Source organism: Mycolicibacterium novocastrense, assembly GCF_001570485.1.
Taxonomy (GTDB): domain Bacteria; phylum Actinomycetota; class Actinomycetes; order Mycobacteriales; family Mycobacteriaceae; genus Mycobacterium; species Mycobacterium novocastrense.
In genome coordinates this window covers 1-43,546 of record NZ_BCTA01000029.1, presented here as the reverse complement: position 1 = coordinate 43,546, position 43,546 = coordinate 1, and the positions used below count along the sequence as shown (strand labels likewise).

The window sequence follows — 43,546 nt, the reverse complement described above, 5'->3', positions numbered from 1 at the left end:
TACCCCCGAAAGGGCCTTTCCGTTCGACTTGCATGTGTTAAGCACGCCGCCAGCGTTCGTCCTGAGCCAGAATCAAACTCTCCAAACAAAAACGTTCAGAACAATCTGACCAAACAGACACCAAAAACTGGCATCAAAAAACACCACACCCACAAACGGGAAAACAGGGCATGGCAAAAAACAACAACAAACAAAAACCACCAAACACACTATTGAGTTCTCAAACAACACACCCGCTTTTGGGGCAACCCTGCCAGTCTATACCGATCTGGACAGAGACGTCAAACCCCGTCCTCCAGTCCGATTGGCCTGGGGCCGTGGGCTTCTCACAAGAGGATACGCCAGTCGGAGACAAACCCCAAAACAGGCTCCCGAGACGGGATTGACGCGCGCGGCACCCGTGTGCGGATCAGCTGACGCGCTCGATTTCAGCGCCCAGGCTCTTGAGATTCTCGACGAACAGCGGATAGCCGCGGTCGATATGGAAGACGTCGTGGACCTCGGTGTCGCCGTCGGCGACCAGCCCCGCCAGCACGAGCCCGGCGCCGGCCCGGATATCCGACGACCAGACTGGCGCACTGGAGAGCTGCGAGATGCCCCGGACCACCGCGTGATGGCCGTCGGTCCTGGCATCGGCGCCCAGCCGCACCATCTCCTCGACGAATCGGAACCGCGCCTCGAACACGTTCTCCGTGATCATCGACGTGCCGTCGGCAATCGACGCCAAGGCGATCGCCATCGGCTGCAGGTCCGTCGGAAAGCCGGGAAAGGGCAGCGTTGCGACGTTCACCGCCTTGGGACGCTCGTACTGGACCACCCGGAACCCGTCGTCGGATTGCGTCACGGTCGCCCCGGCGTCGTGCAGCTTGTGCAGTACCAGCTGCAGATGCTGCGGGTCGACGCCGGTCACCGAGATGTCGCCATGCGTCATTGCGGCGGCGATCCCCCACGTCGCGGCCACGATTCGGTCGCCGATCACCCGATGCTCGGTGGGATAGAGCCGGTCCACGCCGGTGATCGTCATGGTCGGCGTGCCCGCGCCGGAGATCTGGGCGCCCATCTGGTTGAGCATCGCGCAGAGATCGACGACGTCGGGTTCACGCGCGGCGTTGTGGATGGTCGTGACACCCTCGGCGACGACGGCGGCCATCAGGATGTTCTCCGTCGCTCCGACCGACGGAAATTCCAGCTGGATCTCGGCGCCGCGGAGGTGGTCGGCCTCGGCCACGACGCAGCCGTGCTCGATGTTGCACCGCGCCCCCAATTGACGAAGGCCGGCTTGGTGCATGTCCAACGGCCGGGAGCCGATCGCGTCCCCTCCAGGCAGCGCGACCTTGGCCCGTTTACAGCGGCCGACGAGCGGGCCCAAGACGCAGACCGAGGCACGGAACTGCCGCACGGCGGCAAAGTCGGCGTCGTACTTGGGTTCGTCGGGCGAGGTGATCCGAACGACGTCACCATTCAGTTCGACAGTCGCCCCGAGACCTCGGAGTACCTCCGCCATCAGCGGTACATCGAGGATGTCCGGACAATTCGTGATCGTGCTGGTGCCTTCGGCCAACAAGGTCGCGGCCATCAGCTTCAACACGCTGTTCTTTGCTCCCCCGACGGCAACTTCGCCAGATAACCGGTTTCCGCCGGTCACCACGAATCGCTCGCTCACGCGGGTTAGTCTAAACAGCGCCGCGGGCCATGTCAGTTTCCTCGGCTACGGGTCCGGTACGGTTTGACCATGGCGGTTCATCTCACCCGGATATACACGCGTACGGGCGATGACGGCACCACGGGCTTGAGCGATTTCAGTAGGGTGTCAAAGAATGACGCCCGCCTCGTGGCGTATGCCGATTGCGACGAAGTCAACGCCGCCATCGGCGTTGCCATCGCCTTGGGAAACCCCGACGAGCAAATGTCGAAGGTACTCAAGCAGATTCAGAACGACCTCTTCGACGCGGGCGCTGATCTTTCGACTCCGGTGGTCGAGAAGCCCGAACACCCACCGCTGCGGATCACCCAAAGCTATATCGACCGGCTGGAAGCCTGGTGCGACGAGTTCAACGAACCGCTGCCCGCGCTGAATTCGTTTGTGCTGCCCGGCGGTACTCCCCTGTCCGCGCTACTGCATGTGGCTCGTACGGTTGCCCGGCGCGCCGAACGATCCGCCTGGGCAGCGGTCGAGTCTCACGGCGATTCAATCACCGTATTACCTGCGAAATACCTGAACAGGCTGTCGGATCTGCTCTTCATCCTGTCCCGGGTCGCCAATCCGCACGGCGACGTGCTCTGGCAACCGGGCGGATGAGCGCCCGCGGCAAGACCGAACAGCGGACTCCGAAAACGGATTAGAAGCTTCGGCGTCGCGCGCGAGGCGACGGCCGGGACTCCAACCAGGACAGAAACGCCGTCAGCGCACCACGATCCAGCGCGATCTCGTAGCCACGACGACGTTCGGGGCTGGTGTCACGCAACTCGAGCACCACGATCTCATCTGTCATGATGTCGAACTCGTCGCCGCGCGGACCCCGTCGCGACACGATCTCCAGCCCGCGGCGGCTCAACCGGCGATCCGGCCACCAGCGCAGGCTCGACAACCGGTAGAACCCGGCTTCGCCTCCGCGATAACGCATTACACCGTGACGCCAACCTTGACCGCCGACGGCGGGTACGTCCCGCAGGATCGCGGCTGTACCGCCCACCTGCCGTAGCTTCCACAGCCGGTAGCACAGCACGATGACCACGAAAAGCAGCACGCAGATGAGCGCGACCATGATGAACATGAGCGCGCTCATCGGTTGCCGCTAGTCGAGTTGACCCAGGGCGCGAAGCCTGGCTCGACCCTTTGCCGCAACTGCGGGATCGTCGGATTCGGAGTCCTGCCGCGCACGGTCGCCATCGATCTCGGACTCGAGCTCGGCGGACTCCGCAAGGATGATCACGCCTTCACCGGTGACCGACATGAATCCGCCGTCGACGGCGATACGCAGATCCTCTTCGCCCTCTCGCTCGACGCGCACCATGGCGTCGTCGACGAGCTGAGCAACCAACGGGATATGGCGGGGCAGGATGCCGATCTCACCCGCAGTGGTGCGGGTAAACAGGAACGTCGCCTTACCCGACCAGATTTCCCGCTCGACGGCGACAATGTCGACGTCCAAATCCGCCATCGCTATTCGTCCTTGTCGGAATCGTCGCCCTTGCCCGCGTCACCGTTCGAGTCGGTCTGAGCCGGGGCGCCGTCACCGCCGCCGGCATCCATCTTGGCGCCGAGGCTTTCCGCCTTCTTCTCCAGATCCTCGAGACCACCGATGAGGAAGAACGCCTGCTCCGGCAGATGGTCGAAGTCGCCCTTGGTCAGCTTGTCGAACGCCTCGATGGTCTCCTTCAGGGGAACCGTCGAGCCCGGCTGACCGGTGAACTGCTCGGCCGCCATCATGTTCTGCGACAAGAAGCGCTCGATCCGGCGGGCCCGCTGCACCAGCTGCTTGTCCTCTTCGGCCAACTCGTCGATACCGAGGATCGCGATGATGTCCTGAAGGTCCTTGTAACGCTGCAGGATTCGGATGACCTCTTGCGCGACGCGGTAGTGCTCGTCGCCGACGACGCTCGGGTCGAGGATCGTCGAGCTGGAGGCCAGCGGGTCCACCGCCGGGAAGATTCCCTTGGAGAACACCGACCGGCTCAGCTCCGTCGTGGCGTCGAGGTGCGCGAACGTCGTCGCGGGCGCCGGGTCGGTGTAGTCGTCGGCCGGAACGTACACGGCCTGCATCGAGGTGATCGAGTGACCACGGGTCGAGGTGATCCGCTCCTGCAGCTCACCCATCTCGTCGGCCAGCGTCGGCTGGTAACCCACCGCGGAAGGCATGCGGCCCAGCAGCGTCGAGACCTCCGAACCCGCCTGGGTGAACCGGAAGATGTTGTCGATGAACAACAGCACGTCCTGGCCCTGCTCATCACGGAAGAACTCGGCCATCGTCAACGCGGACAACGCCACTCGCATACGCGTGCCGGGCGGCTCGTCCATCTGACCGAACACCAGCGCCGTGTCCTTGAGCACGTCGGCGTCGGCGAGCTCGACCCACAGGTCGTTGCCCTCACGGGTGCGCTCCCCCACGCCGGCGAACACCGAGGTGCCGCCGAAGTTGCGGGCGATGCGGTTGATCATCTCCTGGATCAACACGGTCTTGCCGACGCCGGCGCCGCCGAACAGTGCGATCTTGCCGCCGCGGACGTACGGGGTCAGCAGGTCGACGACCTTCAGGCCCGTCTCCAGCATCTCGGTCTTGGGCTCGAGCTGGTCGAACGCCGGCGGCTTGCGGTGAATCGACCAGCGGTCGAAATCCTTGCCGTAGCCGGGCTCGTCGAGGCAGTCACCCAGCGCGTTGAACACGTGGCCCTTGACGCCGTCGCCGACGGGCACCGAGATCGAGCTGCCGGTGTCGGTCACCTCGACACCACGCACCAGGCCGTCGGTGGGCTGCATCGAGATGCAGCGCACGAGGTTGTCGCCGAGGTGTTGGGCGACCTCGAGGGTCAGCGTCTTCGCCAGGTCCTTGTATCCGATTTCGGCGTGCAGCGCGTTGAACAGTTCCGGCACGGAATCGCGCGGGAACTCAACGTCGACGACGGGGCCGGTGACACGTACGACGCGGCCCGCGGTGTCGGTGCTGGTCGCTTTTTCAGCAGTGGCAGTCATTGTCTTCTTCGCTTTCTGGGGCTACTTCTTGGCGGCGTCCGCAAGCGCGTTCGCGCCACCGACGATTTCGCTGATTTCCTGGGTGATCTGAGATTGCCGCTCGCGGTTGGCCATCAGGGTCAGATCCTTGATGAGATCGTCGGCGTTGTCGGTTGCCGACTTCATGGCGCGTCGGCGAGAAGCCGACTCCGACGCCGCCGCCTCGAGCAGCGCGGCGAAGATGCGGGTGGAGATGTAGCGCGGCAACAGGGCGCCGAAGAGCGTCTCGGCGTCCGGCTCGAAAGAGAACAACGTGTGCAGACCGGTGTCCTCTTCGCTGTACTCCACCTCCATCGGTGCGATCCGGCGTGCGATCGCCGACTGCGACAACATCGACTTGAACTCGGTGAAGACGATGTGCAGTTCGTCGACGCCGAGAACATTGTCCGCTCCGGGATCGTCGCCTTCGTCGTCCATCCCGGCTGTGAACGCGTCGACCAGCGTGCTCGCGATCTCCTGCGCGTTCTCGTAGTCGGGGCGCTCGGAAAAGCCCGTCCACGACTGTTGGATGTCCCAGTTACGGAAGCTGTAGTAGCCGAGAGCTTTTCGGCCCACCACGTACAGGACCGGTTCCTTGCCCTCCGAACGAAGAAGCGAAAACAGCTCCTCGGACCGCCGGAAGATGTTCGCGTTGTACGCGCCGGCCAGACCTCGGTCCGAGGACACCACCAACACGGCAGCCCGCCGAGGATTCTCACGCGGGACGAGCAGCGGGTGATCCAGTGCGCTCGCACTCGCGAGTTCGGTGAGCATGTTCGTGATCTCGCGGTCGTAGGGCCGAGCCGCCTCGACTCGGGCCTGCGCCTTGGCGATGCGCGACGTCGCGATCAGCTCCTGGGCTTTGGTGATCTTCTTGATCGAGCCCGCGGAGCGGATGCGGCCGCGCAATTCGCGCAGTGTGGCAGCCATCTGTGTTCAGGCCTTACTTCTTCTTCGGTGCGGGCTTGCGAACCTTCACCGATTCCTTTTCGACGTCTTCTTCGTCCATCGCCTCGACATGCTCGTCGGGCACGACCGAGCTGCCGTCGGTGGTAGCGAAGCCCTTCTTGAAGTCGTTGACGACCTTCTCGAGCTTCTCCTCCAGCTCCTCCGAAAGCTTCTTGCTCTCCCGGATCTCCTTGAGGATGCCCTCCTGCGACCCCTTCACGTGGTCGAGGAATTCCCGCTCGAACTTCTGAACGTCTTCGACGGGAACGGAATCCAGGTGGCCCCTGGTGCCGAGGAAGATCGCGACCACCTGTTCCTCGACCGGCATCGGGCTGCTCTGCGGTTGCTTGAGCAACTCGACGAGCCGGGCGCCGCGGTCCAGCTGCGCCTTCGACGTCTCGTCCAGATCGGAGGCGAACGCGGCGAACGACTCGAGTTCGCGGTACTGCGACAGGTCCAGACGCAGCGAGCCGGCCACCTCTTTCATTGCCTTGATCTGCGCGGCACCACCGACGCGCGACACCGACACACCGACGTTGATCGCCGGGCGCACACCCTGGTTGAACAGGTCGGTCTCCAGGAAGCACTGACCGTCGGTGATCGAGATGACGTTGGTCGGGATGTACGCCGAGATGTCGTTGGCCTTGGTCTCGATGATCGGCAGACCGGTCAGCGAGCCACCGCCGAGCTCGTCGGAGAGCTTCGCGCAGCGCTCCAGCAGGCGCGAGTGCAGGTAGAACACGTCGCCCGGATATGCCTCACGGCCCGGCGGGCGGCGCAGCAGCAGCGAGATCGCACGGTACGCCTCGGCCTGCTTGGTCAGGTCGTCGAACACGATCAGCACGTGCTTGCCGTCGTACATCCAGTGCTGAGCGATGGACGAACCCGTGTACGGCGCAAGCCATTTGAAGCCGGCCGAGTCCGATGCCGGCGCGGCGACGATGGTCGTGTACTCCATCGCGCCGCCCTCTTCGAGCGTCTGCCGCACGCTGGCGATCGTGGTGCCCTTCTGGCCGATCGCCACGTACACGCAGCGGACCTGCTGATCGGGATCGCCGGTCTCCCAGTTCTGCCGCTGGTTGAGGATGGTGTCCACGCACACCGCGGTCTTCCCGGTTTTGCGGTCGCCGATGATCAGCTGGCGCTGTCCACGACCGATCGGGGTCTGCGAGTCGATGGCCTTGATACCCGTCTGCAGCGGCTCGCTCACGCCCTGGCGCTGCACCACCGACGGCGCCTGGAGCTCGAGGGCGCGACGTTCGGTCGTCTCGATCTCGCCGCGGCCGTCGATCGGCTGGCCCAGCGGATTGACCACGCGACCGAGGAAGCCGTCACCCACCGGCACCGAGAGCACCTCGCCGGTGCGCTTCACCTGCTGGCCTTCTTCGATCTTCTCGAAGTCACCGAGGATGACGGCGCCGATGCTGTGCTCGTCGAGGTTCAGCGCCACGCCCAGTACGCCACCGGGGAACTCCAGCAGCTCCTGGGTCATCACCGACGGGAGACCCTCGACGTGAGCGATGCCGTCGCCTGCGTCGATGACGGTGCCGATCTCTTCGCGCTCGGTGTCCGCCTCAAAGCCGGAGACATACTCCTCGATCGCGCCCTGGATCTCATCCGCCGAGATCGTCAACTCTGCCATGTTGTTCTGTCTTCCTACTTCGTGTGGGTCTCGTGTAGTGGGGGTCAGTCGGGTAAGCGGGTCTCGGCCGCCGCCAGCTTCGACGCCAGCGAACCGTCGATCACCTCGTCGCCGACGGCGATCGTCAAGCCGCCGAGCAGTTCGGGGTTCACGTCGAGCTGGATCGACACCGGACGACCGTAGATACGGGCGAGCAGTTCGGTGAGCCGCCGGCTTTGGGCGTCGCTGAGCTCGGCGGCCGCGCGAACCTGCGCGACGACTTCACCGCGTCGCGAGACGGCAAGATTCGCGAGTTCGCGAACGGCCTCGTCGGCGCGCTCCCCGTGCAGTAGATCGAGCGTCTGACGCAGCAGGTCGGCGGTGTTCTTGCTGGCCCGGCGCCCAAGCACGTTGTTCAGCAATCCAATTCGGCCCTCGAGTGGGGCGGTGTACTCGCCCAGCAGCGAGATCAGGCGGGGCTCGGAATCGAGGATGCGGCTGAACCGGAACAGCTGGTCTTCGACGTCCTCGATCTGTCCCTCCCCCTCGGCCCGCACCAGAAGGGCCAGCCGGGCGAGGTGCTGGATGCTGTGAATCAGATCGGACGTGGCCGACCAGCGCTGCGACACAGCGGTTTTGATGAGGTCGAGCGCGGGGTCTGAGACCTTCCCCGAGAGCAGCCGCTCGACGAGCTGAACCTTGGGCTCATCAGCGCTCGAGGGATCGGCCAGGTGCCGGGAGAGCACGGGCTCGCGGCGCAACAGTTTCGACGTCGACGCCAGATCGTCGGCCACCCGCGTCAGTGCGTCCGCATCCAGACCGTTGGCCGCTCCGTCGAACCGCTCGACCAGCTGACCAAGAGAGTCGCGGCTGGCGGCCCGAAGCTTCGCCGTGACGACGTCGGTGAACGTCGTCGTCGACGGGGCCATCTCGTCGAGCTCGGCCAGGAAGCGGTCGACCGTCGCGGACTGTTCGGCACCATCGGACACGAAGTCGCGCACGATATCGCCGGCCCGCTGTACCGATTCGGCGCCCAGGCTTTGCCGCAGCTCGCGGACGAGCTGTTGACGCAGGAGCTGGACTTGTTGGGCCCCTAGCGTTTTGATGCGTTCCAGCTCGACGTCGGCCTGTGCGCGCAGCTGCTCGGCGATGATTCCGGCATCCTTGCGGGCCTCTTCGATCACCTCCGCAGCCTCGGCCTTGGCCTGTTCCAGGGCCTTTGCGTGCTCGGTATCGGCGTCGGCCACCTTCTTCTCGGCCTCGGCGTGCTCGGCCAGTTGGTTACGGACCGTCTCCTGCTGCGTCCTCATCATGTTGCGCACCGGCGGCACAACGTATCTGACGACCACGAACACAATGATGGCGAAGCCGATGAACTGGCCGATGAAGGTCGACATTCGTCAGCGCTCCCGTCCTGTCGCGACCGGCACCGTGCGCGTCGCCACGTCGACGCCGAGCACCCGACTCGCGAGGTTGGCAGCCAACGTCTCCACCGACGACTGAAGATCGGCCGTCAGAGCCCGCGACTGCTGTGTGAGCTGCTCGTTCGCCTGTTGCAGAAGTGTCGACACCTCAGCGTTGGCGCGAGCCCGCGCGTCGTCGACGATCTTGCGACCCTCAGCACGGGCTTCCTCACGGACCGTCGTCGCCTCGCGGCGGGCATCCGCCATCACGTTGCGATAGTCGGCGTCCGCGGCAGCCCGCAACTGGGCTGCCCGTTTGTTGTCCTCGGCCGTCTTGTACACCATCGCTTCGCGCTCGTGCAGGACCCGGGAAATCGGGGGCACGACCCACTTGGCGATCACTCCGAGCACGATCAAAAAGATCAGCAGCACGAAGATGAAGGTGCCGTTGGGGATGAGGAAGTTGCTTTGACCGCCTCCCTCAGCCGCCAACAGAACGACGTTCGAGTCAACCATGACCGGCTTTAACCCCCGACCGGCGTGGCGAACACGAACAGCGCCATGAACGCCAGGTTGATGAAGTACATGGCCTCCACCAGACCCACCGTGATGAAGAACGGGACGAACAGTCGACCCTGAGCTTCCGGCTGGCGGGCTACGCCGTTGACCAGAGCGCTACCGACGACACCGTCGCCGATCGCGGCACCGATGGCGCCGCCGCCCAGAAGAAGTCCACCGCCGATGAGCGCTCCGGCAGCGATAGTGGGATCCATTCCTTATCCTCCTTGATATCTGGTAGCAGTCCTACCAGGTGGTTTTGTCGAGCATTTCCGCGTGGTCAGTGATGTTCGTCCTCGAGTTCCATCGACTGGCCGAAGTACAAGATCGTCAGCAGCGCGAAGATGAACGCCTGGATGGCGCCGATGAACAATTCGAACATTTTCCACAGGGCGTTCGGCGCCCACAGGATGTAGGCCGGGAACAACGCGATGATCGTGACCATGATGCCGCCGGCGAAGACGTTGCCGAAAAGTCGGAGGGACAACGAGACTGGCTTGGCGAGCTCCTCGACAAGGTTGATCGGGGCGAGGAACGCCACGTGTCCCTTGAGCAGTCGCACCGGGTGGCCGATCGGACCCCGGCGCCAGAACCCGGCGGCGTGGTAGCAGAAGAACACGAACAGGCCGAGCGCCACAACGAAGTTGATGTCGGAGGCGGCGGGTTTGAGCAGTTCGTGGATACCGGTCTCATCGCTGTACTGCCACGGGAAGACCGACAGCCAGTTCGCGATCAGGATGTAGACGAACAGCGTCACAGCCAGAGGCAGCACGAACGGCGCGATCCTCATACCGATCGCGGACTCGACCTGGTTACGCACCTGCACGGTGATGGCTTCCCAGAAGAGCTGCACTCCGCTGGGCACACCCGTCGACGTCACCTTCGCGCGCAGGTAGAACGCCAGCGCCAGCACGATCACAGCGGCGATCGACGCGGAGAGCAACGTATCGGTGTTGACAGTCAGCCCAAACCAATTGGCCTCGGTATGCGTGCCGACGTGAATTCCGGAGTCGGCGGCGAGGATGGTTTCGGTCATTACTGGGCGGCCTCCCCTTGGGGTCCAACGGTGTCAGTCGGGCTGCCTGCGCGCAGCTTCCGCGCGACGGGCACTGCGGTCGAGAACACGAGCAGCATCTGGAACAACGCCATTCCGAAGACCACGCCCAGTCCCTCGGGACGGAACACGAATGCGATCACCAGTCCGATCACCGTCAGGACCATCAAGCGGATCGCGGAATTCACGGCCATCTTGCTCTTCAGTGGATGAGCGTGGGCGGTGATCCGCAGGGCGGATCGTCGTACCAGGATTGCGTTGAACAAGCCGAGACCCAAGCCGATGCCGAAGAAGATTCCGACCATCGGGTGGCCCAGCAGGGCGGTCGCCACCGTGGCGAGGACGGTCAGCGCGAGGCAGATCACCGAGAGCCGCAACGGGCGGAACGCAACGGATGGCAACACCAATGGCGCATCTTGCGCTGGCGTCGTCACAACTTCACCTCAATCCGCGGTTCACGCTGGCTGCCCCGATGATTTGCGTGCGTGGCGCCCTGAGCGTATCGGAGGGCGTTTGGCTCGCTGGAATCACCCACGGGGCAGCTCCCTTTGTCGGTCGTGGTTCCGGTCCGATCGGTGGTGTACCGATGGTCCGGGGGCCGGCAACCCGCGAGGTTTTTTCGGGTTCTGAATGCACCCTAACACATGGTGGGAGGCATAAAAGGAGGTCTACTACTTTTCGTCGTACATCGGCTGGAATTGGCCGTTTCGCCGACGGAGAAGAGGGATCAAAGTGACGACGACGGCGACCAGAATCGCGGCCAGCATGACGGCTCCGCTGTAACGCGGATCGAAGAAGATGGTGCTGGCCGCGCCGAAGCAGACGATGCTCACCCACAGATAGATCACCAGGACCACGCGCCGATGCGAATGGCCGATCTGGAGCAACCGGTGATGCAGGTGCATCTTGTCCGGTGTCGTGAAGTGCACGCCGGCGCGGGTACGTCGGATGATCGCCAGCAGGGTGTCGAGGGCGGGCACGAACATGACCGCGACCACGAGCAGGAACGGCGACAGCAGCGCGAAGACGTCACGCACCCCGTAGGCGGTCTGCGAGATGGGACCGGCGGCCGTGGTCGCCGCCGCCGCGAGCATCAGGCCGATCAGCATCGACCCGGAGTCACCCATGAAGATCTTCGCGGGGTGGAAGTTGTGCGGCAGGAATCCGAGGCACACTCCGGCCAGCACCACGGAGATCACCGCGGGCGGATAGAACAGGACGTCGCCGCCGTGGTCGCGCAGCAGCCCCACCGAGAAGATGCAGATCGCGGATGCGGTGATCAGCCCGAGGCCGGCCGCGAGCCCGTCGAGACCGTCGATGAAGTTCATCGCATTGACGATCGAGACCGTCAGCGCCAGCGTCAGGAGAATCGACGACACCTGATCCAGGACGATGGTGCCGACGCCGCCGATCGGGATGTAGAGCACGCTCCACGCCACCCCCATCGTGACGAGCACACTGGCCGCGGTGATCTGGCCGGCGAACTTGGTCAGCGAGTCCAAGCCCCAGCGGTCGTCGATCAGGCCGACGACCATGATCAGGCCACCGGCGACGACGACGGCGGGCATGCCCGTCGAGTAGACGAACCCCCGCGTCAGGGCCGGGAGCTGGGAGGCCAGCAGGACCGCGAACGCGACGCCGATGTACATCGCAAGCCCACCCATTCGCGGGATCGGTTGCGCGTGCACATCTCGGTCGCGCGGGATCGCGACGGCCCCGAAGCGACGCGCCAGGACCCGGACCCATCCGGTCGCGAAGTAGGTGATGATTGCCGCCGTCAGTCCGACCAGCGCGAGCTCCCGGATCGGTACGCCCGCACCGCGATCGTTGAGTGCCAGCAGCGTGTCGGTGGCATAGACCACCGATGAACCGTACTGCACGAAAGTCAATCTCAGTCCGTCAAAGTCGTCGGCTCGACATCCAGCACCGTCGCGATCGCCTCGACATCGACCGGGCCTTCGCGTAACACGCGCGGATGCGCGCCGGTGAGGTCGACGATCGTCGACGCCGCCTGCCGCTCGGATGGCCCGGCTTCCAGATACACCTCGACCTGCTCGCCCAGTTGTTCGCGCGCCGCTTCCGCGGTGACGGCCGGGGGGCGTCCGGAGACGTTGGCACTCGAGACCGCCATCGGTCCGACCGCGCGTAGCAGTTCGATGGCCACCGGATGCAACGGCATACGCAGCATCACGGTTCCCTGTGCGTCGCCGAGGTCCCAATGCAGCGACGGCGCCTGGCGCACCACCAAGCTCAGTGCGCCCGGCCAGAAGGCGCGGATGAGCTCGCGTGCGCTGGCGGGCACGTTGTAGACCAGGCCTTCGATCGTGTGCCACGAGCCGACGAGGACGGGCACCGGCATGTCGCGGCCGCGCCCTTTGGCGGCGAGCAGGGCGGCGACGGCTTCTCCGTCGAATGCGTCGGCGCCGACGCCGTACACGGTGTCCGTCGGCAACACGACCAGGCGGCCGCCCTTGAGCGCGCTGATCGCCGACGCGATACCGGTGTCACGCTGGTCGGCGTCGGAGCAGTCGAACAACTGACTCATGCCGCGGATCCTCCTTCGGAAGTCCTTCGTGCGGTCACGAACCGCGGCCGCCCGGCGAGATCGCGCCGCGCGGTGATGTCATCGAAACGCGTTGATCGACGGAAACATCCGACGGTGCGTTCCGAGGTCGTGTCGTCGTGTTCGACGGCCACGAGCCCGCCGGCGCGCAGCCACCGACCCGCGAGACCCGAGATCGCCTCGATCACCCGCATCCCGTCGGGTCCCCCGAACAATGCGTGGGCCGGATCGTGTTCGGCCACTTCGGGTTCGAGCTGCGCACCGTCGGGAATGTAGGGCGGGTTCGCGATGACGAGGTCGACCGCACGGTCGAGTTCGGGCAGCAGTGCGGGTTCGGTCACGTCGGCGCAGACGATCTCGACGGCCGTGCCGGCCAAATTGCGTCGCGCGTATTCGAGCGCCGCGTCGGAATCCTCGACGGCGATGATGCGCGCGTCGGGCCGGCCCTTCCACAACGCGAGTGCCAGCGCACCGCTGCCCGTGCACAGGTCGACGATCACCGGGGCGTCGGGCAACCGTTGTGCCAGAGCCCATTCCAGCAGGACTTCGGTCTCGGGACGCGGGATGAACACGCCGGGGCCGACGTGCACGTCGACCGGTCCGAACGCGGCGGTGCCGACCAGGTGCTGCAGCGGGATGCGTTGGGCGCGTCGCGCGATGAGACTGTCGTATCGTTCGGCGAACTCCGGGCCGGCCTCGGTGAACCGCAGACGGCCCCGGTCCACCCCCAACACGTGCGCGGCCAGCAGTTCGGCGTCGACGCGCGGTGCCGCGACACCCGCTTCGGCCAGCGCCGTCGCAGCGGCGTCGATGGTCTGGCTCAGCGTGGTGGGTGCCGGCGCCGGGCTGGGCCGGATCATGTGGCCTGCAGTCTCGCTTGCTTGTCGGCGGCGGCCAGCGCGTCGAACAGGTCGTCAAGCTCGCCGTCGAGCACCTGGTCGAGGTTGTGCGCCTTGAAGTTGATTCGGTGGTCGGCGATCCGGTTCTCCGGGAAGTTGTAGGTGCGGATGCGTTCGCTGCGGTCGACGGTACGAATCTGGCTGGCGCGGTCGGCCGACGCGTCTGCCTGCGCCTGCTCCTCGGCCACCGCCTGCAAGCGCGCCGCGAGCACCTGCATCGCACGGGCCTTGTTCTGCAGCTGCGACCGCTCGTTCTGACAGGTGACGACGATGCCCGTGGGCAGGTGGGTGATGCGCACGGCGGAGTCAGTGGTGTTGACGCCCTGGCCTCCCTTGCCCGACGACCGGTAGACGTCGACGCGCAGATCCGATTCGTCGATCTGCACCTCTTCGACCTCTTCGGGCTCGGGATACACGAGCACGCCGGCCGCGGAGGTGTGCACGCGGCCCTGGGACTCGGTGACGGGGACCCGCTGCACGCGATGCACGCCGCCTTCGAATTTCAGCCGCGACCACACGCCGTCGGCGGAGTCGCCCTTGCTGCGGATGGACAGTGTGGCGTCCTTGTAGCCGCCGAGATCGGAGAAGGTCTCGTCGAGCACGGTGACGGTCCAACCGTGGCGCTCGGCGTAACGGATGTACATGCGGGCGAGGTCGGCGGCGAACAGCGCGGATTCCTCGCCACCCTCGCCCGACTTGACCTCCAGGACGATGTCGTCGGCGTCGTGCGGGTCGCGGGGCGCCAGCAGGTCGGTCAGCTGGGTGTCGAGTTGCTCGACGGTGGCCACCAGCTCGTCGACCTCGGCCGCGAACGACGGGTCGTCGGCCGCCAGCTCCCGTGCGGCCTCCAGGTCGCCGCGGGCGGCCTCGAGCTTGCGGTACGTCGCGACGATGGGCGACACCTGCGCGAACCGCCTGCCCACCTTGCGGGCGCGAGCGGCGTCGGCATGCAGGCCCGGATCGCTGAGCTGGCGTTCGAGGTCGGCATGCTCGGCCAGCAGCGTGTCGATCGCGCCTCCGGGCTGAGCCGGGGTTTCAGCGCGAGCCATGTCGACCTCCTCTCCGTAGCCACTCGCGAACGCAAACCGGCGCCCGGCCTGGCCGCTGATGCGGCAGAACGGGCGCCGGAACGGAAGCTACTTGTCGGCAGCCTTGTCCTTGCGCTTGCCGTAGCGCTTCTCGAAGCGCGCCACCCGGCCGCCGCTGTCGAGGATCTTCTGCTTGCCGGTGTAGAAGGGGTGGCATTGCGAGCAGACCTCGACGTGGATCTGTCCGCTCTGCTTGGTGCTCCGGGTGGTGAACGTGTTGCCACAACCGCAGTGCACGGTGGTCTCTACGTAATCGGGGTGAATACCCGTTTTCATGGTTTCCTCTTCGATCGTGCCCCGGGTCGCCCCTCCATACTGGAGGTGACGGGCGTGAACCGGAACTTCAGGGTCGGCGGTCCATTATGCCAGCTAGGGCCGCCAAGTGCCTAAACGCGTGCGCACCGGGCGGTATTCCGCTGCCGCCTCGACCGTCGCGCTATTCCACCTCTGGGCCGAACGTGGGTTACCCGCACGCGGCGCGGCGGTTTGGCGTGACATAACCCCACACTCGCGGCTAGACGGCTAGACAGGCAGGAACCTGCTGCCGTCACGCCGCCACAGCGTCCTGCCGTCGGGTGTAACGCCTCGCGCGACCAGCTCACGCTTGAGAATCTTGTTGGTCGCGGTGCTCGGCAGCTCGTCGGCGACCCACACGTAGCGCGGCCAGGCCTTCGGCGAGAGGTCTCGCTGAGCCGCCAGGAACTGCTCGAACGTCTGCGGATCGAGTTCGGCGTCGTCCTGCAGCACCAGGGCGGCCATCACCTGGTCGCCGACGAGCTCGTCGGGCACCGGATAGACCGCGACGCGGTTGACGGCCGGCAGCCGCAGCAGGATCCGCTCGATGGGCGCGGTCGCGAGGTTCTCGCCGTCGACCCGCATCCAGTCGGCGGTTCGTCCGGCCAGGTAGATGTAGCCGTCGGCGTCGCGGTACGCCAGATCTCCCGACCAGTACATGCCGTGGCGCATCCGCTCGTCGGTGGCGTCCGGGTCGTTGTAGTAGCCGCGGAACAGGCCACTGCCGTCGGTGTTGACGAGTTCGCCGATCGCCACGTCGGCGTTGGTCAACGCGCCGTTCTCGTCGAACTCCGCGACCGGGCACTCGGTGACCGTGTCGCTGTTGTAGATCGCCACGCCTGGAAAGCCTTGTCCGATGGAGCCTTTCGGCGTGTCGGGGGTGCGGGTGATGATCACGGCGTTCTCGGTCGAACCGAAGCCGTCGTCGACGGTGACGTCGAAGCGCCGGCTGAACTGCTCGATGTCGCGGTCGGTGGCCTCGTTGCCGAATGCGACGCGCAGCGGATTGTCGCGATCGTCGGGCTGCTCGGGAGTGGCCAGAACGTAGGCCAGCGGTTTGCCCACATAGTTCATGTAGGTCACGCCGTGGCGTCGGATGTCGGCCAGGAACCTGGACGCCGAGAACTTGGCGGGCACCATCGCGGCCCCGGCGACGAGCGCGGGCGCCCATCCGCCCACCACAGCGTTCGAATGGAACATCGGCATCGAGAGATAGCAGACGTCGTTTTCGGTGAGTTCGAACTTCTCGGCCAGGGCGTTGCCGGCGAACAGCACCATGAGGTTGGCAACCTGGACGGCTTTGGGGTCACCGCTGGTGCCCGAGGTGAAGATCATCATGAACGTGTCGTCGACGGCGGCTTCGCGGTGCGGAGTGAACGTCGTCGCGGTGGCCAGGAAGTCCGTCCAGGCGGTGCTCGACGTGTCCAGCACCGTGACGCCCGGCAGGTCCAGGCCGTCGAGCAGCGGACGGTGTTCGGCGTCGGTGATCAGGAACTGGCAGTGCACCTTGGTGACGTCTCGCGTCAGGGCCTCACCGCGGCGCGTGGTGTTGATACCGCACACCACATAGCCCCCGAGGCCGGCCGCCGCGAGCGCGATCAGCATGTCGGGGGTGTTGCCGAGCAGGACCCCGACGTGCAGGGGACGGTCCGGGTCGGCGGCGCCGATGAGGGCGGCGGCCTGCGTCCTGGCCTCGGCGACGTATTGGCGGTAGGTCCAGGTGCGGTCCTCGTGCCGGATGGCGACGGTGTCGCGGTCGGCGCGCTCGTTGAGCAGCTGCTGGAGCGTGTCCGCCATGGCTCACCTTCCGACAGTGAACAGATTCGCGATTCTGTCTACCATGACACAATGCTCCGATCGCCCCGCTCGAGGGCGAGGTTAACGGAGGAGCCCACCTGGTGACGAGCGGCGCCGCCACCAAGAGCGTTCGCGATCGACTGATCGACGCGGCCGAGGTCTGCCTGCGCGCCAAGGGAATCCGCTCGACCACGGTGTCGGAGGTGGCCGAGGTGGCGGGCGTCTCCCGCGGCTGGCTGTACCGTCACTTCCCCGACAAGGTCTCGCTGCTGGGTGCGGCGATCGTGCGGCTCAACGAGGCCTACTGGTCCGAGGCGCACGAGATGCTCGAGCGCGTCGAGGGCCTCGACCGGCAACTCGCCGCCGGGGTCCTACACGGACGAACGGCCTATGACGACCCCGGCACGTTGCTGATGAAACTGCGCATCGACGAGCCCGAGGAGTTCGCCGCCTGCGCGGGCGCCGGTGTGCAGGGGCTGGTGCCCGACCTGGCCGACTTCTGGTCGCGCTACCTGATCGCCGCGCGGGAGTCGGACGAGATCCACCCCGACACGGATATCGCTGAGGCATCGGAATGGCTTGCCCGCGTGCTGATTTCGTTTGCCACCGTTCCCGGCAAGACGCTCGACCCCAGCGACGGAGACGCGGTGCTGCGGCACCTGCGCCGCTATGTCATGCCGGGCCTGCGAGCCGGTCCCGCCGCCTGATTCGTCTACGCGACGTCGATGGTGATCACGGGCCGGCCGACGAGCGTCATGAGGATGTCACGGATCGGCGCCTGGACTCGTCGGCCCTCGCCGGCCTGGAATTCGGCGTCCGTCGCGGCGAGTTGCACGCCACGAAAGCGTTGCTGCGCCTTGAACGGAAAGCCCATCGTCCACACCCGTTCGGCCGCCGCGACCGCCGCGTCGACGGGCATGGGACGGTCGATCCCGAGTGGCACGGCGATGTCCTGGGTGTGCACCAGTACATCCATCAACGGGTCCAGTTCGGAGGTTCCCGGTGGACGCTTACGTGATCCCCGCATGGCGCGCAGCGCCGCTGTCAGCTCGGCAGGAGTTCGCTTGTCCTGCACCGCTACTCGATAGATCATCGCGTTGAACCGGAAGCCGGATCGCAGCAGTTCGAACAGCAACCTCGGCTTGCCGGATGCGGAGTGCGTGATGTGCGCGGCCACGTGGCGAACGGTCCACCCCTCGCACAGGGTCGGTGTCGACCACTGTGCGGGCTCGAGACCATCGAGCATGTCGGCAAGGCTCGCACGCTGCTCATCGATATGCCGCCAAACGGTGTCGCAATCCACGGCCACCCCTCCAGTTAGTCAGGTGTCCTGACGAATATAGTCAGGTATCCGTACTAAGGTCAATGGGGTGAGTGACTGGGTGAGCACGGCGACGTTGATGTTCATCGGCCATCGCGCCGCCGAGGCGCGCGTCATGGAGGCATTGGCCGCTGCCGGTGCCGACGACATCACCCTTGCGCAGTCGAGGCTCATGCAGCGCCTCGATCTGCGGCAGGTGAATTCGAACGGGATGCGGCTCACCGATCTGGCCGAGCAAGCACGCGTCACCAAGCAGACCGCCGGCGCACTGATCGACCAACTGGAACGGTCCGGCTATGTCGTGCGCACGGCGGACCCCACGGATGCGCGCGCCCGGCTGGTCACATTGAGCGACAAGGGCATGGCGGTGTGCCGGACCGCGGGCGCCGAGATAGCCAAGCTCGAAGACGAGTGGCGACGTTTCCTCGGCGACCGCCGGTTTCAACAGCTTCGCGACGCGCTGACGGCGCTGCGCGAGATCACCGACCCCTATCGATGAGTGGTTCCGGCTAGTCGGCGTCCATCGAGCCCGGAGCGGTCTTGGAGACCTGCACCAGGAACTCGTAGTTGTTCTTGGTCTTGCGTAGCTGGCTCATCAACAGGTCGATGGCCTGGTGCGGATCCAACCCGGACAACACCCGACGCAGCTTGTGCACGATCGCGAACTCGTCGGGCGACAGCAGCAGCTCATCCTTGCGGGTGCCGGACGGGTTGACGTCGACGGCCGGGAAGACGCGCCGCTCGGCGATCTTGCGATCGAGCTTGAGCTCGGCGTTACCGGTGCCCTTGAACTCCTCGAAGATCACCGTGTCACCGGTCGACCCGGTCTCCACCATCGCGGTGGCGACGATGGTCAGCGAGCCGCCCTCTTCGATGTTTCGGGCCGCGCCGAGGAACCGCTTCGGCGGATACAGCGCGGTCGAGTCGACACCACCGGACAGGATGCGCCCCGAGGCCGGCGACGCGTTGTTGTACGCGCGGCCGAGGCGGGTGATCGAGTCCAGCAGTACGACGACGTCCTTGCCCTGCTCGACGAGCCGCTTGGCCCGCTCGATCGCCAGCTCAGCGGCCTGGGTGTGATCGGACGGCGGCCGGTCGAACGTCGAGGCGATGACCTCGCCCTTGACCGAGCGCTGCATGTCGGTCACCTCTTCCGGACGCTCGTCGACGAGCACCACCATCAGGTGGCATTCCGGATTGTTGGTGGTGATCGCGTTGGCGATGTCCTGGAGGATCGTGGTCTTACCGGCCTTCGGCGGCGACACGATCAGCGCGCGCTGACCCTTGCCGATCGGCATGATCAGGTCGATGACGCGGGTGGTCAGCTTCTCGGTGTTGGTCTCCAGGCGCAGCCGCTCATTCGGGTAGAGCGGCGTGAGCTTGTTGAACTCCGGCCGCTTCTTGGCCTCCTCCACCGGCTTGCCGTTGACGGTGTCCAGGCGCACCAGCGGATTGAACTTCTGCCGCGGGTTCTTGTCGCCGCCTTCTCCGTCTCGGGGCACCCGCACGGCACCGGTCACGGCGTCACCGCGGCGCAAGCCGTTCTTGCGCACCATGTTCATCGAGACGTACACGTCGTTCGGGCCGGCCAGATAACCGGAGGTGCGGACAAACGCGTAGTTGTCGAGAACGTCGAGGATGCCGGCGACGGGCTGAACGACGTCGTCCTCACGCAGTTCGGTATCGCGGTCACCGCCGCCGCCGTCACCGCCGCCGCGCTCACGGCGCCTGCGGTCCCGGAACCGGCGACCGCGACGACCGCCACGGCCCTCGCCGTCGTCGTCGTTGTTGCCGCCGCCGCGGTTCTGGCCACCCTGCTGGTCGCCGCCCTGCTGCTGATCACCGTCGGACTTGGTATCCGACTTGTTGGACTGCTCGCCCTTGTTGGACTGGTCGCTCTGGCGATCGCCGGTCTTGGCGTCGGAAGCGGCGTTGTCCGGCTGGTCGCCCGAAGCGTCGGGTGCGCCGGTTCCGCGCGACGCGCCACGACGCTCGCGGCGACGGGGCTGTTGCTCGGCGTCGGTGTTGGAACCGTCGCCACTCTGGGCGCCCGACTCGGCGTTCGGAGCATCTTTGGCGGGTTCGGCGGTCTTGGCCTCGCTGGTCGGAGCCTCACCACCGGCGGATGTCTTTCCGCGGCCGTTCGAGTCGCCGCGCCGCTCACGGATGGCGGCGACCAGTTCGCCCTTGCGCATACCGGATGCGCCCTCGACGCCGATTTCCTTGGCCAAGGCACGCAGTTCGGGCAGCACCATGGTCGACAGCGAGCCGCCGCGGTTGCCGGAAGCGACCTCGGCGGTCGGTGCTGTTTCCGCGGTCGGCGTCGCGTTCGGCGCCTCGGCCGCCGCAGAAGTTGAGGTGTCTGAACTCACGGCGTTTGGCAGCTCACTGGTTTCGCTGCTGCCCCCAGCCGTGATCAGGTCCGTTTCAGTCACGGATTTCCTTTCTTTCCCTCGCAGATCGAGTCGTGCGGGGGTTCGGTGCGATCAGTCAATCCACTGAACGCATGGGCTCCACCATTGCCCCTGCAACGGTGATGGGCGGGCCTCGCCGGTATTCGACGAACCGTCAATCCGCGCGCAAATCACGGGGAAAATGGGTGGTGTCCTAGTGTCGGCGCAGGTAGAGACGCTGCGATTGCCTGACGACAGCGAGAATATCCCGCATCGGGACGGGAAGCAAGAAAGACATGGGTGTCGTGTTGCTCCTGTGATTCCTGTTTTGGCCGCGGTCAGCGTCGTACTGGCGCGCCCGACGTCCACTTGGCGCCGTCACCGATGGTCATGGCTTTGACGGTGAACCCGTTCGCGGTGCCGTACTCCACAGCTTGTGTGGGCAACTCCGCTGACGTGCACAGTGCAAGCACCGAAGGACCCGCTCCCGAGAGCACCGCTGCTATTCCGCAACGCCGCAGGACCTTCAGGTATTCCGCGGAAGCAGGCATCGCCGAGGCCCGTTGCGGCTGATGCAGGACATCCTCGGTGGCCGGCACCAACAGGTCGGGCCGTTCTGTCAATGCGACCACCATCAGCGCGGCCCTGCTCACGTTGAAACGCGCGTCGGCGTGGCTGACCTTCTCCGGCAGGAGCACGCGCGTCTCGGCGGTCGACGATCGCTCGTCCGGTATCGCGACAAACAGGCGGATGTCGGGGTGCACCCGGATCGGCGCCGCCTCGAATCGGGTCCCCGACTGCTGTTCTTCGGTCCAGGACACCACGCCGCCACCCAGCACGGCCGCCGAGGCGTTATCGGGGTGCCCTTCGAACTCCGAGGACAACTGGATGAGGTCGTGTCCAGAGAGGATCTCCGAAGAAGTCTGCGCCGCAAGGCCGTTGACCACCGAGAGTCCGCTGACCACCGCTGCTGCCGACGACCCTAGGCCGCGCGAGTGCGGAATGCCGTTGCGGCAGCGCACCGTCATCCCGGGAACGCTGATGTTCAGCGCCTGCAGCCCTCGCCGGATGGCCTGCACCACGAGATGGGTGTCATCCAGCGGCACCTGACCCGCGCCCTCACCTTCGACCTCGACGGTCAGGCCGGAATCCGTTGTCTCGACGACGATCTCGTCGTAGAGGCTCAGCGCGATGCCCAGACTGTCGAAACCCGGGCCGAGGTTCGCGCTGGACGCAGCCACCACGGAGGTGGCCCTCAGTCCCGGCGGCAGTACGTGAGTCACCGGCTATCCCAGCCCCAGCTGCTCGACAACGGCCACCGGATCGACGGGTACCGCGATGACCGACGGCATGCCCTTCAACGCGGTGTCCGGGTCCTTGAGTCCATTGCCCGTCACCGTGCACACGACCGTCGAACCCTTGGCCACCCAACCGTCTTCGACCGATTTGAGCAGACCGGCGATGCTGGCCGCCGATGCGGGCTCGACGAACACGCCCTCGCTGCTGGCCACCAGGTGGTAGGCCTCGAGGATCTCTTCGTCGGTGGCGGCCAGGAATCGACCGCCGGACTGCTGCGCGGCCTCGACGGCGGTGGTCCACGACGCGGGCGAGCCGATTCGAATGGCCGTCGCGATGGTCTCCGGATTCTTGACCGGTTCCCCGTGCACCAGCGGCGCGGCACCGGCGGCCTGTGTGCCGAGCATGCGGGGAAGACGATCCGAGACGCCGTCGCGGTGGTACTCGGTGTAGCCCTTCCAATAGGCGGTGATATTGCCGGCATTGCCGACCGGCAACGAATGCACATCGGGTGCGACGCCCAGTGCGTCGACGATCTCGAAGGCTGCGGTCTTCTGCCCTTCGATCCGGTACGGGTTGACGGAGTTGACCAGCGATATGGTCGGGAAGTCGGCGGTCAGCTTGCGCGCGAGTTCCAGGCAGTCGTCGAAGTTGCCGTCGACCTGGATGATCTTGGCGCCGTGCATGACGGCCTGGGCCAGCTTGCCCATCGCGATCTTGCCCTGTGGCACCAGCACTGCGCAGGTGATCCCGGCCCTGGCCGCATAGGCCGCTGCCGATGCCGACGTGTTCCCGGTCGATGCGCACAGCACCGCCTGCTGGCCGCGCGCCACGGCCTCGGTCACCGCCATGGTCATGCCGCGGTCCTTGAACGAGCCGGTCGGGTTGAGCCCCTCGACCTTGAGATGCACTGTGCAGCCGGTGCGTTCGGACAGCCGCTGCGCGGGTAGCAGCGGAGTGCCACCCTCACGCAAGGTGATCGGCGTCCAGCTGTCGTCGACCGCCAACCGGTCACGGTACGCGGCGATCAGCCCGGGCCACGGCTGGTGAACGGTCTGCGCTGAGGTGCTCATTCGGTGGTTCCTTCCATGCGCAGCACGCTGTTGATGCTCTGCACGACATCGAGGTCGGCCAATGCGGCCACCGTCTCCGACAATGCCGCGTCCGTGGCCTGATGGGTCACCACCACGATGCGCGCACCGCAGCGCTGACCCTCCTCGTCGACCATGCCCTCCTGGCGCACCTCGGCGATGCTGACGTCACGTTTACCGAATTCGGCTGCCACTGCGGACAACACGCCGGCTCGATCGGCGACGTTCATGTTCACGTAGTAACGGGTCGGGATGAAGCCGATCGGCGCGATCGGCAACTTGGCGTACCTCGACTCGCGCGGGCCCCGGCCACCCTGTACGCGGTTGCGAGCCGCCATCACGAGGTCACCCATCACCGCGGAGGCCGTGGGCGCACCGCCGGCGCCCTGCCCGTAGAACATCAGGCGGCCCGCGGCTTCGGCCTCGACCACCACCGCATTGAACGCTCCGTTGACCGCGGCCAGCGGATGGTCCAACGGCACCAGGGCTGGGTACACGCGCGCCGAAACCCGCTCCTGCCCCTCGTCACCGATGAGCCGCTCGCAGATCGCCAGGAGTTTGATCGTGCAGCCGAGCGCCTTGGCGGATTCGAAGTCGGCGCTGCTGACCTTCGTGATGCCCTCGCGGTACACGTCATTGGAGCTGACCCGCGTGTGAAAGGCGATCGAGGCCAGGATCGCCGCCTTCGCCGCGGCGTCGTATCCCTCGACGTCGGCCGTCGGGTCGGCCTCGGCGTAACCGAGGGCGCTCGCATCGGCCAGCGCGCTGGCGTAGTCGGCGCCCGTGCTGTCCATCTCCGAGAGGATGTAGTTGGTAGTGCCGTTGACGATGCCCGCCACCCGGACGACCGAGTCCCCCGCCAGCGACTGGGTCAGGGGACGGATGACGGGGATCGCACCGGCGACGGAAGCCTCGAAATACAGGTCCACCCGGGCGTTTTCGGCTGCCTGGGCCAACTCGCCGGTGGAGACGGCCATCAGCGCCTTGTTGGCGGTGACCACGGACTTGCCCTGTTCCAGCGCGGCCAGGATCGCTTTGCGCGCGGGTTCCACGGGCCCCATCAACTCAACGACGATGTCGACGTCGTCGCGGGAGACGAGTTCCTCGACGTTGTCGGTGAGCTTGTCGACGGAGATTCCGCGGTCGTCGGCGACGCGACGGACGCCGACGCCGCGCAGCACCAACGGCGCACCGATGCGTGCGGCCAGGTCGTCGGCGCTCTGCTCGATGATGCGCACCACCTCGCTACCGACGTTCCCAAAGCCGAGAACCGCTACGCCGATGGGCTTTTCGGAGTCAGTCATCGTTACCTCACTTCCAGACTCAGCAGATCGTCGACCGTCTCCCGGCGCAGGATCAGACGGGCTCGCCCGTCGCGCACAGCCACCACGGCGGGGCGGCCGATCAGGTTATATCGGCTCGACATGGAATAGCAGTAGGCGCCGGTCGCCGCGACTCCCAGCAAGTCACCGGGCCGGATGTCGTCGGGCACCCACGTGTCGCGGACGACGATATCGCCGCTCTCACAATGCTTTCCGACGATCCGACCGATCGTCGACGCGGCGTCGCTACGTCGGGAAATCAGCCGTGCGTCGTATTCCGCACCGTAGAGCGACGTGCGGATGTTGTCGCTCATACCGCCGTCCACGCTGACGTAGCGGCGGTGAGCGGTCGGGCTGACGGCGACATCCTTGACGGTGCCGACCTCGTAGAGCGTGATGGTCCCGGGACCCGCGATGGCCCGTCCCGGTTCGACCACCAACCGCGGAGCCGGTAGCCCGACGGCAGCCGACTCCTCGCGCACGATCGCGGTCAGCTTGGCGGCCAGGTCGGCGATCGGAGGCGGATCGTCCTGGGGCAGATACGAGATGCCCAAGCCCCCACCCAGGTCGACGATCGACATCTGTGAGGTCTTGTCGACCCCGAACTCGGCGACCACGTCGCGAAGGAACCCGATCACCCGGTGCGCGGCGATCTCGAAGCCCGCGACGTCGAAGATCTGAGACCCGATGTGGCTGTGCAAACCCTTGAGGCGCAAGTGATCGGTCTCGAACACCCGGCGGACGGCGTCCATCGCGGCACCCGAAGCCAGCGAGAGCCCGAACTTCTGGTCCTCGTGCGCGGTCGAGATGAACTCGTGAGTGTGCGCCTCGACGCCGACCGTCACGCGGACCAGCACGTCCTGGACCACGCCTGCGGCACCGGCGATCTCGTCGAGCCGGTCGATCTCGACCATCGAGTCGACCACCACGTGCTCGATGCCGGCCTTGACGGCTGCGGTCAGCTCGGCAACCGATTTGTTGTTGCCGTGCAACGCGATCCGCTCGGCGGGGAATCCACCGGCCAGCGCGACGGCCATCTCTCCCCCGCTGGCCACGTCGAGCGAGAGGCCTTCTTCGGCGATCCAACGGGCGACCTCGGTGCACATGAACGCCTTGGCGGCGTAGCGGACGTTGTCGCCCCCGCCGAATGCCGCGGCGATCTCACGACAGCGCGCCCGGAAGTCGTCCTCGTCCACCACGAAGGTCGGCGTCCCGAACTTTGCGGCGATGTCGGTGACCGGCACACCGCCGATGGACACCACGCCGGCGTCATCGCGAACGGTGCTGCGGGGCCAGACGTTCGGCGCCAGCAGCAGGAGTTCGGAGGGCGACTGTGGGCGCGGCGGAGCACCACCGTGGTGGATCTCTTCGGCGTGCCGTGGGCCGGCGGGATGGGCGATCACATGCGCTCCGGAGCGGTGACGCCGAGGATGCCGAGACCGTTCGCGATCACCTGACGGGTGGCCTGACACAGTGCAAGGCGCGCACCGTGCAGTTCGTTGGGCGTCTCGTCGCCTTGCGGCAGCACGCGGCAGGAGTCATAGAACCGGTGGTAGTCGCCGGCCATATCCTCGAGGTACCGCGAGACACGGTGTGGTTCGCGCAGTGCCGCAGCCGTTTTCAGCACGCGAGGGAATTCGCCGATGTTGCGGATCAGCGTGCCTTCCTTGTCGTGGTCGAGCAGTTGCAGGTTCTCGGTGCTGGGCACGACACCCAGTTCGGCGGCGTTGCGGGCCAGGGCCGAAAGGCGCGCATGCGCGTATTGCACGTAGTAGACCGGGTTTTCGTTGGACGCCGACGACCACAGCTCGAGGTCGATGTCGATCGGGCTGTCGACCGAGGACCGGATCAGCGAGTAGCGGGCGGCGTCGACGCCGATCGCCTCGACCAGGTCGTCGAGGGTGATCACGGTGCCGGCCCGCTTGCTCATCCGGACCGGCTGGCCCTCGCGCACCAGGTTGACCATCTGCCCGATCAGCACCTCGACGGTGGCCGGGTCCTCCCCCAGCGCGGCCGCCACCGCCTTGAGCCGGGCGATGTAGCCGTGGTGATCGGCCCCGAGCATGTAGATGCACAGGTCGAATCCGCGTTCGCGCTTGTCGAGGTAGTAGGCGATATCGGCGGCGACGTAGGCCGGCGCACCGTCACTCTTGATGACGACGCGGTCCTTGTCGTCGCCGTAATCGGTTGTGCGCAACCACGTTGCGCCGTCCTTTTCGTAGATGCTGCCTGCGTCGCGGAGCCGCGCGATCGCATGCTCGACGCGTCCGGACGTGTGCATCGAATCTTCGTGGGTGTAGACGTCGAAGTCGGTGCCGAAGTCGTGCAGGGACTGTTTGATGTGGGCGAACATCAGGTCCACGCCGATGGCGCGAAACGTCTCGCGCATCTCGGCGTCGGGCAGGCCCAGCGCATCGGGTTCCTTGGCGAGCACCTGGGCGGCGATGTCCTTGATGTAATCGCCCGCGTATCCGTCTTCGGGGGTCGGTTCGCCCTTGGCCGCGGCGATCAGGGAGGTGGTGAACCGGTCGATCTGGGCGCCGTGGTCGTTGAAGTAGTACTCGCGGGTGACCGCGGCGCCTTGGGTCGACAGCAACCGGCCGAGGGCGTCGCCGACGGCGGCCCAGCGGGTGCCGCCGATGTGGATCGGCCCGGTGGGGTTGGCGGAGACGAACTCGAGGTTGATGTTCTGTCCTGCGAGCGCCTCGCTGTGACCGTAGGCAGCGCCGGCGGTCAGGACGTCGGTGATGATGACGTTTTGCGCTGACGCTTCGAGGCGCAGGTTGACGAAGCCGGGGCCCGCGACGTCGGCGGCGGCGATCCCGGGGTTGTCGGCCAGGGCCGCGGCCAACCAGCCGGCCAGTTCCCGCGGGTTGGCGCCGACCTTCTTGCCCAGCTGAAGAGCCAGGTTGGTGGCATAGTCGCCATGCTCGGGCTTGCGCGGACGCTCGACGGTGACGGTCTCCGGCAGCGCTGACGCGTCGAGCCCATGCTGGGCCAGCACCGCGGCAGCGGTGGTCTTGAGCAGGTCGGCCAGGTCGGCGGGGGTCACGGGGGTCCATCCTATGGTCTCGGGTGGTCAGGCCCCGAATCCGTTTCCGATGAGCTGAATGCGTTAGGCTGTCCAAGCCCATCGGCGCTGTTTTCTCACGCGCCCCCGTAGCTCAGGGGATAGAGCGTCTGCCTCCGGAGCAGAAGGCCGCAGGTTCGAATCCTGCCGGGGGCACCAGCTCAGAGCTTGTTTTGGCAGTTGACGGGCAATTTCCGGGCGATAAGAGGGTTCACCGTGACATCGGACAACTACGACGACTACATCATGAAGATCGTGGATGCCGCCCCGCCGCTCACGCCCGAGCAGCGTGCCCGTCTCCGCGAATTGCTGCGCCCCGTAGCGGTGCAGCCGCCCGTCAACCGGGAGCGCGACCCTCGTTGAACAGATCGGCCTCGACTGCCGCAGGGTCAGTCGGGTTCTGTTCGTGGCAGAAGATGAGATACCGGCGGTAAAGCTCGCTGGGCCAGTCGGCGTTACCTGCCTTCGGTCCGAACACGCCGCGCTCACGCAATGCGATAGCCACCCGCCTGTCGAGGATCAGCGGTCGCAGCTCGGCATCCGGGTCGCGGTAGCCGGAGAAGAACAGGAACTTAGTGAAATAGGCCGGACCCATGAACTTCGTCTGATTCGGGCCGCCCGCCAACAACGACTCGTAAGCCGCGACCGGGCCATCATCAGCGAGGACGGCAGCAGCGCGGCGCAAGTTGTCCTCCACGGTGTCGGCGTTGGCCGTGAAGGCGCGGACCAGGCGGCCTATCGACATGCGAGCGGTGAAGCCGACGCCCCACACGTAGGCGGCGACTGCTGTGTGAAGCTCGCGGTGCTCGGATTCGGTGGCCGCGATGTCGAACACGCCGCTGCGGGAAAGCCAGCGATAGCCGCGTGCATCGGGTTCGGACTGATCGAGCTGCGGCGGCCAGAAGTGCGCCAGCTCGCCAGTGAAGTATCGCGTCCACCATGCCGACCGATACTTCGCCCAGTTGTCGTACGCCAGTTCTTCCCCCGCGTCGGTCATGGGCGAGAGTATGCAGGATCGCACCGACGCCTAGTCTCCGGTCATCAAGTTGCCGCCCGCGCCCCCGAGCGCGTTGAGCGCGACCTGCCACGCCGCGCCGCGCAGCGTCAGAGCGATCTGTTTCATCCGGCTGCGTTCATCCGGCTGGCGCGAGTCGTCATCGGCAGCAGCCTCAAGCGCGGCGATCAGTCGTTCGAGCTGAGTCTCGGGCGACGGCCACAGCCCCGCGACACGAAACGCATCCCCGGTGGGCTCGCCGACCATCAAGATGTCGCCGCCGAATGCTTCGACCCCTTTGTCGAAGTACGGCTGTCGATAGAGAGCCCTTAGTGCGCGCTGGACAGTCTGCTCATCGAAGCCGCAGGCTCGCTCTATCTCGTCCGCACTTGGGCCTTCACCAGTCTGGTCGTACAACTCGACGGCGGCTTTGAGGACGGGTAGATCGCGCGTCGTCCACGTGTCTGTCATGGGCGCGAGTATGCCGCCGCCGACCGACAGCGGGGCGACACGGCGCGCGGTGATCGGCGCGCTGTGTGATTCAGTGGAGGCGATAAATGGTATTTGTCAGTGACATTGTGTTTGGCTGACACCCCGACACCGTCGAGTTCATTACGAATTTGTTCGGACCGACGCGAACGGGAGCAATCAGCGTCCATCAGAGCGGGAGGAAGTTGTGTGACGATCCCCGACTTTCAGACGCTGATGCGTCCGGTACTTGCCCACCTAGCCGACGGCGAGGTTCATCGTTCGCGGGATGTCATCGAGGCGATGGCCGACCAGTTCGGCCTTACCCCCGAAGAGCGGGCCGAGAAGGTGCCGAGCGGACAGAAACGAATCGGCAACCGGGGCGGGTGGGCGATGTCCTATCTGAGTCAGGCGGGACTCATCGAGCGGCCTGGACGCGGGCTGGTGACAATCTCCGACGAGGGCCGCGCCGCGCTCGACAAGTACCCCGAGCGGATCGACATGAAGGCTTTGGAGGCGTATCCGGCGTATCTAGAGTTCCGTGACCGCAAGCGAGACCGTCCCGCCGAAGATGGCCAAGGAGCCGGGAAGCCGTCGATCTCCGAGGAAGACTCAAGTACGCCCAACGATCTAGCTGAGCGCGCGGAGCGCATCAACCGGGCGGCAGTGGAGAGCGAGGTATTGGCGGCTGCGCTCAAGCTGTCACCGACGGGCTTCGAGGAACTGGTCGTCCGGCTGCTCGATCGCATGGGTTACGGGCGTGCACGCGGGTCAGCTCATCGAACTGCGCCATCTGGTGATGGCGGCATCGACGGGATCATCAGCCAAGACCCTCTCGGGCTAGACCGCATATACATTCAGGCCAAGCGGTACACCGACACACCGGTCGATAGGCCGCAGATTCACGGATTTGCCGGCGCGCTGCTGTCCAAGCAAGGCGACCGCGGGGTGTTCATCACTACATCGCGATTCACCAAGGGTGCCCGCGAAGAGGCCGAGCGGATCAACGCTCGCATTGAACTTATTGACGGCGCACGGCTGGCCGAGCTGTTGGTGCAGTATGGCATCGGCGTTCAGCCGGAGCAGTCGGTGACGCTCTACCGGCTGGACGAGGACTTCTTCGACTCGCTCTAGGTTGACCCCGCCGCGTCAACTTTCGAATCCTGCCGGGTGGTGTGAAAGCGAGAAACCCGGCACCTGTGGTGTAGTTGTTGCGTGCTGAACCACTTCTGCTGGGCGTGCAAGTCAACTACCGGCCACACTCGTTGCAGCGACGTGACCACAGCAGGTTCGGAGCTCGCCGGTAATCCGACGCCGTACTTGGACGACAATTACTGGATTTTCGTCGCCTTCAAGTGCTCAGTGTGTAATGCGCAATCAATCGCGACCGGTGGTGTCAGTGCGGGCGCAGTCGGTTCCGTAGGCGGTGGCCTAAATGACTATGCGGACGAAATGACTGGAAGCGGACTTGCGTGGTTTCCGGCGGCTGGCGAAACCCAGGTGTACCCCGATGTCCCGGACCACATCGCAGGGGCAGCGACGGAGGCGTTCGAATGCGCCAGTCAGAAGCACAATCGCGCGGCCGTTTTGCTGTGTCGCTCAGTTATCGAAGCGACAGCGAAGGAAAAGAATATTACCGCCGGAAAACTCTTCAATAAAATTGAGGAGCTTGAAAAGCAAGGCTTTATTCGACTACACCTCAAAGATGCCGCTCACACGGTACGAGAGTTCGGCAACGACATGGCTCACGGCGATTTCGTCGACCCCATCTCTGATGAAGACACCCAGCTGGTAATTGAGCTGATGGCCGAAATTCTTAATGAGGTGTTTCAATCACCCGCCAAAATCAAGAGGGCCCAAGCAGCGGCACTGGCCCGTAAGCAATAATCTCGTCGATCGCGAGGTTCACCGCGTTCGTTGTCAAATCACCCGAGGCCACTGTGACCACTGGCTTGACAGGTGAGCCCGCATTTTTCGCCCCTAGTCAGAAACCCGTGGCCGCACGACGCCTGGCCGAATATGTGCAGCAGTAAGTAGGTAGTAGCCGCCGTCTACCCGCTGATCCGGCGACGCAGGTACTCGGGAATTGACGCGATCGGGCGGTCGCGTGACCGCCGCTCGATGTCCAGCGGCGAGACGATATGCCACTGCTGCCCAAGGGAATGGCTCAAAACGTCGTGGGCGACCACCAGCGCGGCCAGCACGTCGGGCTGATGCTGGTGTTGCTGCCACTGCACCGCAGCTTGCTCAAGCTCGGGCAGATGACCCGCGATCCGCGTCGTGCCCGTTTCGAGGCCCTGCAGCAGCGCAGAGCTGCGCGCGATCGCGTCGCCGCCGCCGCGACCGCTGCCCTTCGGGGGCCACGCAGTCACTCGTACCGGGCGATTCAGCCGGTAGCGGCGCATTGCGTCGTTGACGACACGCTGATACGTCTCGCGCGCCGCGAAGCTCTCCACGGCGATCTCCGACGCGCCGACGTCGACTGCCAGCTCGACAGCGGCGCGCGCCCACTGATCGCTCGTCATCGGCGCGCTGACGTCGGCGATCACCGCGACGACGCCGTCGCGGGTGAGCGACGCGGCGACGATGCCGCAGCTGTCACCGCTGCCGCTGTCGCTCGGGTCGACGCCGACGACGGTCATGCTCGGCGCGCTCGGCGCAGCGGGCATACGCCAGTTGTCGAGCCATCCGCGTTTGATCAGCCCGCCCTCAGGCGCGGTGGGCACACCTTCGTAGAGCGCGAACCATGCGCGCTCGCCTGATGTGCGTCGCGCAGCCGCGAAGTGATCAGCGGTGTAGCCGAGTGCTGACGTCATCACCACGCCTGGCTCGCGCTGCAGCGCATCAGGTATCCCTGACTCGGCGACTGCCGGAATGTTGGTGTGCCGCCACACTTCGGGCTCGCTGTCGAGCAGTTCGCCTGCGAGATCGCCGGGTGCCCATCTCGTCATGACGAGCAGCACGCTGCCACCGGGATGCACGCGCGTCGCGAGCGTCGAGCGGTACTCGTTGATCACGCGGCGACGATGAGCAGCAGAGTCGGCTTCGGCGGCGTCCTTGACCGGGTCGTCGATGATCATCATGTCTGCGCCGAAGCCGGTCACACCGGAGTTGATGCCGGTGGCGAGCAGCCCGCCCGCGTGCCCGTCGACTCGCCAGCGACCGACTGCCGTCTTGTCTTGCGACAGCCGGAAGCCCAGATAGTTGGCGTGCTCGTTGATTAGCTGCCGTGCTTCGCGGCTGTGCGCTTGGGCGAGTTCGTCGCTGTAGCTGACGAGGACGATCTGTGTGTCGGGATCGCGCGCGAGAGCCCAGACGACGGTCCAGATCGCGAGCAGACGGCTCTTGCCGGTGCGCGGCGGCGTCGTCACGATGTCACGCTGATCGGGCTCGCTGACCGATCGCACCGCAAGATCGCTCAGCAGTCGAATCGTCGGGGTGACAACGAACTTCGGGTCGAGTCGACGTGCCAGCTCTGCGGGTGTCGCCGGTCGAACGGCAGCAGCACACCGCGCTCTCGCAGCCTGCAGGCTGCGAGCAGCGACGAGCATCCTCACAGCGCGCTGGTGCCGTTCGCCGTTCACAGGCACCGCACCCCCGGCACGCAGCCCGCAGCCTTGTGCCGCTTCGCGATCTCGATGTCGTGCTCGTCGCCGAGCGCGACGTAGTTTCGCCCACGGACCTTGATTGCGTAGACGCGACCGCTGCAGAACAGTCGCGCGAGTGCTTCGCCCTTGCGCCAGAAGCTGCCGGGCACGCGCTCGCGGACCTGCGCCCACGGCACGAACTCGTCGCGGCTGGTGTCGATCTCGCGCAGGATCGCGGCGTCGATCTCGTCATCGGTCGGCTCGGTCGCGGTGGTCGGGCTGACAGTCATGGTTCGTCCTCGGGTGTCGTCGTCGGGTGATTGGGTTGTCGATCGGTCACTGGTGTTGTCACCGCTGCCCGCCGAGGCTCAGGCGGCGGTGACGTCGATCAGGCGGCTTGCTTGCTTCGCCGCTCGATCGGCGGGACGCTGCGCAGCCGCGCGCGAATGTTCGCGAGCTGGAAGCTGCCCAGCCCGCCGCCGTCGTCCACGCTGAGCGCGGCGAGCACGTCGGGGTGCGTCGCTTCGCCGGTGTTGTAGAGCTGCTGGGCGACACGCACGACAGCGGGCCAGCAATACGTCAGCAGCGGCACGGCATCGTGCCCGGTGTGCGTGCCGCCAGCGGCGCACAGCACCCGGTCGTCGCGATGTCCGGTCGACGCGAGAACCGCGTGGACCTCGCGCATCGTCGGGCGTCGACCCGCAAGCCAGCGCGCTTGCGCCCACGGCCCGCTGTACGCGACTTCGGGGTTGCGGCCTTCGGGCATCTCAGCGACGGTCGTCAGCCCTTGGACGCCGAGAACGCGACCGCTGGCGACCACGGTCGAGCGGATCACGCCGCCCAGCGTCACCGCCGCGACGGCGTGCCCCGCTTCGTGGATGCATGTCTCAAGATGCCGACGTTGCTTGTCAGTCAGGTCAGCCAATGTCAGAGGCATTGTCGTCACAGTCCTTCCGTGATCAGCTCGCGTGAGCTGAGATTCGGTTGTCAGCGATCGACGTCGAGGCGGCGAGACCCGCAGCCATGCCACCGCCCCGACGCCGATCATTCGCAGCACAACCCGGAGTCATAGCGGTGCTGCCGTCGGTATTGTGTTCGTGAACCATGCTGCGCACGTTGCGGATCACCTTGTCGCGCGCCTTCTGCGACTTCGACGCCCAACGTGCTTGGGCTTCGTCGAGATAACGGTCGATGCAGGCGCGACACCGCCAACCGTGAATGTCGCCTTTGTAGAAGGCGCACGGTCCCTGGCACTCCCAGCAGGTGCCGACGTAGACGTCGCTGTCGTGCGCGACTGCGGCACCGGCTGTCATGGCGTCACCGTCGCTGCTGCGACGACCGCTTCGACGCCGACGACGAAACTGCGCTCAGCGATCGCGGCGCAGATGTTGTGCCGCTCGTCGATCGCCTCACGCACCGACGGCTGATCACGCCACCCGTACGGCTGACTCGTCGCGACGATCGTCTCATCGAGCCCATCGACATAGCCGCCGCCGATGACGACGGTGTGCCCGCCCGGTGACGTGAACACCGCACCGTTGCGCTTGAACAGCTCGACGTCTTGCGCAACCCACTGTGCGCCGATGTGAATGAATCCGACCGTGTTCGTCTGGGCGAGAACACCTTCGAGGTAGCCAATCGCGAGCTTGAGCGACGCAGCCGTCTCGATGCCGCCCGCTGTCGCCGCAGCCTCGGCTGGCAGACGGGCGGCGAACTCGCGCTCGACAGCGTTCTGCTCCTGCAGCCGAAGAATCTGCTGCGCGCGCTGACGAACTTCGGCACGGCTCGCAGCGGTGAGATCGCACTGGTCGTAAGCCCAGACGGTGATCGGCGCGAACGGCTCAATCCAGTCGGGTCGCTCACCCTCTTTGCGCGATGCGGTCGCCGGATCGGGCGGCGCGCACCAGTCAGCATCCCAGACGCCAAAAGCGTCTTCGCCGCCGTAGTTCGCGCCTCTGATCTCGACGCCGCTGTCGAGCCAACGCAGCGGGCCGCTCTCGTCAGTCCACTGCGTCACGGTGAACAGCCCGTTAGGCGCGGGGTTAAGCAGCGGCGCGTCAAAGCGCACCGGCAGCATGTCGGTGTAAGTGGTCGGGGCCGGGGCTGTCATCGGTGTCGTTGCCTCTCAGTCGGTCTCGGGTCAGGAGTCGATGCCGAGCGCAGCGAGTTCAGCGCGCGCCCGCTCGGTCTCGGTCGGTGGCGGTGTCTGTCGACGTCGCTGCTCGCGGCTGCGCTCAGCGCGATCGAGCAGACGGTCAAGCGTCAGCGCGGCGGTGTCGACAACGCGCAGCCCGGCTTCAAGACGCTCGGACGCTGATCGCACACCGCGCGTTGCACCGGGCGGCAGCGCGTGCGCGAGCAGGTCGGCGAGCTGCCCGCTGTACGGCTCGGCGATCGCGATCAGCGTCGCTGCCCAGGCTCCCGACGCGAGCGCGTCGTCGTCGATCTCGGGCAACGCAGGACGCTCAGCGAGATCGACCAGCCTGCGCACGGCATACGCGCGCTTCTCGTAGGGCAGATGCGCGGTCTTGCGGCGAGCGTCACGCTCAGCGATGAGACCGACGACGACGTGCGTCAGCTCGTGCACGGCGGCGGTCAGCGCGTCGACTTCACGCCAGCACGCACCCGGTCGGGACAGATAGCTCATCCGCGCTGCGAGCGGTGAGACGATTGCGGCGACTTCGGCGGTCAGATCGAACGCGCGCGTGTAGCGGTGCAGCAGACCGGCGCGGCGACGGTGACGCAGTTGGTCTTGCGTGTAGACGACGGGCGCGCGCTGCGGCTGATCGAGCTGCGCGGCGCGAGCTGCGGGCGTGTTGTTGCGAGCGGTGATCGTCATCGCGACACCGCCGCGTCATGCTGCTCGATCACCGAAAGCAGGCTGTGCGCCGCGTCAGCGTCGATCTGCAGCTCACGGAGCAGCGTCGCGTGCATACGCCAGTAGGACAACGCTTCGTTGCACTCTGCGACGCGCGGGCCGTCGACTTCACCGCGCGATGCCAGCACAGCCTTGCGTGCTCGCCAGCTCAGCATCGAGCGGTCGCTCCATCGAAGACGCGGCGGCTCGGGTCGATCAGTCGCGCGGGCTGCGCTGTCGTTCGCTGTACTCATGGACTCGATGATGACATCAACGGGTGCGAGCTACAAGCGTCTGTTGTGTCGAATACTGTTGCGGGTTAACAAGATAACCCGCTCATGTCGGGAACGTCGGCGCGATCTTCGCAGCTCAGTTCACGTTGTCGCACACTAGTGGTCCGTCTCATTTTTGGTTAACTGCATGTTGCAACATGCAGTTACATGTTGGAACATGCAGTTAACTGCACAAGCGATGAAGGCTCGACGATGACTTACTTGGATAAACAGGAATTTCTAGCCTGGGCGTACGACGACCTGCTCACGAACACCACCCGTGGTGTGCTGGCCGAGTACATCGTGGCCAAAGCACTCGGCATTCGCGACACGAAGCGCGTCGAATGGGACAAGTACGACCTCGTCATCGGCGATATCGGTGTCGAGGTGAAGTCGGCTGCCTACGTGCAAACGTGGAAGCAAACCCGGCTATCAGAGATCGCGTTCAACATCCGCCCCGCAAAGGGCTGGGACGCCCGCACCAACACCTCTGCGGCCAGTGCGGGGCGAAGCGCCGACGTGTACGTCTTCTGTCTGCTCACGGGTACGGACCGCGAACATGTCGACCCGCTCGACGTCGCGCAATGGACGTTCTACGTGCTGCCGACGAGTGTTCTCAACCGAACCCTTATGGAGCAGAAGACGATTCGGCTTGGACCGCTGAAAGCCCTCCGTCCGCACGAGTGTGCCTACGAAGAGCTCAAGGCCTCCATTCACCAGGCTGCAGCGGTCAATCGGGACAGCTGACTGACCAAATCCGTTGAACTGCTAGATGCCTCACGCCCACACGCCGCTCGCCCAGGGATGATCGGCAACGCGGCTGCTGGTGATGCACTCACCGACACATAATCCCGAACATGCAGTTAACTAATTGCGTGACACACCACTAGGTGTAGAGACGACTGGACCCCCGACCGTCAACAGTCGGGGGTCAGTGTGTCGAGCGCAGCAGCGAGCGGGCTCAGCTCGCCTCAACGAGTTTCAGCGCGTTGTAAATCGTCGCTCGACTGACGCCGTAATCGCGCGCGAGCGCAGACGCCGACTCGCGCTCGGCGAGACGCGCGGCGACTTCCACCCGCTGCGCAGGTGACAGCGACGGCTTGCGCCCTTTGTACTTGCCTGCCCGCTTCGCGATCGCGATACCTTCGCGCTGACGCTCAAGCAGCAGCGAACGCTCAAACTCAGCGACCGCGCCCATCACGCTGAGCATCAGCACCGCGCACGGATCGCTCTCGTCACGCGAGAACGTCAGACCTTCCTTCACGAAGCGCACGCGCACACCGCGCGCTGTCAGCTTATCGACGGTGCGACGCAGATCGACCAGCGATCGCGATAGCCGATCCATGCTGTGAACGATCAGCTCGTCGCCCTCGCGCACGTAGTCGAGGCACGCTCGCAGCTCGGGTCGATCAGTGTCCTTGCCGCTCGCGTGATCGGTGAACAGCTTGTCCAGCTTGATCCCGTCTAACTGCCGCTCGGTGTTCTGCTCGACGGTCGAGACACGTTGGTAGCCAACCGATTGCCCGATGCTCATGGTTCATCCTTTCGGGTGTCTAACTGAGGTCTTGGGCAGATTAGATGGCTGTCTAGAAGTTCTCAACCAACTTCAAGCAGACGAGAGGCGGTGCGCCGCAGCATGATCGGCTGGGCTGTGGCCCAGATAGACGGCAGCGAGATCGCCGGCCCGACAGTGTCGGGATTGTCTAGCGCGCCGCGCGCTCAGTGAACGGTCGGCAGATCGCGCCCGCGTGCGGCGATCAGATGTGACGGGAGGCGACGACCATCGGGCAGCGTGACCATCGTCGGGCCGCTGCTGCAGCCACAGCCGTCGTCGGTGCTCGATGCTGGCTCCGCGTGCTGCTGCCGCTCGTCGGGCTGTGTCTCGGTGTCGACGTCAGCTGACGATGCGGCGTCAGTGTGCTGCTGCCGCTCGGCGATCGCGTCGAGCGCGTCGTTCTGCGGGCTGAGCGCGTCGCTCCCGGTCGAAACGGGCTCGGTCGAGTCATCGTCTGCGTCGCACTCATCTGACGGCTCAGGGTCGCGGTGACGCAACGCAGCAGCCCACTCGGCGAGTTCGTCGGGGCTGATGCCGCCGAGCGCGATCACCTGGCGGGCGACGTCGCACTGCAGCGACCACAGTGAGTCGTCCTGCTCGGCAACGTCGCCGAACAGCCGACGCAGCTCGTCGGCGAGCGCGGCGTCGAGCGATGACGGGTCGAGCTTGTTCTGCGCGACGTCGTCGGCGACGCTCATCGCCGCGTTGATCGCGTCGCGCTTGCTCGTGCTCGTGCTGGGTGCGCTCACTGCTCGATCTCCTTGGGTTCGATGACTTCGGCGTCGACCACAGCCAGCAGACGCTCGCGCGCTTCGGCGATGATCTCGGTAGCGGAGGTGGTCTTCACGTTGACGTTCAGCGTCTCTGCACTGATGCCGAACCACTTGGCGAGTTCAGCATCGTTGGACTGCAGCGAGCGCAGCAGTGTCGCGACACCCGAGTAGTCGTTCGCCGCCTGCGCTTTCGCGAGCGCGAGCATTCCCTGCTGATTGCGGTGCTGATGTCGGTCGATCAGATCAGCGAACACAGTCTCGCCGCCCGGCACCGGGTTGCGGCGTCGATGCGTCTTGTACGCCTGCTGCGCCGCTCCGACCGACTTGAAGCCGAGTTCGTCTCTGATCTTCGACCACGACATGCCGACGACGGCGCGGAGGTAGGCGACGCGCTCTGCGCGAGCGCGGCTCTCGGCGAGCGGCATCACTTGCGGCATACCTGTGTCTTACCCGAGAAACGTGCACGCCGCCATTACAGCGACGGCGTCGTATTTCTCTGTCCCGCTTGCTACTTCGCCGACGGTGTCGGTGGTTATGCGAGCTGCGTGTCGATGACGCAGCCTCTCGACGCAGCCCTCTGCTCGCGCCCGCTGCCGCCGCCCAGAGATCGTGACGCCGCCCTCTCATCGCAACGCCGCCCAGAGATCGTGACGCCGCCCTCTCATCGCGTCGTCCGTCGATGAGACAGACAGGAGACGGCTCATTTTCGACGGTGATCTGTCGTTTAAAGCATCGCCCCAATCTTCGACCCTTGCCCTTTGCACGCGCTCTATATAAGCGCGTGCGAAAAGTGCGTCAAATGGGTGAATGATCTGCGACGTATGCGAATTGTGCTTGAACCCCAGGTTAGAAGGGGTAATTTTCCCGCAACCCTTCTGCGAAACGTGCGTGAACCTGTGTTTGACGCCCAACTTTGGGCAGACCCGTTTGCGTCAAACTGCAACGCTGTGAGCTGCGGGTTTACAGTTTCCACGCCGCGACGTCGCTCGTTTCGCGTACACACCCCGCCGCCGACGGCATCGAAACCCGTTGTCCCACAGCCATACTCACGATTCTGCGAACTTCTGCGAACTTCGCTTGAAAATGCGCGCAACGCTCTGAGCTGCGGGTTTGTCGAGTCAGTCTTCCGCGTCGCTCGACGTCTTCGATCGCTGCGTCTTGCGCCTGCTCGCGAGATCAACGACGTCAGCGTCGGCGTCGACCGCGTGCTGGCTCTGCGGCACGCCGCTCGACTTCGCGCTGTATGTCTTGCGTCTGTTCGCGGGGTTGATGTGCTCAACGACGAGCCCGTAGCCGCGTTTCGCGAACGTCTCAAGATGACGTCTCACTGTGTCGCTGCTGGCGCGGCAGCCTTTCGCCTCCGCTCGGCGATGAATCTCGGCAGGTGTCAGCGGGTCGCCGTCGTGCTCGTTGATCACCGTCAGGATGAGCTTGTCGTCGTGACTCAGCGCGGCGCGCACCTGCTCGCTCTGCTCGTCGCCCGTCAGCGGGTCGCGCGCCGAGGCGACCAGTGTCGAATAGCTGTAGCCCGCGCGCTCGTCGGTGTCGGGCACGGTGACGGTGATCTTCTCGGCCTTCACCGGATAGCGGGCGTCGACAGCGACGCTTTTGTGCTTGTCGATGATGAACTCGGCCTCGTTCGGGCCGGTCTTCTCCTGACGGATCGTCACATCGGTGTTGTCTTTGATCACGGTCGACCCGCGTGCGTGATCTTGGCCGCGTGTGGTGTGGTGGATGATGATCACCACGCACTTCGCTGCGCGAGCCAGCTTCTCGGCGTTGCGCAACGCCATGCTCATCGCGGTCGCGCTGTTCTCGTCAAGCCCGACAGTCGCCTTGCTCTGCGTGTCGATCACGACGAGCTTGATGCCGCGCTCGATGACGAACTCGGTCAGCTCACGCATACGCTCCGCGTTCGCGAGCTGCACGACGTCATCCCAGCCGTACATACGGAACCGCTCGCGATCGAACTCGACGCCGTTCTTACGGCACCACGCTCTGATGTCGCCGATCAGCCCTTGATGTCGCCGCTCGGCGCACAGAAACGCGACGCCGTGCTGCCTGGCCACCCGCAGCTGATGCGTGACGTCGATGCCCGCCGCGACACGGCAGCTGATGTCGAGCACCGTGAACGTCTTGAGCGACCCACCGCCGCCGACCCAGCTGACGACGTTTTCTTCGTAGAGCAGCCCGTTGACGATCACGCCGGTCGGCGGGTCATCGACCATGTCGACGGCGTGCCTGATCGCTTCGGCGAGCGGCGCACCGACGTCGTCGGGCATGTTGATCATGTCGCGGTGCGTTTTGCGCGCACGCGCGAGCAGACGCAGCGCGGTGTCATGATCGCGGTTGGTCGCCGCCGTCAGCGCGGCGATCGCGTCGACTTTCACGCCGAGCTTGTGCAGATCGGCTGCGGTCGTGAGATAGGGCCGTTCTTTCGGTCGCGGCTGTGGTGCTTCCCATGCGCGCAGGTTGTGCCGATCGATCAACTCGACGGCGGCGTCTGCGACGGCGTCGCCGAGCTTGGCGCGCACATGCTCGATCGAGTATGTCGTACCGGCGGCGACGCTCACCCCGGTGAGCGCGCGGGCGACGGCGTTGTGTTCGCGCCAGTGCTCGCTTCGCGCGTCGATGAGCCGCTGACCGGCCTTCTGCGGGTCGGGAAGCGGGCGGTAGTAGTCAGCGACGAACTTCGCGATTTCGTTCGCTGACGGCGGGGTGAGACCGCAGGCGTGCCACACGCCGTCGTGCACCGCGTCGAGATCGGCGAACACCGTCGTTGTTGGGTCGATCGCGACGCCGTAGCGTCTGCGCAGCGTTTTGAATGCTTCCCAACCCTTGCTGTCAACCGACTCGTGAATCGTGTCGTTTTCGGGATCGACGCCCAGCGCGTCGGCGAGCATCACGGGCGGCGTCCAGACGATCTGCAGATGTGCGTTCGTGCGACCGCGTCGCGGGCACAGGCGGTCGATGTCGCTGAGATCGACGGCGTCGCTTCGGTGCCCGTTGCGCGACGTCGCTGCCTCGCTTGCCTCGCTGCCGACGTCAGTGCCGGGGGCTGGGGTATTCTTCATGATGTCCTTCGGTTGGGTTTCTCTCGCCCTCGGAGGGGCTGACTCTCTCGGAGTCGTCGGTGATCGGTGATGCCGCCCGTCGAGGCAATAGCGGGCGGCATCACTGCTATCTAGGGATCACGCGCGTCCGCTGACTTCTGCGACGTGGCCGGCATTGTGCGCGTTGCTATTTCGCGCGGTACTCATCGCACAGCTTGAATCTCGGGCGGGATGACCGGCTTGAACAGCGCATCGACGTCGCTGATCTTCACGCGGATCGCACTGCGCGGCTTGTCGCTGATGCGGTACGCGGGCAGCTCACCGCTGTTGACCTTCGCGCGAAGGGTGAACGTCGAGAACCCGGTCCGCGTTGCAGCGTCGTTGAGGGAAATGAAGTGTGGTGTGGCGGTTGACCTGGCACTCACTTTGTCGCTCCGTCGTCTGGTGACGATCCCCAGGGCGTGTGTGTGGTGTGAGCGGGGGCGTGTCGGCGTGTGCGGAGCGTGGGGCGTGCGCGGGTCTGGGGCTATGACCTGACGCCAGAATAGCTGATGCAGAGCGCAGATGCTTACAGCTGACGCAAGATCATCGACATCCGTTTGGCGCGAGAACTACGACGAAGTCGTATTAGTGCCAGCACCTTTCGGCTCGGCGTCGCTCAGCTGCGCGAGCATCGACAGTCGATCAGCGAGGGCAGCAGCGCGCCCTTCGGCGATATGCTGATAACGCATTGCAGTGTTCGGCGAGGTGTGCCCGAGCCTTCCCATGATCTCGCGCAGCGTTGCACCCGCCAGCGCGACAAGCACGCCCGCGCAGTGCCGCAAGTCGTGGAAATGAAGCTCTGGCTTGCCGATCGCATCGCGCGCAGATTCCCACGCCGTTCTGAATCGCTTCTCGCCCGCGAACGACCCGGTGTCCGGTTCCGTGAACAGCAGGGCGTCGTCACCGGGACCGACGTGCTGTTGCAAGTGCTGCACGACAACGTCGCGAACATGCGGCGGCACCGACACTTCGCGACGCGACTCGCGCGTCTTGCACGGCCCGACTTCGTGCTTCCCATGCCGATAGGTCACCGCTCGCTCGACGCGCACCATCGAGCCGTCTGGGGCGACGTCACAGCGTCGCAGCGCGAACACTTCGCCGCGCCGCAGCCCGCACCAGCCAGCGAGCAGCACCGTCAGTCGCAGATCGTCGGGCATCTTCTCGGCGAGCTGTGTCAGCTGAGCAGCGTCCAGCAGCACGATGCTGTGCTTCGCGTGCTTGACCTGCGCCGCGCCCTTGATCCGGCACGGATTGCTTGCGATCAGGCCGTCATCAACGGCGGTGTTGAAGATCGAGCGCAGCAGCGCGTAAGCCTTAGCGTTGCGTGACTCGTGCTCGCTGCCCAACTCGGCGAACCACCGCCGCACGATCTCGGGCGTGATCTCCGCGAGCGCGTGATCGCCGAGTGCCGGAACGATCAGATTGTCGAGCTGCGACTCGTACAGATCGCGCGTGCGACGGGCCAGCTTCGTCTTGGCGGCGAGCCACGACTGCGCGTAGCTGCGCAGCGTCAGCTTCTCCGCTTGCCGTCTGGCGACGCGCTCAGCGGGCGGTGCCCATGTCCCGGGGTTGCGGCGATCAAGCTCGATCAGCTCGCGCTCGTCCTCAAGCCACGCGACCGCGCTCGCCTTCGTCGGGAACGTCGCGGGTGCGTTGAAGACCGCGCCGTGATGCAAGTAGCTCGCCTGCCACCGCCCGCTCGCACGCTGCCGTAGTCGACCGAACTGTCGTCGGGTGCGTTCGCCGACGGGCTTCGTGGGCGACTTCGTGCGCGGCATGACGGTCTCCTAAACGGGCAACAAGCGGGCAATAGTGAATCTCAACGAGCTATAACCAGTCTCGCACACTTTCAACAGTGGTTTGCGCTGGTCACGCAGCTCAGTGGTGGTTTCTGCTGCTCACGCTGCGATGACGCAGTGTAGCTGTCAGCTACTTCGAATCCTGCCGGGGGCACCCTTTCTACCAGGCAAAACGCCGGAATCGCAGGTAGCTTACCTATCCGCTACCTATCAGTGTTCCCGCGGGCAGGCCGGGTTTCGGTTGCTGCAGGGGACACAAGGCACGGCGTTGGCGCTGTCCTGTAGAGCAGTCAGGAACAGTTCTGGACGACAATGCGAGGCATCGCGATACAAGAAAGTATCGGACGTTTTTGCAGGTCAGAGCGCCGTGATGCCCTTGGGGCACTTCGCTCACCCCGCGCAGTGCACTAAGCTAGCGTTGCAGTCGCCCGCCACAGAGTGCCGTGGGCAAGCCCTGAATCGGGTTGCGTAGGCAGCGCTAGAGATCTGCTGAGTCTCACCGTGAGGTCCAGTTTTTCCCTACGTGCCGTGAAGGATCCGCTGCCATGCCCCGCCGCACTCCCGCCTCCGTGTTGCTGGACCGGCACCTCATCTCCACCACGAAGGCCGCTGAGTATCTGGACGTATTGAGGTGAGCCCCTCGTGGTGGTCCAGTCGTTGTGGGACTCTGTTGCCCGAGTGTTCGGGCAGGAAGAATCAACGACGACATGGCATCGAACA

At 65.5% G+C, this 43,546-nt stretch carries 46 protein-coding genes, 1 tRNA gene and 1 rRNA gene; 8 read left to right on the top strand and 40 right to left on the bottom strand.

Going from position 1 to position 43,546, the window contains the following annotated elements:
* Positions 1-88 (bottom strand): 16S ribosomal RNA (locus RMCN_RS12750); the annotation flags it as partial.
* Between the two features lie 321 nt (positions 89-409).
* Entirely contained in the window at positions 410-1,663 is a 1,254-nt protein-coding gene (gene murA, locus RMCN_RS12745; protein ID WP_064403877.1) for a UDP-N-acetylglucosamine 1-carboxyvinyltransferase, read from the bottom strand.
* Positions 1,664-1,732: 69 nt separating this feature from the next.
* Here murA and RMCN_RS12740 point away from each other — a divergent pair, with 69 nt between their 5' ends.
* On the top strand, positions 1,733-2,299 hold the full coding sequence (locus RMCN_RS12740; protein WP_067389640.1) for a cob(I)yrinic acid a,c-diamide adenosyltransferase: 567 nt from the start codon (positions 1,733-1,735) through the stop codon (positions 2,297-2,299).
* A 40-nt stretch (positions 2,300-2,339) separates the two neighbouring features.
* Here RMCN_RS12740 and RMCN_RS12735 read toward each other — a convergent pair whose 3' ends face one another.
* The 16 genes from RMCN_RS12735 to fadD1 all read right to left on the bottom strand — a co-directional run bounded on the left by RMCN_RS12735 (position 2,340) and on the right by fadD1 (position 16,933).
* A complete protein-coding gene (locus RMCN_RS12735) occupies positions 2,340-2,786 on the bottom strand; it encodes a DUF2550 domain-containing protein (RefSeq protein WP_064403879.1) in 447 nt (148 codons plus the stop codon).
* Between the two features lie 9 nt (positions 2,787-2,795).
* Complete coding sequence (locus tag RMCN_RS12730) at positions 2,796-3,161, bottom strand: F0F1 ATP synthase subunit epsilon (RefSeq protein WP_064347140.1); 366 nt, start codon at positions 3,159-3,161, stop codon at positions 2,796-2,798.
* A 2-nt stretch (positions 3,162-3,163) separates the two neighbouring features.
* Positions 3,164-4,690, bottom strand: a complete 1,527-nt coding sequence (gene atpD, locus RMCN_RS12725) for a F0F1 ATP synthase subunit beta (RefSeq protein ID WP_067389638.1) — start codon at positions 4,688-4,690, stop codon at positions 3,164-3,166.
* A gap of 21 nt (positions 4,691-4,711) precedes the next feature.
* Positions 4,712-5,638 (bottom strand): F0F1 ATP synthase subunit gamma, encoded by a 927-nt coding sequence (locus RMCN_RS12720; protein WP_064413587.1) that lies wholly within the window; start codon positions 5,636-5,638, stop codon positions 4,712-4,714.
* 13 nt (positions 5,639-5,651) lie between these two features.
* Positions 5,652-7,298, bottom strand: a complete 1,647-nt coding sequence (gene atpA / locus RMCN_RS12715) for a F0F1 ATP synthase subunit alpha (protein WP_064403882.1) — start codon at positions 7,296-7,298, stop codon at positions 5,652-5,654.
* 44 nt (positions 7,299-7,342) lie between these two features.
* The gene (locus RMCN_RS12710; protein WP_067389635.1) at positions 7,343-8,674 is read right to left on the bottom strand and encodes a F0F1 ATP synthase subunit B/delta; all 1,332 of its coding nucleotides are present in this window, start codon (positions 8,672-8,674) and stop codon (positions 7,343-7,345) included.
* A 3-nt stretch (positions 8,675-8,677) separates the two neighbouring features.
* Positions 8,678-9,196, bottom strand: a complete 519-nt coding sequence (locus tag RMCN_RS12705; protein WP_064413585.1) for a F0F1 ATP synthase subunit B — start codon at positions 9,194-9,196, stop codon at positions 8,678-8,680.
* 8 nt (positions 9,197-9,204) lie between these two features.
* Positions 9,205-9,453, bottom strand: a complete 249-nt coding sequence (locus RMCN_RS12700) for a F0F1 ATP synthase subunit C (RefSeq protein ID WP_064347125.1) — start codon at positions 9,451-9,453, stop codon at positions 9,205-9,207.
* 65 nt (positions 9,454-9,518) lie between these two features.
* Positions 9,519-10,274 carry a F0F1 ATP synthase subunit A gene (gene atpB, locus RMCN_RS12695; protein WP_067389632.1) on the bottom strand — a complete coding sequence of 252 codons (756 nt, stop codon included), beginning with the start codon at positions 10,272-10,274 and terminating at the stop codon, positions 9,519-9,521.
* Positions 10,274-10,726, bottom strand: coding sequence for an ATP synthase subunit I (locus tag RMCN_RS12690; protein WP_067389629.1), 453 nt, complete (start codon positions 10,724-10,726; stop codon positions 10,274-10,276). The genes atpB and RMCN_RS12690 overlap by 1 nt, the downstream gene beginning before the upstream one ends.
* A gap of 237 nt (positions 10,727-10,963) precedes the next feature.
* On the bottom strand, positions 10,964-12,172 hold the full coding sequence (locus tag RMCN_RS12685; protein ID WP_064413602.1) for a glycosyltransferase family 4 protein: 1,209 nt from the start codon (positions 12,170-12,172) through the stop codon (positions 10,964-10,966).
* A gap of 11 nt (positions 12,173-12,183) precedes the next feature.
* Positions 12,184-12,837: an L-threonylcarbamoyladenylate synthase gene (locus tag RMCN_RS12680; protein WP_067389627.1), complete on the bottom strand. Its 654-nt coding sequence runs from the start codon at positions 12,835-12,837 to the stop codon at positions 12,184-12,186.
* Positions 12,834-13,715, bottom strand: a complete 882-nt coding sequence (gene prmC / locus RMCN_RS12675) for a peptide chain release factor N(5)-glutamine methyltransferase (protein WP_067389624.1) — start codon at positions 13,713-13,715, stop codon at positions 12,834-12,836. The genes RMCN_RS12680 and prmC overlap by 4 nt, the downstream gene beginning before the upstream one ends.
* Entirely contained in the window at positions 13,712-14,803 is a 1,092-nt protein-coding gene (prfA, locus tag RMCN_RS12670) for a peptide chain release factor 1 (protein WP_067389622.1), read from the bottom strand. The genes prmC and prfA overlap by 4 nt, the downstream gene beginning before the upstream one ends.
* An 87-nt stretch (positions 14,804-14,890) precedes the next feature.
* Positions 14,891-15,118: a 50S ribosomal protein L31 gene (gene rpmE, locus RMCN_RS12665; protein ID WP_064347106.1), complete on the bottom strand. Its 228-nt coding sequence runs from the start codon at positions 15,116-15,118 to the stop codon at positions 14,891-14,893.
* 246 nt (positions 15,119-15,364) lie between these two features.
* Entirely contained in the window at positions 15,365-16,933 is a 1,569-nt protein-coding gene (gene fadD1, locus RMCN_RS12660; RefSeq protein ID WP_067389619.1) for a fatty-acid--CoA ligase FadD1, read from the bottom strand.
* 101 nt (positions 16,934-17,034) lie between these two features.
* Here fadD1 and RMCN_RS12655 point away from each other — a divergent pair, with 101 nt between their 5' ends.
* The gene (locus tag RMCN_RS12655; protein ID WP_067389616.1) at positions 17,035-17,640 is read left to right on the top strand and encodes a TetR/AcrR family transcriptional regulator; all 606 of its coding nucleotides are present in this window, start codon (positions 17,035-17,037) and stop codon (positions 17,638-17,640) included.
* Positions 17,641-17,645: 5 nt separating this feature from the next.
* Here RMCN_RS12655 and RMCN_RS12650 read toward each other — a convergent pair whose 3' ends face one another.
* Positions 17,646-18,236 carry a maleylpyruvate isomerase family mycothiol-dependent enzyme gene (locus RMCN_RS12650; protein ID WP_067389649.1) on the bottom strand — a complete coding sequence of 197 codons (591 nt, stop codon included), beginning with the start codon at positions 18,234-18,236 and terminating at the stop codon, positions 17,646-17,648.
* Positions 18,237-18,303: 67 nt separating this feature from the next.
* Between RMCN_RS12650 and RMCN_RS12645 the strand changes: the two genes are divergently transcribed.
* Positions 18,304-18,753, top strand: coding sequence for a MarR family winged helix-turn-helix transcriptional regulator (locus tag RMCN_RS12645; RefSeq protein ID WP_064413578.1), 450 nt, complete (start codon positions 18,304-18,306; stop codon positions 18,751-18,753).
* Positions 18,754-18,763: 10 nt separating this feature from the next.
* Here RMCN_RS12645 and rho read toward each other — a convergent pair whose 3' ends face one another.
* The 6 genes from rho to argS all read right to left on the bottom strand — a co-directional run bounded on the left by rho (position 18,764) and on the right by argS (position 27,408).
* Complete coding sequence (gene rho, locus RMCN_RS12640) at positions 18,764-20,689, bottom strand: transcription termination factor Rho (RefSeq protein ID WP_067389613.1); 1,926 nt, start codon at positions 20,687-20,689, stop codon at positions 18,764-18,766.
* Positions 20,690-20,985: 296 nt separating this feature from the next.
* Positions 20,986-21,930 (bottom strand): homoserine kinase, encoded by a 945-nt coding sequence (gene thrB, locus RMCN_RS12635; RefSeq protein WP_067389610.1) that lies wholly within the window; start codon positions 21,928-21,930, stop codon positions 20,986-20,988.
* A gap of 3 nt (positions 21,931-21,933) precedes the next feature.
* A complete protein-coding gene (thrC, locus tag RMCN_RS12630) occupies positions 21,934-23,016 on the bottom strand; it encodes a threonine synthase (protein ID WP_067389607.1) in 1,083 nt (360 codons plus the stop codon).
* Positions 23,013-24,338 (bottom strand): homoserine dehydrogenase, encoded by a 1,326-nt coding sequence (locus RMCN_RS12625; RefSeq protein WP_067389604.1) that lies wholly within the window; start codon positions 24,336-24,338, stop codon positions 23,013-23,015. Before RMCN_RS12625 ends, thrC begins: the two co-directional genes overlap by 4 nt.
* Positions 24,339-24,340: 2 nt before the next feature.
* Entirely contained in the window at positions 24,341-25,759 is a 1,419-nt protein-coding gene (lysA, locus tag RMCN_RS12620) for a diaminopimelate decarboxylase (protein ID WP_067389601.1), read from the bottom strand.
* Positions 25,756-27,408, bottom strand: a complete 1,653-nt coding sequence (gene argS / locus RMCN_RS12615) for an arginine--tRNA ligase (protein WP_067389598.1) — start codon at positions 27,406-27,408, stop codon at positions 25,756-25,758. The genes lysA and argS overlap by 4 nt, the downstream gene beginning before the upstream one ends.
* A gap of 101 nt (positions 27,409-27,509) precedes the next feature.
* Between argS and RMCN_RS12610 the strand changes: the two genes are divergently transcribed.
* Both RMCN_RS12610 and RMCN_RS31040 read left to right on the top strand, forming a co-directional pair.
* Positions 27,510-27,585: transfer RNA gene (locus RMCN_RS12610), tRNA-Arg, on the top strand.
* A 57-nt stretch (positions 27,586-27,642) separates the two neighbouring features.
* Entirely contained in the window at positions 27,643-27,789 is a 147-nt protein-coding gene (locus RMCN_RS31040; RefSeq protein ID WP_165604437.1) for a hypothetical protein, read from the top strand.
* On the opposite strand, the gene RMCN_RS12605 is transcribed toward RMCN_RS31040, so the two are convergent.
* Positions 27,764-28,423: an 8-oxoguanine DNA glycosylase OGG fold protein gene (locus RMCN_RS12605; protein WP_067389595.1), complete on the bottom strand. Its 660-nt coding sequence runs from the start codon at positions 28,421-28,423 to the stop codon at positions 27,764-27,766. The two genes, RMCN_RS31040 and RMCN_RS12605, sit on opposite strands and share 26 nt — an antisense overlap.
* Positions 28,424-28,453: 30 nt before the next feature.
* A complete protein-coding gene (locus RMCN_RS12600) occupies positions 28,454-28,891 on the bottom strand; it encodes a LexA family transcriptional regulator (RefSeq protein WP_067389593.1) in 438 nt (145 codons plus the stop codon).
* Positions 28,892-29,125: 234 nt separating this feature from the next.
* Here RMCN_RS12600 and RMCN_RS12595 point away from each other — a divergent pair, with 234 nt between their 5' ends.
* Positions 29,126-30,022 (top strand): restriction endonuclease, encoded by an 897-nt coding sequence (locus RMCN_RS12595; RefSeq protein ID WP_234787647.1) that lies wholly within the window; start codon positions 29,126-29,128, stop codon positions 30,020-30,022.
* A 141-nt stretch (positions 30,023-30,163) separates the two neighbouring features.
* Positions 30,164-30,775, top strand: a complete 612-nt coding sequence (locus RMCN_RS12590; protein WP_234787646.1) for a DUF4145 domain-containing protein — start codon at positions 30,164-30,166, stop codon at positions 30,773-30,775.
* 164 nt (positions 30,776-30,939) lie between these two features.
* Here RMCN_RS12590 and RMCN_RS12585 read toward each other — a convergent pair whose 3' ends face one another.
* From RMCN_RS12585 to RMCN_RS12555, 7 genes are all read right to left on the bottom strand, one after another.
* Positions 30,940-32,439, bottom strand: coding sequence for a terminase large subunit domain-containing protein (locus RMCN_RS12585; RefSeq protein ID WP_067389646.1), 1,500 nt, complete (start codon positions 32,437-32,439; stop codon positions 30,940-30,942).
* A 29-nt stretch (positions 32,440-32,468) separates the two neighbouring features.
* On the bottom strand, positions 32,469-32,765 hold the full coding sequence (locus RMCN_RS12580) for a hypothetical protein (RefSeq protein ID WP_067389587.1): 297 nt from the start codon (positions 32,763-32,765) through the stop codon (positions 32,469-32,471).
* Positions 32,766-32,863: 98 nt separating this feature from the next.
* Entirely contained in the window at positions 32,864-33,412 is a 549-nt protein-coding gene (locus RMCN_RS12575) for a hypothetical protein (protein WP_067389584.1), read from the bottom strand.
* Between the two features lie 22 nt (positions 33,413-33,434).
* The gene (locus tag RMCN_RS12570; protein WP_067389581.1) at positions 33,435-33,788 is read right to left on the bottom strand and encodes a hypothetical protein; all 354 of its coding nucleotides are present in this window, start codon (positions 33,786-33,788) and stop codon (positions 33,435-33,437) included.
* Complete coding sequence (locus RMCN_RS12565; protein ID WP_234787645.1) at positions 33,785-34,552, bottom strand: hypothetical protein; 768 nt, start codon at positions 34,550-34,552, stop codon at positions 33,785-33,787. Before RMCN_RS12565 ends, RMCN_RS12570 begins: the two co-directional genes overlap by 4 nt.
* 63 nt (positions 34,553-34,615) lie before the next feature.
* Positions 34,616-35,314, bottom strand: a complete 699-nt coding sequence (locus tag RMCN_RS12560) for a hypothetical protein (protein WP_067389575.1) — start codon at positions 35,312-35,314, stop codon at positions 34,616-34,618.
* Positions 35,311-35,586: a hypothetical protein gene (locus tag RMCN_RS12555; RefSeq protein ID WP_067389572.1), complete on the bottom strand. Its 276-nt coding sequence runs from the start codon at positions 35,584-35,586 to the stop codon at positions 35,311-35,313. Before RMCN_RS12555 ends, RMCN_RS12560 begins: the two co-directional genes overlap by 4 nt.
* Before the next feature lie 186 nt (positions 35,587-35,772).
* On the opposite strand from RMCN_RS12555, the gene RMCN_RS12550 reads away from it, so the two are divergent.
* Entirely contained in the window at positions 35,773-36,351 is a 579-nt protein-coding gene (locus RMCN_RS12550) for a hypothetical protein (protein WP_234787644.1), read from the top strand.
* A gap of 214 nt (positions 36,352-36,565) precedes the next feature.
* Here the strand turns inward: RMCN_RS12550 and RMCN_RS12545 are convergent, their stop codons facing one another.
* The 6 genes from RMCN_RS12545 to RMCN_RS12520 form a co-directional block, all read right to left on the bottom strand.
* Positions 36,566-37,138: a recombinase family protein gene (locus RMCN_RS12545; protein ID WP_067389566.1), complete on the bottom strand. Its 573-nt coding sequence runs from the start codon at positions 37,136-37,138 to the stop codon at positions 36,566-36,568.
* Positions 37,139-37,323: 185 nt separating this feature from the next.
* Positions 37,324-37,908, bottom strand: coding sequence for a hypothetical protein (locus RMCN_RS12540; protein WP_067389563.1), 585 nt, complete (start codon positions 37,906-37,908; stop codon positions 37,324-37,326).
* Entirely contained in the window at positions 37,905-38,369 is a 465-nt protein-coding gene (locus RMCN_RS12535; RefSeq protein WP_084377380.1) for a hypothetical protein, read from the bottom strand. The genes RMCN_RS12540 and RMCN_RS12535 overlap by 4 nt, the downstream gene beginning before the upstream one ends.
* A 681-nt stretch (positions 38,370-39,050) precedes the next feature.
* The gene (locus RMCN_RS12530; protein WP_067389560.1) at positions 39,051-41,006 is read right to left on the bottom strand and encodes an AAA family ATPase; all 1,956 of its coding nucleotides are present in this window, start codon (positions 41,004-41,006) and stop codon (positions 39,051-39,053) included.
* 182 nt (positions 41,007-41,188) lie between these two features.
* Positions 41,189-41,410 carry a helix-turn-helix transcriptional regulator gene (locus tag RMCN_RS12525; RefSeq protein ID WP_067389559.1) on the bottom strand — a complete coding sequence of 74 codons (222 nt, stop codon included), beginning with the start codon at positions 41,408-41,410 and terminating at the stop codon, positions 41,189-41,191.
* Positions 41,411-41,596: 186 nt separating this feature from the next.
* A complete protein-coding gene (locus RMCN_RS12520; protein WP_067389557.1) occupies positions 41,597-42,805 on the bottom strand; it encodes a tyrosine-type recombinase/integrase in 1,209 nt (402 codons plus the stop codon).
* Between the last annotated feature and the right edge of the window lie 741 nt (positions 42,806-43,546).

Bases quoted from the DNA above. Each gene is read 5' to 3' on its own strand.
- RMCN_RS12535 (WP_084377380.1), bottom strand. From the start codon at position 38,369: ATGCCGCAAGTGATGCCGCTCGCCGAGAGCCGCGCTCGCGCAGAGCGC.
- RMCN_RS12530 (WP_067389560.1), bottom strand. From the start codon at position 41,006: ATGAAGAATACCCCAGCCCCCGGCACTGACGTCGGCAGCGAGGCAAGC.
- atpD (WP_067389638.1), bottom strand. From the start codon at position 4,690: ATGACTGCCACTGCTGAAAAAGCGACCAGCACCGACACCGCGGGCCGC.
- RMCN_RS12600 (WP_067389593.1), bottom strand. From the start codon at position 28,891: ATGACAGACACGTGGACGACGCGCGATCTACCCGTCCTCAAAGCCGCC.
- RMCN_RS12560 (WP_067389575.1), bottom strand. From the start codon at position 35,314: ATGACGATCACCGCTCGCAACAACACGCCCGCAGCTCGCGCCGCGCAG.
- RMCN_RS12710 (WP_067389635.1), bottom strand. From the start codon at position 8,674: ATGTCGACCTTCATCGGCCAGTTCATCGGCTTCGCCATCATTGTGTTC.
- RMCN_RS12730 (WP_064347140.1), bottom strand. From the start codon at position 3,161: ATGGCGGATTTGGACGTCGACATTGTCGCCGTCGAGCGGGAAATCTGG.
- RMCN_RS12680 (WP_067389627.1), bottom strand. From the start codon at position 12,837: ATGAGTCAGTTGTTCGACTGCTCCGACGCCGACCAGCGTGACACCGGT.
- RMCN_RS12585 (WP_067389646.1), bottom strand. From the start codon at position 32,439: ATGCTCGTCGCTGCTCGCAGCCTGCAGGCTGCGAGAGCGCGGTGTGCT.
- atpB (WP_067389632.1), bottom strand. From the start codon at position 10,274: ATGACCGAAACCATCCTCGCCGCCGACTCCGGAATTCACGTCGGCACG.
- RMCN_RS12720 (WP_064413587.1), bottom strand. From the start codon at position 5,638: ATGGCTGCCACACTGCGCGAATTGCGCGGCCGCATCCGCTCCGCGGGC.
- thrC (WP_067389607.1), bottom strand. From the start codon at position 23,016: ATGAGCACCTCAGCGCAGACCGTTCACCAGCCGTGGCCCGGGCTGATC.
- RMCN_RS12705 (WP_064413585.1), bottom strand. From the start codon at position 9,196: ATGGTTGACTCGAACGTCGTTCTGTTGGCGGCTGAGGGAGGCGGTCAA.
- RMCN_RS12625 (WP_067389604.1), bottom strand. From the start codon at position 24,338: ATGACTGACTCCGAAAAGCCCATCGGCGTAGCGGTTCTCGGCTTTGGG.
- rpmE (WP_064347106.1), bottom strand. From the start codon at position 15,118: ATGAAAACGGGTATTCACCCCGATTACGTAGAGACCACCGTGCACTGC.
- RMCN_RS12700 (WP_064347125.1), bottom strand. From the start codon at position 9,453: ATGGATCCCACTATCGCTGCCGGAGCGCTCATCGGCGGTGGACTTCTT.
- RMCN_RS12580 (WP_067389587.1), bottom strand. From the start codon at position 32,765: ATGACTGTCAGCCCGACCACCGCGACCGAGCCGACCGATGACGAGATC.
- RMCN_RS12595 (WP_234787647.1), top strand. From the start codon at position 29,126: ATGCGTCCGGTACTTGCCCACCTAGCCGACGGCGAGGTTCATCGTTCG.
- RMCN_RS12570 (WP_067389581.1), bottom strand. From the start codon at position 33,788: ATGACAGCCGGTGCCGCAGTCGCGCACGACAGCGACGTCTACGTCGGC.
- RMCN_RS12565 (WP_234787645.1), bottom strand. From the start codon at position 34,552: ATGCTGCCGGTGCGCTTTGACGCGCCGCTGCTTAACCCCGCGCCTAAC.
- RMCN_RS12520 (WP_067389557.1), bottom strand. From the start codon at position 42,805: ATGCCGCGCACGAAGTCGCCCACGAAGCCCGTCGGCGAACGCACCCGA.
- fadD1 (WP_067389619.1), bottom strand. From the start codon at position 16,933: ATGGCGGACACGCTCCAGCAGCTGCTCAACGAGCGCGCCGACCGCGAC.
- RMCN_RS12575 (WP_067389584.1), bottom strand. From the start codon at position 33,412: ATGCCTCTGACATTGGCTGACCTGACTGACAAGCAACGTCGGCATCTT.
- prmC (WP_067389624.1), bottom strand. From the start codon at position 13,715: ATGATCCGGCCCAGCCCGGCGCCGGCACCCACCACGCTGAGCCAGACC.
- prfA (WP_067389622.1), bottom strand. From the start codon at position 14,803: ATGGCTCGCGCTGAAACCCCGGCTCAGCCCGGAGGCGCGATCGACACG.
- RMCN_RS12735 (WP_064403879.1), bottom strand. From the start codon at position 2,786: ATGAGCGCGCTCATGTTCATCATGGTCGCGCTCATCTGCGTGCTGCTT.
- RMCN_RS12555 (WP_067389572.1), bottom strand. From the start codon at position 35,586: ATGAGTACAGCGAACGACAGCGCAGCCCGCGCGACTGATCGACCCGAG.
- RMCN_RS12545 (WP_067389566.1), bottom strand. From the start codon at position 37,138: ATGAGCATCGGGCAATCGGTTGGCTACCAACGTGTCTCGACCGTCGAG.
- RMCN_RS12605 (WP_067389595.1), bottom strand. From the start codon at position 28,423: ATGACCGACGCGGGGGAAGAACTGGCGTACGACAACTGGGCGAAGTAT.
- atpA (WP_064403882.1), bottom strand. From the start codon at position 7,298: ATGGCAGAGTTGACGATCTCGGCGGATGAGATCCAGGGCGCGATCGAG.
- RMCN_RS12740 (WP_067389640.1), top strand. From the start codon at position 1,733: ATGGCGGTTCATCTCACCCGGATATACACGCGTACGGGCGATGACGGC.
- RMCN_RS12550 (WP_234787644.1), top strand. From the start codon at position 35,773: ATGTTGGAACATGCAGTTAACTGCACAAGCGATGAAGGCTCGACGATG.